This is a genomic window from Streptomyces sp. NPDC101776, assembly GCF_044766845.1.
Lineage (GTDB): Bacteria > Actinomycetota > Actinomycetes > Streptomycetales > Streptomycetaceae > Streptomyces.
Map to the genome: position 1 here is coordinate 519022 of NZ_JBIWMV010000004.1, position 55626 is coordinate 574647.

Below are 55626 nucleotides of genomic sequence, written 5' to 3' on the forward strand. Positions count from 1 at the left end.
GGGCTGACTGCGGGCGGTGGCACCGTGACGTCGATCCGGGGGCCGTCGCGGCGTCGGCGGGTCCTGATCGGGATGCTCACCACGGCCGCGGTCGCGGCCGGCGTGGTGACGTACACGCACCCCGGCACGACCCCGTCGAGCACCGGCGGGCACAGCGCGGCGAGCGCGGACACCGCGGCCGTGTTCCTGGACGACATCTCCACCGTGGCCGCCACCCAGTCGGCCGCCACCGGGAAGTACTGGAAGAACCACACGACGATCGCGGACACGTACATCTCGCAGTCCATGCAGTACTACGTCGTCACCAACGGCAAGGCCGCCACGAAGGGGACGCGGCCCGACTGGCAGCTCGGGCCGAAGGACCTCGACTGGAAGGGTCTGGAGCAACTGACCACCGACCCGGCGAAGTTGCTCGCGCTGCTGCAGACTCCGCCGCGGCCCAAGAGCATCTCGCCCTTCGACCAGGCGGCCACCCTGCTCAGCGACTCCCCGGCGGGCCCGAAGCTGCGGGCCGGGCTCTTCAAGGCGATGGCGGGGCTCAAGGCCGTCAAGCTGGTCGGCCAGGTCAAGGACAGCACCGGACGCGGCGGGACGGCCGTGGAGTTCGCGGAGGCCAAGAGCGTCGGACGGGTGATCGTCGACCCGAAGACCAGCGCGATCCTGGAGTACACCTTCACGTGGACCGCCGGGGCCAGCAAGGGCAAGGTCAGCCACTACACGGTCCTGTCGTCGGGCTTCACCGACAAGATCGGCTGACGGGGGAAGACAGCCGGGGCGGGCCGGGGAGCTTCCAACTTCCCGGCCCGTCCGGCCGGTTACGCCCCCGGCAGCGAAGCCGCGAGGTCCTCCCACGCCTCGTGCACGTCCTCCCCGACCATCCCGAACTGCGTGATCACCGCGACGCATCGCCCGTCCTCGTCGTCGAGTTCGAGCGCCGAGGTCGGTCCGTGGGCCGCAGTGGAGCGGACGAGGTGGCAGGCCCGGACGGCGGCCAGGTCGATCTCCACCGAGCTCTCCGCGAGCGCCGCGAACACCCGTCCGCCCACGGTCCGGTCGGTGACGTGGATCCGGCCGGCGCACGCCTGCATGGTTCCCGGGGCGAACACCGCGACGCCGATGGGGAGTCCGACCGAGCAGACGTGGTCGAGCACCGACGCCAGGACGTGCGCGTCGACCAACCGGTGCGCGCCGCGCAGGTAGTTGTGGAACGCCGCGCGCCGGGTCGTGCCGTCGTCCGCCAACACCGCGTCCAGTTGGGCGAGTTGGTCTCCGGTCTCCCATGCCGGGACCTCGGGGGACGGTGAAGTCCCCGGCGGCGTCGATCCGATGGCGGTCGTGGGAACCAGTCCGGACAGCAGGCGGTCGCCCTCGGACAGCAACCGGCCCTGGTGCACGGTACGGCCGTCCGGGCCGTGCAGACGCAGGGCTACGGTGTCGTCCTCGTCGCGCGCGACCACCGCCGAGGCGATCCTGGCGGCGTCCACACGCAGCGCGATCGACCCCGGCCGGACCGCGAACGCCTCGCCGCGCAGGCTCGGTTCGGCATAGTGCCCGGCCTGGTCGATGCGAGCCACCGGGCCGCCGGTGACCGCCTGGAGGTACTGGAAGAGCGTCAGAAAACGTGCCAGCTCGGGCATCCGCGCGTCGATCAACCGCGCGCTGCCGCGACCCCGCCGACCGCAGCAGCCCTCCAACCCACAACCGTGATGGTCGGTCATCCTCAGTACACGTCCCGCACATAGCGCTTCGCCCGCCGCAGGTCGGCCAGGTACTCCGCCGCGTCGTCGACTGTGGTCGCGGGCAGGGTCGTACAGCCCGAAGGTACTCTGATTCAAGTGCGGGTCCTGTGCGCGGGTTCCGGCTGGGGGTACCTCCCAGGCGCGTGAGGCGCGGGGGAGGACGGCCAGGCTGCGTCGGTGAAGCGCTCGCCGCGGGTTGGCCGGAGTGCCGGCCGAGGCCCTGAGTGGTGCGAAGAGTCATGGTAAGGCTTACCTAACTTCTGCGGCAAGTGTGTGCGCTGCACTTATCCGCTGCCGGACCTGTATCCGCTCCCGGCCCGGTTTCCCCTCCCGGCCTGGGGCGCAGGGTAATCGGCTGATCAAAAGTCGGCAGTGGATCGGCATCCTGACGGTCCGCCCCGGCCTGGCTGCCGTAGCGTTCCGCCCACTCCAGCAGACAGGTGACTGGATTTCAGCGGCTGTGTGCGCCGGCGTCCGACGTGTCCCCACAGCCCGGGGGGAACATGTCCATGCGCCGCAGACGACCGCTCGTGAGATCCATAGCCGTCCTCTCCGTGCTGATCGGCGGTCTCGGTACCGGCATCGCCCACGCCGATTCGGGCACGTCCCTGTACGTCGACGACGACGCCGCCGGCTGCAGCGACACCGGGCCCGGTACACCGGCGGAGCCCTTCTGCCAGATCCAGCCGGCCGCGGACGCGGCGGCGCCCGGGGACACGGTCCATGTGGCGCGGAACAAGACGCAGTACGCCCCGGTGACCATCGCGTCGGTCGGCACCGCGGACGCGCCCGTCACCTTCGTCGCGGTTCCCGGCGACAGCCCGACCGCCACCGGCACCGTCGTTCTGAGCAGGACCTCCGCACCGGCGGTGACCTTTTCCGGCGCCCAGTACGTCGACGTGAGCGGGTTCAACTTCTCGTCGGGTGGGGCGAACACCGTGGTGGTCTCGCGGTCTCGGCACATCACCTACGACACGGGCTGGGTCAGTACGGCCACGGCGGCCCCGAGCACCGCCCAGACGATCACCGTCGATGGAGCGTCCTCCGGAATCTCGCTCACCCGGCTGCGCATCGCGGCCGAGTCCGGCGGCCCCGCCTTCGCGAGCGCGGCCGGAGCCGAGGACATCACGCTGGCCGACGACGCCATTCAGCTCGGCGGAGGCGTCACGGCCGTAGGCACCACGGGCCTCCACCTGGCGGGCGACACCATCGACACGGCGTGCGGCGACGCCGTCAGCCTGACCGACGGCAGCTCCGGGTCCGTCGAGAACACCGTCGCGGTCCCCGACACATTGGCAACCTGCGCGGACACCGGCACCTCCGCCGAGATCACGGTGGACGCCTCCTCCGCACCGCAGGTCACCGCGGACTACAACGCGGTCAGCCCCCGCTCGACCGGAACCGACTACGACTGGGCCGGCACCGCGTACGGGACCCGGCAGGCGTTCCTGACCGGCACCAGCCAGGGAGCCCACGACCTGGACCAGATGGACGCGACGCTCTCCACCACGAGTCTGATCGACTCGGCGGACGCCGACGCGCCCGGTGAACTCCCCACCGACCTCCACGGCGCACAGCGGGTCGACGACCCGCTCGTCGCCGACACGGGCACGGGCACGGGCGACTACGACCGGGGCGTGACCGAGGTCCAGGACCCGCTGAACGTGTCGATACCCGGCCGCTCGTCCACGGACGTGTACGTCGGTGTGCCGGTGACCTTGAAGGCCAACTTCACCAACCCGTGGTCGGACTCCCTCGACGGCTACAACTACACCTTCGACTTCGGGGACGGCACGACGGCCACGTCGACCACCGGCTCGGCCACCCACACGTACACGCAGCCCACCACAGTCGCCAACATCTACGCCACGGTCACGACGTACCGGCCGGACGGCACCGAACTGGGCGTCGCGAGGGGTTCCTTCTTCCCCGTCCGTCCGCTGCCGTCGCTGACGGGCGGCCTCAGCTGCGACACCGCACCCGCCCTCCCGGACACCACCAGCTGCAACTTCGCCGCCTCAGGATTCAGCGGCTACCCGATCACCAGTGACCGGATCGGCTACGGCGACGGCTCGGCGGCCGTCTCCGTGACGGGCTCGAAGGGCTTCACCCAGCACACGTACACCGCCGCGGGCACCTACACCGTCACCCAGCAGCTCACCGACTCCGCCGGGCGCACCGCCACCGACACCACCCGTGCCACTGTCGGCCCGGCCTACGTCGCCACCAGCCCGAAGCGCGTCCTGGACACCCGCTCCGGCACCGGCGCCGCCAAGCGTCGGGTGGGCCCCGGGGGCGTGGTCCGCCTCAAGGTCCTCGGCGTCGGCGGCATCCCGACCTCCGGGGTGACCGCGGTGACCATGAACGTCACCGACACCAATGCCACCGCGAGCAGCTACGTCACGGTGTACCCGGACGGCACGAGCCGCCCGACCGCCTCGAACCTCGACTTCGCCGCCGGGCGGACCAACCCGAACCTGGTCACGGTCAAGGTGGGCGCGGACGGCTACGTCGACCTGTACAACGCCCACGGTGACGTGGACCTCATCGCCGACACCCAGGGTTACTTCACGACCAAGTCCATCGCCGAGAACGACCAGATGGGCAACCTCGCGCCCGTCTACCCGACCCGGGTGCTGGACACTCGCAACGGCACCGGTGCCGCCAAGGGCGAGGTCGCGCCCGGGAGCACGACGACCGTCACCCTGCCGCAGGACGAGCAGGGGGTCGACATCATCGGCGCCGTCCTCAACGTCACCGTGACCGGAGGCACCGCCGGCGGCGTGGTCACCGTCTACTGCGACGGACGCCCCGGCACGTCGAACCTCAACTACCGTGCGGGGCAGACCGTTTCCAACCTGGTCGTGACGAAGGTGTGCGACGGCGGCAAGATCGAGATCTACAACAGCGGCGGACACGTCCACCTGATCGCCGATCTCCAGGGGCTCTACACCAACTACGACGGCGACACCGCCCCTGTGGGCAGCCCCTTCGTGCCGGCCGACCCCACCCGCTTCCTCGACACCCGCAACGGCACGGGCGCCCCGGCGAAGGTGCTGGGCGCGAACGGCACCCTCACCGTGAAGGTCGCCGGTGTCGCGGGCATCCCGGCCGACCCGACCGCCGTGCTGGTCAACCTCACCGGTGTCGGCCCGACCACCGGCACCCACCTCACCGCCTACGGCGCGGACGGTCTGCCGAACGTGTCCAACGACAACCTGACCGCCGGCGAGACCCGACCGATCCTGGCGGTGATCCCCGTGGACGCCGACGGTGACATCCACATCCACAACTCGAACGGATCGGTCGACGTCGTCGCCGACCTGGCGGGTTACATCCGCTGACCGCGAAGCCGCTCGCTATCGCACCGTCGCCCTGAGGGTCACCTCGATGTTGCCCCGGGTGGCGTTGGAGTACGGGCACACCTCGTGCGTGGCCTCGACCAACTGGTCGGCGGTGGGCTGGTCCAGGCCGGGGAGGTGGGCGGTCAGGGTCACGGCGAGGGTGAAGCCGCCGGCGTCGCGGGTGAGGAGGCCGACCTTCGACCGGACTGTGGAGGCGCCGAGTTGGGCACCTTGTTCGGCGGCGATGACGCGGAGGCCGTTGTGGAAGCAGGCGGCGTATCCGGCGGCGAAGAGCTGCTCGGGGTTGGTCTTGTCGCCGCCGGGGCCGCCCATCTCCTTCGGGACGGCGAGGAGTTCGTCCAGCACGCCGTCGAGGGAGCGGACTTCGCCGTTGCGGCCGTCGCCGGTGGACAGGGCCTCGGTGGTGTAGAGCGTGGGCATGGTGGTTCCTCTTCGTCGATTCCGTGGGGCAGGCTTCGAGTCTGGAGTCGGCGGCCGTGCGCGGCCTGCCCCTGTCAGGGCCAGGCAGCGCGCGGCGAGGAGACCACCGTGTCGCTACTTCCCTCCGGTGGCGCAGAGTTCCGTGTCGATCAGCGCGTTCTGGGCCATCTCCGTGGACAGGTCGGACGCCCCGTCTCCCGTCGCCTCCAGGACGACGGTCCGGCGGCCGTCCGGGCTGACGCCGTCACGGGTGGTGTAGCCCATCAGGTCGCCGGCGTGGCTGTAGTAGACGCCGCCGCAGGTCAGGGGGATCTCCATCAGACCCAGGCCGTAGCGGGCGCCGGGCCAGACGGGGTCGAGTGAGGTGGCTCGTACCGTCGTCTTCATCTCGGCGAGCTGGGCCGGGCGCAGCAGCTTGCCGCCGAGGAGCGCGGAGAAGAAGCGGGACAGGTCGGCGGTCGTGCTGATCATGGCGCCGGCCGAACCGGCGGCCGTCGGGTTGAAGGCGGTGACGTCGATGGTCGGGCCGGTGTCGCCGAAGTCCGAGTAACCGTGCAGGTGTTGGCCGGGGATACGGGACGAGGTGTCGGGCGCGGAGGTGTCGCGCAGGCCCAGCGGGCGGATGATTCGCCGGGTCACCTCCTGCTGCCAGGTGTGGCCGGTGGCCTTCTGGACGATCATTCCGGCGAGGATGTAGTTCGTGTTGGAGTACTCCCAGTCGGTGCCCGGCGCGAAGTCCGGGGCGTGCCGCATCGCGATGCCCACGAGCTGCTTGGGGGTCCAGGTGGTGTACCGGTCGGCCTCGAAGCCCGCCACCGAGTCGATCGCGGGGAAGTCGGCGGTGTAGTTGAACAGTCCGCTGGTGTGGTTCAGCAACTGCCTTACAGTGATGGCGTTTCCGTCGTTGCCGTTCCCCGACACCACGCCGGGCAGCCAGTGTTCGACGGTGTCGTCCAGCGACACCCGTCCCTCGCCGACCAGTTGGAGCAGCACCGTCGAGACGAAGGCCTTGGTGCTGCTGGCGATCCGGAAGCGGTCGGTGACGCGGGCCGCCCGTCCCGTGCTGGTGTCGGACATCCCGGTGGTGGCGGTGTAGCGCCGGCCGTCCGGGCCCGTCGACTGCGCTACGACCGCGACGGTTCCGGTCTTCTCGATGGCGTCCACGCTCGCCTGGAGTTGTCGTTGCCGGGAGTCCTTGGCGCCCTCCGTTGCGCTCGCGAGGGGTGTCGCGAGGCCGAGGCCGAGCGCGGCCAGCACGGCCGTGGAAACGAGGTGACGGATCGTCATCATGCGCTGTCTCCCTGGAGGTTGGGGTTCGTGGCACCGGTCGTCCGGTGTGTTCACCAACCTAGGAAGAAGCCGCGCGGTGATCGATCCAGCCCGCAGGCCGGTCCGTCGTACAGCCTGCTGTACCAAGGGACTGCGGAAAACCTCAGGACAGCCGTCGTAGGCCCTCCAGGTAGCGCAGGACCGCCGCGACCCGGCGGTCGACCTGGTCCGTCGGGGACAGGTCGAGCTTGGCGAAGATGCTGCGGATGTGTTTGTGGACGGCGCCGTCGGTGACGACGAGCTTCTCGGCGATGGCGGAGTTGCCCAACCCCTCGGCCATCAGGGCGAGTACGTCGCGTTCGCGGGGGCTGAGCCGGTCGAGGCGGGTGTCCTGGCGGGAGCGGGTGAAGAGCTGGGCGACGACCTCCGGGTCGATGGCGGTGCCGCCGGCCACCACGCGGTGCAGCGCGTCGAGGAACTCCTCGACGCGGCCCACCCGTTCCTTGAGCAGATAGCCGAGACCGCTCACCCCGCCGCCCAGCAACTCCGTGGCGAAGCTCTGCTCGACGTACGCCGACAGCACGAGCACCGCCAGGTCGGGGCGCCGGCGCCGGGCCTCGACCGCGGCGACGATCCCCTCGTCGGTGTGGGTCGGCGGCATCCGTACGTCGAGGATGGCGACGTCCGGTTTGTGCAGGTCGATGGCGTCCAGCGCCTCGTCCGCGGTGCCCGCGGTGGCCACCACGTCCAGCCCCTCGGCGCGCAGCAGCAGGGCGAGGCCCTCGCGCAGCAACGGGTCGTCCTCGGCGATCACGATCCGCATGTCAGGCTCCACAGCTCAAGTTCCGCATGTCAGGCTCCAGCGCTCAAGTTCCGCATGTCCGGCTCACTTCGCTCGTCACGGTCCCCGGCTCACGCGCCACGGGGAAGATCCACCGTCAGTACGGTCGGGCCGCCCGGCGGGCTGGTCAGGGTGAGGCCGCCGTCGTGGGCCGCGATCCGGCGGCGGATGCCGGTGATGCCGGAACCGCCCTCGGCTCCCCCAGAGCCGAAAGCCTGGGAGGGGCCCCCAGCACCGCCTTGGCCGTCGTCCTCGACGCGCAGCACCAGCCGGCCGCCACTGCCGCGTGCCGTGATCGTGGCGTGCCGCGCGCCGCTGTGCTTGGCGATGTTGGTCAGGGCCTCGGCGACGATGAAGTAGGCCGTCGCCTCGACGGAGGCCGCGCAGCGTTCGGGCACGTCCACGTCGATCCGGCACGGCACCGCGCAGTCCGCGGCGAGACCGGAGAGCGCGCCCGCGAGCCCCCGGTCGGCCAGCACCGGCGGCAGGATGCCGCGCGCGACCGTCCGCAGCTCGGCCAGCGCCTGTTCGGCGGCGGACTGGGCGCGTTCGAGCAACTCGTCGGCGCCCGCCGGGTCGCGGGCCACCATGCGGCGGGCCGCGCCGAGCAACACGGCCACGGAGACGAGCCTGTTCTGCGCGCCGTCGTGCAACGACCGCTCGATACGCCGCAGTTCGGTGGCGTGGGCGTCGAGCGCGGCGGCGCGGGTGGCCGTCAACTCCGCGACGCGCAGGGAGAGATCGACATCGGGACCGGCCGCGAGCAGCCGCCGCCCGGGGGCCGACTGGAGCCGGGCCATGCCCGGGGTCAGCCCCAGGATGATGGCGATCCAGCCGATGCCCAGCAGCGCCACGGCGAGGGCGTCCGGCCAGGTGTGCGCGTGGCCGATGCCGAGGGACGTGGCCGTCGTGTTCTCCGGCATGAACGTCCAGTACAGCGGGAACGTCGTGTCCCGTACGGCGGTGATCGGCAGCGTGACGCCGAGCAGCCCGAGCAGCAGCCCGAGGGTGGAGTGCCGTACCAGCCAGCGCAGTTCGCGGTGCGTGGCCGGGTCGGCGAGGGCGAGCCGCAGCCGGGTGGGCGGGGGTGGCGGGGCGATCACCTCGGGGCCCCGGCGGGCGAGCCGGTCGCGTTCGCGTCCGGCCAGGGCGTGCAGGGCGCGCAGCGGCGCGGGCGCGATGAGCAGCCCCACCCCGACCAGGCTCGTCAGCGCGGTGAGGGCCAGACAGAGCAGCAACAGCCCGGCGAGTACGGCCGTGTTGAGCCCGGAGGCGAGCTGGGCGATGGCCCGGCCGGCGGCGCCCAGGGTCCGTAGCGCGATGTGCCTGACGCTCTCGCGCGGTGCGGCCACCCCATCGCCGGCCGTCGCGCCGCCGACCTCGCTCGTGCTCGCTGTCATGCGAACGACCCTATGCCGTACGGCAGTTCCGCGCGGGCCCGGGACAGGGGAGTACAGCCTGCTGTACCCCGAACCGGGCGGGCTGCGGGATCGGCCGCGAGGGGTGTCGATCCATAGCGTCGGTGACGACAGCAGGAAGAGCACCGGACCCACCTGACCTCGGGAGAGACCCCCATGCGGCACACGACGACGACGCCCTCCGATCCCGCCGACCGGATCGACTCCGGGGACATCGCCCGCACCCTGCTCTGGACGGTGGTGGTGGCCGGCGTGCTCGCCAACATGGCCGCCTCCTTCGGCGGCGCCGCCACCTGGGTGCACCTCGTGTGCGGCGCGGTCACCGTGCTGTGCGCGGGCATCCTCGCCGTACGGAACCTGCGGGGCCGGCGATGAGGACCGCAGCCACTACGACCACTGCCGCCATCGCCCTTGAAGGCGTCAGCAAGGCCTACCCCGGAGGCGTACGCGCCCTGGACGACGTGTCGTTGACCGTCGAACGCGGCACCTTCCTCGCCGTGATGGGACCCTCGGGCTCCGGCAAGAGCACGCTGATGCACTGCGCCGCCGGGCTCGACTCCCCGACGTCGGGGAGTGTCCGTATCGACGGCCACGAGATAGCCGGGCTGAACGAGACCCGGCGTACCGAACTCCGGCGCGAGCGCGTCGGGTTCGTGTTCCAGGCGTACAACCTGATCCCCTCCCTCTCCATCGAGGACAACATCACCCTGCCGCTGAGGCTGGCGGGCCGCGGCCCCGACCGGGACTGGCTGCGCACGCTGGTGGAGCGGGTCGGGCTGGCCGACCGGATGTCCCACCGCCCGGCCGAGCTCTCCGGCGGTCAGCAGCAACGGGCCGCCGTGGTGCGGGCGTTGGTGGCCCGCCCGGCGGTCGTGTTCGCCGACGAACCGACCGGCGCGCTCGATCTGCGCAGCGCCCACGAGGTCCTCGATCTGCTGCGCGACCTTGTGAACGACCTGCGCCAGACGGTCGTGATGGTCACCCACGACCCGGCCGCCGCCGCCCGCGCGCATCACGTGCTGGTGATGGCCGACGGCCGGGTGGTCGACGCCCTCAAGGCGCCGACCGCCGATGAACTGGCCGCCCGGCTGGTCGAGTTGGGGAGGGTCTGAACCATGTTCCGTCTCGCGATACAGATGGTCGGGCATCGCGTCACCGCGCTGATCGCCGTGGCCTGCGCGGTCCTCGGCGGTGCGGCGCTGATCACCGCGACCGGTGTCCTGGCCGAGTCCGGCCTCCGCTCCCACCTGCCCGCCGGCCGGCTCGCCGGGGCGTCCGTCGTGGTCGCGGCCGACCAGGAGTTCCACCCGGCCGGCGACCTCCCGCTCGCGCTCCCGGAACGCCGGCGGATCCCGGCCCAACTGGTCGGAGAACTCGGCAGGTTGCCGGGCGTCACCGCATCGGTCGGCGACATCGGCTTCCCGGCCGTTCTCGTCGACGCGCACGGTCGGGTCGTACCGTCCGAAGACCCGCAGACGTCCGGGCACGGCTGGTCCTCGACGAAGCTGCTGGCGGGCGCGCGCGTCGAGGGCAGCGCGCCGACCGGTTCCGGTGAGGTCGCGGTGGGCGGCGCGACCGCCGCCCATGCCGGTCTCAAGCCGGGTGACACGGTCCAGGTCGTCGTCAACTCCCGCCCCGCGCGCGGCTATCGGGTCTCGGCGGTGGTCGACGCGGCGGGTGCGGGTGTCTACTTCGCCGACGAGACCGCCGTAAAGGCATCGGGGCCCGCCGGTCACGGAAGCCGTGTCGATCTGATCGGGCTGCGGACCGCGCCCGGTGCCGAGGAGCGGGTCGCCGCCGAGGTGCGGACGAAGCTGAAGGGCACCGGGCTGCTGGCCGTCACCGGGGCCGGGCGGGGCGACACGGCCGCGCCCGGGGCCGGGGCCTCGCGCTCGCTGCTGGTGCTGCTCGCCGGTTCGCTGTCCGGGATCGTCCTTTTGATCACCGGGTTCGTGATGGCGAGCGCGCTGGCCGTGGCGATCGGTGGGCAGCGGCGGGACCTGGCGTTGATGCGGGCGGTCGGCGCGACCCCGAAGCAGATCCGGCGGCTGGCCGCGGCGCAGTCCACGGTCGTCGCGGCGGTGGCCGTGGCACCCGGGGTCGGGCTCGGTTATGTGCTGGCCGGACAGTTCCGCGGACTGCTCGCGGACAAGGGGGTCATCCCGCCCCAACTCCCCCTCACCTACGGCCCGTTGCCCGCTCTCGCGGCGATCGTCCTCATGATCCTCGCCGTCCAGGTGTCGGCGCGCTGCTCGGCCTGGCGCACCTCGCGGATGCCGGCCACCGAGGCGGTCGCCGAGTCGCGCAGCGAGCCGCGCGAACCGTCGCGGGTCCGGACCCGTATCGGCGTGCTCGTCATCGTCGTGGCGACCGCCATGTCGGCCCTGCCGCTCTTCTCCCGCACGGTCATCGGCGCTACGGCCACCTCGCTCGCCGGCATCATCGGCGCGATCGGCCTCGCCCTGGCCGGACCTGCGCTGGTGCGGGGCGTCGGCGGTGCGGCGGCCCGGGCGACCCGGTACGGCGGCTCCGCCCCGACCTGGCTGGCGATGGCCAACCTGCGCGCCTACGCCCTGCGCAACGCGGGCATCGTCTCCACGCTGGCCATGGCGGTCGTGTTCGTGCTGACGTACACCTTCACCCAGACCACCGTGCTGGCCGCCACCGCCCAGGACACCCGCACCGGCACCCTCGCCCAACTCCGCCTGGGCGCAACCGCGTTGGGCGGGCTGCCCGACGGTACGGCCGCCGCCGTACGCAAGACTCAGGGCGTACGGGCCGCCGCTCCCGTCGGGACCACGACCGTGGTGTGGGAGTACCAGGAGTTCGGTGACCCGGTGTCCGAGTCGGGTTCCGCGACGATCCTCACGCCGGACGCGGCGGGCGTCCTCGACCTCGACGTACGGGACGGCAGCCTGAGCCGTCTCACCGGCGCGACCGTCGCCGTCAGCAGTGATGTCGCCCGCACGCGTTCCGCGACGGTGGGCCACCGGGTGGACCTGGTCCTCGGCGACGGCACACCGGTCGTCGCCAAGGTCGTCGCCGTGTACGGCCGGGGGCTCGGCTTCGGCTCGGTGGTGCTGTCCCACGATCTCGCGGCCGGACACACCACGACGGCCCTCGACCAGTCCCTCCTGATCCGCACCGACGGCACGGCGAAGGCGCGGCAGAACCTCACGGCCCTCGCCGCCGCCCGCCCCGGCCTGGCCCTCGGCCCCGCCGAATCCCCCTCCACCGGCGGCCTGAAGGACGCCCCGCCCGAGGTGTGGATCAACCTCGCCACGATCATCGTCCTGCTCGTCTACCTCCTGCTGAGCATCGCCAACAAGCTGGTCGCGGCGACGGCCCAGCGCCGGGTGGAACTCGGCGCCCTCCGCCTCAACGGCACCACCCCCCGCCAGATCCGCGCGATGATGCGCCGCGAGGCCGCGATGACCGCGGCCACCGCACTCACCGCGGCCCTGCTGCTCTCCGCGATCCCCCTCGCCCTGCTGGGCCAGGGCTTCCTCGGCCACCCCTGGCCGGCGGGCCCGACCTGGCTCCTGCCGGGCCTCGCGGTCCTGGTCACGGCGACGGCGTTCCTCACCATCGAACTTCCCACGCGGCAGGCTTTGCGCACGGGGGCGGCCGATGCGATTCGGGGGCAGTGAGGGGGCGGGTCCGGCACGGGCGAGCGCGTCGATCCCGCCGAGGCGAACATCGGTCCGAACGAGTGGACTCGCGGGGACGTGCACCCCAGGAAGACCTCCCGCCCGATTCCGGATGGTGCCGTGGCAGCCCCAGTCCCGATCCGGAAGAAGTGGCCCGACACATGAGACGTATCCCCTCCAGGCGCCTCCTCGCAGCCGTGCTGCTGCTGATGGCGTCCGCACTGGCCGCGCCGGTGACGGCGGCCTCCGCCAACGCCGCCGGCGCGGTGCACCCCGTAGGTGTGCACGACGCGTGTTCGTCCGACGGGCTCGGGCGCGGTGTGGCCGCCCGGCTGGACAAGGCCGTCGCGGATGTCCGGCGGTCGGCCGCCATCCCCGGTGTCGCCGTCGGGCTGTGGATCCAGGGCAAGGGGTGTTACGTCCGCGCGACCGGCGTCGCGAACACCGCCACCCGCGAGCCGATGCGCACCGACTTCTACTCGCGGATCGGCAGCGAGACCAAGACCTTCACCGTCACCGCGCTGCTCCAGCTCGTGGACGAGGGGAGGATCCTCCTCGACGACCCCATCGCCCGCTACGTCCACGGCGTACCGAACGGCCGTCACATCACCCTGCGTCACCTCGCCGAGATGCGCAGCGGACTGTTCCCGTACAGCGCCGACGCCGACTTCGCGCACGACCTGCTGAGCGACCCGACCCGCTCGTTCACCCCGCGTGAGCTGCTGGCGTACGGCTACAAGCACGACAACACCTCCGCGCCGGGCAAGGTGTTCGTCTACAACAACAGCAACCTGGTGCTGCTCGGGCTGGTGGTCGAGAAGGTCACCGGTCATCGCATCGCCGACGTCATCGACCACCGGGTGCTCCGGCCGGCCCACCTGGAGCACACGCTGTTCCCCGACGGCCCGAACGTCCGTGAGTTCCCCGAGCCGCACGCCCACGGCTACACCAACCAGACGCTGACCGGCGCGGTCGCCGACTCCACCGACTGGAACCCGAGCTGGGCATGGTCGGCCGGCGCGATGATCTCGGACATGCGGGATCTGCGCAGTTGGGCCCGGACCGTCGCCACCGGAGCACTGCTCAGCCCCGAGACCCAGAAGCAGCGCCTCAAGACGCTGCCGACCGGATTCCCCGGCCTCAGCTACGGACTCGGCATCTTCGAGACCGGCGGCTGGATCGGCCACAACGGCTCCATCCCGGGCTACGAGTCCGTGACCGTCTACCTCCCGGCGCAGAAGGCCACGCTGGTCGTGCTGCTCAACACCGACATCACCTCCGGCGGCCAGGAGCCGTCCACGCTGGTCGCCCGCGCGGTCACCGGGATCGCGACCCCTGACCATGTCTACGACGGGCAGGCGCCCACGCGCCAGGCGTTCCGCCGGGAGTAGCGCGATGTGCGTCGTCGTTCGAGTGCGGCGCCGTCGTGGCTGGTCGCGCCCACGCGGCGGTAGCCGCACATTCGACACAGCCCCGCGCCCCTTCGGGGGCGCTTGGCCAATCCATCGCCCGACCTGCTCCGGATTACGCGTGAAGCCCTGATCGCAGGGCGAGCGCAGGACGGGAGTAGGCGTGATGAACGCGACGGACGCGGCGGACGCGAGGGAACGGGCACCGTACGGGCGGCGGACCGCCGTGGTGGGGGCGGGTGTGGCGGGGCTGACCGCCGCGTACATCCTGAGCCGGGCCGGGCACGTCACCCTCTACGAGGCCGACGACCGGCTCGGCGGGCACGCGCACACCCACGAGCTGACCTCGCCGCACGACGGGCGGGTGCACCGCGTCGACTCCGGGTTCATCGTGCACAACCGGCGTACCTACCCCCGTCTGCTGCGGCTCTTCGACGAACTCGGCGTCGCCACGCAGGAGTCGGAGATGAGCATGTCCGTGCGGTGCGAGGGCTGCGGGCTGGAGTACGCCGGCGCCCGCGGCCCGGCCGGACTGTTCGCCCAGCGCCGCAACCTCCTGCGCGGCCGCTATCTCCGGATGCTGGCCGAGGTCACCGTCTTCCACCGCAAGGCCCGGCGGCTGCTGGCCCGGGGCGGTGAAGAGGCGCTCACCCTGGGGGAGTTCCTCGACCGGGAGGGCTTCTCCGCCTACTTCCGCGCCCACTTCGCCACCCCGATGGTCTCGGCCGTGTGGTCCTGCGACGCCGTCACCGCCCAGCGCTACCCGGCCGCCTATCTGTTCCGCTTCCTGGAACACCACGGGATGCTCTCGGTGAGCGATTCGCCGGTGTGGCGCACGGTGAGCGGTGGGTCGGGCCAGTACGTCGAGCGGATAGCGAAGCACATCGGCGAGGTGCGTACCGGCACACCCGTCCGCTCCGTGCGGCGCCGCGCCGACGGCGTCGACATCACCGCCGAGGACGGCACCACCGACGGGACCACCGAGTCGTACGACGCCGTCGTCATCGCCGTCCACCCCGACCAGGCGCTCCGGCTGCTCGCCGAACCGACCGGGCGGGAACGGGAGGTGCTGGGCGCGTTCCGCTACTCCCGCAACACCACCCTCCTGCACACCGACACCCGGCTCCTGCCGCGTGCCCCCGGCGCCCGCGCCTCCTGGAACCACCTGCTGCCGTCCTGCACCGCCGACTCCGGCCAGGTGCAGGTCAGTTACGACATGAACCGGCTGCAACGCCTCGACACCACCGAGACGTTCGTCGTCACCCTCGGCGGCGAGGAACGCGTCGACCCCGGCCGGGTGCTGGCCCGCATGGTCTACGAACACCCCGTCTACACACCCGAGTCCGTGGCCGCGCAGCAGCGGCTGCCCGAACTCGCCGACGACGTCTGCGTGTTCGCGGGCGCCTACCACGGCTGGGGTTTCCACGAGGACGGCTGCCGCTCCGGCGTCGAGGCCGCCGCCGCACTGGGGGTGCGCTGGTGAACGCCGTACCCGCGCTGTACGCGTGCACGATCAGCCATGTGCGGACCACACCCCGGCGGTACGCGCTGCGCCACCGCACGTACATGTGGCTCGTCGATCCCGACCGTCCGCCCCAACTCCCGCGCGCCCTGCGCACCTTGGCCCGCTTCGACCCGCGCGACCACTTCACCGGCGACCGGCCCTCGATCCGGGCCGGCCTCGACGCCTTCCTCGCCGAGCAGGGTGTGCGGCTCGACGGCGGCCGGGTCCTGATGCTCACCCACGCCCGGGTCTTCGGCTACGTCTTCAACCCCCTGACCCTGTACTGGTGTTACGGCCCCGACGCCGACCCGGAGACGCGGCAGCCGCTCTGCGTGGTCGCCGAGGTGCACAACACCTACGGCGGACGGCACTGCTATCTCCTCCACCCGGACGCCTCCGGCACCGCCCGCGCCGAGAAGAAGCTCTACGTCTCGCCGTTCTTCCCGGTCGACGGCGGCTACCGCATGCGCGTACCCCGGCCCGGGTCCCAACTCGCCCTGACCGTGCACCTGGAGCGCGAGGGCGGCCGTCCCTTCACCGCGACCGTGCGCGGCACCCGGCGCGCGGCGAACCCGGCGACCCTGCTGCGGCTGGCGCTGCGCCACCCCTGGTCCACCCTCACCGTGTCCGCCGCGATCCGCCTCCACGGCATCCGGCTCTATCTGCGGGGCCTGCCGGTCCAGCCCCGGCCCCGCCGCCCCGAACCTCGTATCCCGGAGAAAGTGACATGACGACAGCAGAACGCCGGGTCGGCACCACCGGCATGCCCGATACCGGGAACAGAGCCAACTCGCTTACTGAGGGCGCGGATTCGGCCCTCTGGCCCGATGTCTTCCGCGTACCGGACGCCTCCCGGTTCCGCACGACGGTCACCGCCGCGCTCGTCCGGCGGGCGCTCGCCGAGCTGCCGCTGCGGGCCCGGTTCGCCGGACGCGCGGACATCGGCCTCGGCGGGCCGCTGGTCGAAGTGCGGGACCCGGCCGCCTTCTACGCCCGTATCGGCACCCACGGCCTGGTCGGGTTCGGCGAGTCGTACATGGCCGGGGAGTGGGACGCCCCCGACCTGGTGGCCGTCCTCACCGTTCTCGCCGGACGGGCCGCCGAGTTGATCCCGGCGCCGCTGCAACGCCTGCGCGGTCTCTGGGCGTTGGGCCACCCGCACGCCGAGCGCAACACCCCCGACGGTTCGCGCGCCAACATCAGCCGCCACTACGACCTGTCCAACGACCTCTTCGCCCTCTTCCTCGACGACACGCTCAGCTATTCGTCCGCGATCTTCCGTGGTTTTCCGACGAGTCGGGATCTGCTGGCCGCCGCCCAGCACCGCAAGATCGACCGGCTGCTCGACCTCGCCGAGGTGGGTGAGGGCACCCGGATGCTGGAGATCGGCACCGGCTGGGGCGAACTCGCCCTGCGGGCCGCCGCCCGGGGCGCCCACGTCACCTCGCTCACCCTCTCCCGGGAACAACGCGACCTGGCGATCCAACGGGTGCGCGCGGCCGGCCTCGACGACCGCGTCTCCATCGAACTGCGCGACTACCGCGAGGCGCGCGGGGCGTACGACGCCGTCGTGAGCGTCGAGATGATCGAGGCGGTCGGCGCGGAGTTCTGGCCGGTGTACTTCCGGGCCCTGGACGAACGGCTCGCGCCGGGCGGCCGGTTGGCGCTCCAGGCCATCACCATGCCGCACGAGCGGATGCTCGCCTCCCGGGACACCTTCACCTGGATCCACAAGTACGTCTTCCCGGGCGGTCTCATCCCGTCCACCGAGGCGGTCGAGGAGACCGTCCGCGACCACACCGCCCTCCGCCTCACCCGCCGGGACGCCTTCGGCGCGCACTACGCCGAGACCCTGCGGCTGTGGCGCGAACGGTTCACCGAGCGGGCGGGGGAGGCGGCGGCGCTCGGCTTCGACGCGGTTTTCCACCGCCTGTGGACGTTCTATCTCGCCTACTCCGAGGCCGGGTTCAGGTCGGGCTATCTCGACGTACAGCAGTACGTGTTCACGAAGGACGCGGGGGAGTGCCTGTCGTGAGCGGCTTTCCGTGGGGCGCGTTCGCGGTCAACCTCGCCGGGGCGGCGGGCGCGGCTCTCGCGGTCATGCTCGTCACCTTCGCCGTAGCGCTGCGCATCGGTGTGCACCGGATCGTGGATGTCGCCTGGGGGCTCGGCTTCACGGCGGTGGCGGGTGTGACCTGCGTGCTCTCCGCCGGGGAGGGCGATCCCGTACGACGGCTGCTGGTGACCGTACTGACGGCGGTCTGGGGGCTGCGGCTGGCGGTCCACATCGCGCGCCGGGGCCGGGGGCACGGTGAGGATCCGCGTTACGAGGCGATGCTGGCGAAGGCGCCCGGCAGCCGTTCCGCGTACGCCCTGCGCATGGTCTATCTCCTCCAGGGCGGGTTGGTGTGGCTGGTCTCCCTGCCGGTGCAGGCCGCGCAGTACGTGCCGGGCCGGCCGTCCGTCCTCGCGTGGGCCGGTACGGCGGTGTGGGCGGTCGGGGTCGGCTTCGAGGCGGTGGGGGACGCGCAGTTGGCGCGCTTCCGGGCCGATCCGGCGAACCGGGGCCGGATCATGGACCGGGGCCTGTGGTCCTGGACCCGGCACCCGAACTACTTCGGGGACTTCTGCGTGTGGTGGGGCCTGTTCCTGCTCACCTGCGACTCCTCGGCGGCGGCCGGCGTGTCCGTCGTATCGCCGCTGGTGATGAGCCTGTTGCTGACCAAGGGCAGTGGACAACGCCTGCTGGAGCGGCACATGGCGGACCGGCCGGGATACGCCGAGTACCGGGCGCGCACGAGCGGGTTCTTCCCGCGCCCGCCGAGGTCTTCGCGGCAGCGGGGGGCGGGAGAGGTGTGACGGGCGGGTTCGGGCAGGATGCGGGGGTGCGCACCGAAGAACACCTTTCCTTGACGGTACGACGGCGTCCCGCATGCCCGAGGGCGGCCGTCCTGGTGCTGCACGGCGGCCAGGCGGACAGTGAACGTGCCGCCCGGCCCTGGCAGTTGGCCGCGTTGCGGATGGGGCCGGTGGTGCGGGCGGTGAGTGCCGCGCTGCCGCACGAGGACGTGCTGGTGGCCCAGGTCCGTTACCGGGTGCGCGGCTGGAACGGTGACCGGGCGGATCCTGTGCGGGACGCGTTGCGGGCGTTGGACGCTGTCGCCGAACTGGCCGGGACCGTGCCCACGGTGTTGCTCGGGCACTCCATGGGTGGGCGGGCGGCTCTGCGGGCGGCGGGGCATCCGCTGGTGACCGGGGTGGTCGCGCTGGCGCCGTGGTGGCCGCCGGGGGAACCGGTCGGGCAGGCGGCGGGGCGGCATGTTGTCGCCCTGCACGGTGAGCGGGACCGGGTGACGTCGCCGGGTGAGACTGCCGAGTGTGTGCTGCGGGTGCGGGAAGTCACTGCGCGGGCGGGGATGGGGGTTGTCGCCGGCGGTGACCATGGGATGTTGCGGCGTCACGGGTTCTGGCATCGCACGACTGCCGCGCTGGTCGCCCATCTGCTGGACCCCGGGGGTGCCCCGGACCCCTTGCCCTCGGGGGCTTATGGGGTGGGGGAGTTTCCGGTGGTCTGACGGGTGCGCCCTGTCCTGGGCTGGTGTCGGTGATCGGCCCTGAAGGGGCCTCGTCCTCACACGCCGGACGGGCTGGATGGTGAGGGCCGGTACTTTCCGGTTTCCGTGTTCTTGGACAGCTCCGCCGCGAACTGCGCCCCCGTCAGCAGGGACAGGTTCGACAGCCACAGCCAGATGAGGAAGACGACGCTGCCGGAGAGGGAGCCGTAGAGGCGGCTGTAGGCGCCGAGGGTGGTGGCGTAGGTCGAGAAGGCGGCGGAGACGGTCAGCCAGAGGGTGGCGGAGAGGATGCCGCCGGGGAGGCTGTGGCCGCGGCGGCGGGCGCCGGTCGGGCCGGTGTGGAAGACGACCACGACCAGGAGGGCGACCAGGCACAGCAGGACCGGCCAGCGCAGCAGGTCCCATGCCCAGGCCGCCGTGCTGTCGATGCCCGCCATGCGGCCCACCGCCTCCGCGAGGGGGCCGGTCAGCAGCAGGGTGAGCGAGCCGACGAGGAGCAGGCCGAGCAGCACCAGCGCGGTCAGGACGATGCGCGGTGCCTTGCGCCAGGGGGAACGGTGGTCCTGGGTGCCGTGCATGCGGTGCAGGGCGCGGCGGAACACCGCGAGATAACTGGTCGACGACCACAGCGCGCTGACCGAACCCGCCACCAGCAGGGGCCACGCGGTGCGGTCCGTGCGCAGCACATGGGTCAGGGCCGCGTGCAGTTCCGTACCGGAGTCGGCGGGGGCGTACGCCGTGACGTGGCTGACGAACTCCTCGGCCGTGCCCGGGCTGATCATGCCGAACGCGATGACCGTGGCCAGCATCGCCGGCAGCACCGCGAGGATCGCGTAGTACGTGAGGGCCGCCGCGTAGTCCGAGATGTCGTCGTTCCACAGGGACACCGGGGTGCGTCGCAGCGCCGGCCACCAGGCCGCCGGCGGCCGGAACCCCGCGATCCGGCGGACCCGGCCGACGTACGGCTCAGCGGACATGGGGCGTGCGGTGTGCGGCGGCGCTCAGCCGGAGCGTGGTGTGTGTGGTGTACGGGGCCGCCGTCGTGTCCGTCTCGGTCGTGATCGCGCGCAGGGCGGGGAGTACGGCGTCCGGGGACGTGTCCGGTGCCAGCCAGACCCGTAGCTCCACCTCCAGCCGTCGGCCGCGCCGGGGGCGTACCCGGGCGTGGCCGCGGGTCACCCCGGGGACGGCGTTCGCGCGGGCCGCCAGTGCCTCGGCCAGCGCGCGGGGGCGCACCGTGCAGCCGGGGGAGGGGAGCGCGAGATGGTGGGCGGTGGCCGGTCGCAGTTGGCGGAGCGACCAGAGGGCGAAGAGGAGGGTCAGGGTGATCGCCGTGGCGGTCGTGGTGGGTGCCCACCAGGTCTCGGCGCGCAGGTGGGCCAGCCGTCCTGGGTTCGGCAATACGGTGCCCGGGCCGGCGCCGGGCCACCAGGCCGGCAGCCGGTGCGCGAGGGTCCGGTCCGAGGTGAGGAGCCAGGTACCGGCGACGGCGAGCGCGAGGCCGGTGACCCCGAGCGTGGTCCGGTTGAGCGCTGTGGGCTGGGAGGGCCTCGTCACTGGTCAACTTCCTTGGTGGCAGGGGTGGTTGACGGTTGCTCCGGTGCCGGTGCGGGGCGTTGCCACACCTGCTCCGGGGTGACCGTCACCCGTACCCGAGGGGCCTTGCGCAGTCGGCAGGACGTTACGGCGTCTCGGGCGGCCGTCGTGACGGCGGTCGCCGCCCGCTCCCGGTCGCCGAAGGCCAGGCCCGCTCGTACCGTGATCCGCCGGGGGCGTACCCGGACCCGTACCGTCGTGATGCCGTTCACGTCCGCCACCGTGTCACGGATCAGGGACTCGACCGCCGAGCGGTCCACGGTGGTGTCGACGCGGTCCGCCCCGGTGCGGACGGTCGACCGGCGACGAAGGCCCGGCGTCAGGGCGAGCACGACCATCCACACCCCGATCAGCGCCGTCAGTCCGCCCGCGAGCACGACCGCCGGGTCCCCGGGAGCGTGCCCGGACAGCCAGTGCACCGCCGAGACGCGCCAGGCCGCCGCCGTCCCGTGCGCGATGTGCACCCGGATCAGGTCCACGGCGAGTGCGGCGCAGGCCACGGCGGCGAGGGAGGTGAGCAGGGTCACCGGGACGCGGCGCCTGGACCAGCGGCGCGCGGTGGTCCGGCGCTCCCCGGACTCTCCGGTCCCCTCCGCCGGGGCGAGCGGAGGGCGGGAGTACCTGGGCGCCACGAGCGCGACGACGTCGACGTGTGCGGTCGGTACCTCCAGCCCGGTCAGTTCCCGGGTGCGGGCCAGCACGTGCTGTTGTACGTCCCGGACGCCTTCTGCGAGCGGGGCGGGGTAGGGGAGCGTCACGCCCAGGGACACCTCGGCCCGCCCGCCTCGTACCGTCGCCGTCGTGTGGGCCGTACGGCCGGGCAGTGCCTCGGTGGTCGCGCGTTCGGCGATCCTGCGGACCGCCCGTTCCGAGACGGTGGTGGTGCCGCGCTGCGCGGCGGCCGTGGCGGCGGTTGTGCCGGCCGTGGTCATCGGCGGTTCCGTTCGAACGCGTCCCGTACGTCCTGGACCGTGCCGCCGCGCTCGTACCAACGGCCCACCGCCCAGCCCAGGCCGCCGAGCGCGGCCACGAGCAGGAAGGCGCCGAAGCCGCCGAACCAGCCGGCGAACGCCAGGGCCATGCCCGCGATCATTCCGACGAACGATGTGCTCATGCCCGTCCACCTCCGCCTCTCACCCGATACGCCGACAGACCCGTCCACCGGTCCATTTCCCGCCCGATCCACCACTTCTGCCCGTGCCCCTGACCGGCCGCCCTATTCCACGCGGGCGTCACCGGTGTGCGCGGGCTCGTGCTCGTCGGGGAGATGGACGTCGTTGACGGTGACGTTCACCTCGACGACCTCAAGACCGGTGATGCGCTCCACGGCGGCGATGACGTTCTCCCGTACGTCACGGGCGACGTCCATGACGGACACCCCGTACTCGACGACCAGGTCCAGATCGATCGCCGTCTGCCGCTCGCCGACCTCGACCTTCACCCCGCGCCCCACGTTGGGCCGGCCACCCGGCACCCGGTCCCGCACGGCGCCGATGCTCCGCGAGAGGCCGCCGCCCATGTCGTGGACGCCGGGGATCTCCCGGGCGGCGATGCCGGCCACCTTCACGACGACGACATCCGCGATCGACGTACGGCCGCGGTCGGACTGGGTGGACGTGGCCCCGCTCTTGTTGCCGACGCGGCTGACGTCGCCGACGCTGACTACCGGTGCTGTCTGAGTGGTCATGGCGTGCCTCTCTGTCTTCGGTTCGGTGCTGCGCTGTCCTCGGTCCTGTCCGTGCTCTCACTTCTTCAGACCCGGGCGGGGCGCGGCTGTGACGCGGGAACCCGGAGATTTCCGCATCCGTCCGAGCCCGTTCCCGGAAGTTCTCCGTAACGGGGACGGCGCGGCCGTGTCCAACCTTCAGAAGACCGGACGAGAGGAGCCGCCCAGTGGCGGGGCCCCGCACACAGAACGCACCCCCGGACAGCCGGGCCGACACGGCGGACGCTGCTGACGCCCTGCTGGCGGTCCGGGCCGCCGAGGGGGACGAGGACGCCTTCGCCGTGCTCGTGCAGCGGCACGCGCCCGCGCTGATCCGGCTCGCCACGAGTCTGCTCGGTACCGGCGCGGAGGCGGAGGACGCCGTACAGGACGCCTTTCTCAGTGCCTGGCGGCGGCTGCCGGAGTTCCAGGGGCGTTCCGCCTTCGGCACCTGGATGTACCGGATCGTCACCAACCGCTGTCTGAACGTGCTGCGTTCGCGCCGGCCGGTGGACCCGCTGGAGGCGGCCGGTGACGTGGCCGCGGCCGAACACACCACCTCCCCGGCCCGGATCGCCGAGGGCCGGGACGCCGTCCGCGAACTGCGTGACGCGCTCGACCTCCTCTCGGCCGAACAGCGCGCGTGCTGGGTGCTGCGCGAACTGGACGGCCGTTCCTACGAGTTCGTCGCGGACGCGGTCGGCATCAGCCAGGAAGCGGTCCGCGCCCGCGTCTTCCGCGCCCGCCGATCTCTGACCCAAGCATTGGGGGCCTGGCGATGACCGACGACGAACTCCTGCCCTGCGGACGGCTGTTGTCGCAGACCTGGAACGACTGGGAGGAGCAGACCGGTGATCCTCACCTCCGCACCTGCCCGCACTGCCGCGAGGCCGTGCGGGGACTCGATCAACTGGAGTCCGTGGTGCGGGGCTTGCAGGAGGAGACGGACACCACCGCCTCCGGCTACGACCCCGAGCCGCTGACCCGGCGGATCATGGACGTCGTACGCCTGGAACTGCGTCCGGGCCGTCCGCTGCCGCTCGGTGAACCCGCCGAGGACCTGTGGATCATGGAGGCGGTCGCGGCGCGCGCGCTGCGCGCGGCGGCCGAGACGGTACCGGGGGTCCGGGCCGGCTCCTGCCGACTGTTCGACGCCGGTGAGGACGGGGACGGCGACGGCGGCACGGTCGAGGTACGGCTCGACATCCATGCCCCGGACGACGCGCCCCTGCCCGAGCTCGCGGCCCTCGTGCGGGAACGGGTGTGGGAGGCCGCGGACCGTGAACTGGGCATGGGCGTCACGGGAGTTGACATCCGCGTCACCGATCTCGTCCCCGTCTCGGCCGACGGCGGCCAGGAAGGTCGTACCGCATGAGCGCGCCCGCGAACGACGAGAGCCCGGCGTACGCGACCCTCGTCGCGGAAGTCGCCCTGGCCGCGGAGAGCGTCACGGGGGTGGCCTTCCTCAGACCGGGGCTGACCGACCGCCTGCGCTCGGCGCTGTCACGGTCCGGTGGGGCGTCGCCCGCCGGGGTCCGGTTGACCCGGCCGGACGGGGACGGGCCCTGGTGCGTCGAGATCCATGTCGTCGCGCTGCGGCGGGCCAGGACCGTGGACGTGGCCCGCGGCGTGCGGGACATGGTGGAACGGCGGCTGGACGCCTTGCTGCCGACGGGAGTCGGGCCGTCCACGCCGAGGGTCACGGTGACGGTCACGGGGCTTGTCTGAACGGATGGCGGGCGCCCTCGTCCCCGATGAGGGCGCCCGCCATCCGCCTCTGCCGGTCAGCCCGCGGCGATGCCCTCGCCGCCGACGGCACCCGGTACGACGACCCAGCCGATCGCGGTGAGTGAACCGCTCCTGCCGACCCGGAACTCGTCCACCACACCCTTGATGCCGGTCTGGACGTACAGGTACCGCCCGTCCGACGAGGCCGCCGCGTCGACCGTGCCGGCGTGGGTGGCCGTGTTGCCCAGGGCGGTCAACTCGCCCTGGGGGCCCACCCGGTAGCCGGACAGGGTGCCGCTGCCGGCGTTGGAGACGTAGAGGTGGTGTCCCGCGGTCACCGCCCAGCAGGTGGCGGTCTGGCCGGTCGGGACGGTTCCCTTGGCCGTCAGTCTGCCGTCGCGGCCGACCGTGAAGGTGCCCACCGAGTTGGTGCCGGCCTCCGTCACCCGGATCCGTCCGGCGGCGTCGAAGGCGAAACCGAACGGCACGGCACCCGGCGTCGAGGTCACCACGGGACGCGCGGACGGTCCGCTGTGCGAGCCGACCGGGAAGACGTCGATGCTCTGCCCCGAGGCCTTGGTGGTGACCACGAGCTTCGAACCGTCCGGGGTGAAGGAGATCTGCCCGACGGCCGAAGTCGCCTTGTCCAGACCGAGGGCACGGTGCCAGGAGTCCACCTTCACCAAGCGTTCGCCGCTCCGCGCGAAGCCCTGGACGGAACCGCCGCCGAGCGTGTTGGCGACGTAGACCCGGTTGCCGTGGAAGGTGACGCTGACCGGGAAACTTCCGCCGCTGGAGATCTCCTGGACCCGCTTGAGGTGGGTGCCGTGCACGGCGAAGACGGTCACCGTGTCGCTGCCCGCGTTCACGGCGTAGAGCAGCTGGTGGTCCCCGTCGTAGGCGAGCGAGCCCTGCGAGGCCAGGTGGTCCGCGACGGTGCCGGGCAGGATGCCGCCCTTGCCTCCGGTGGCGTAGACGCCCTGCTGGGCGAGGGTGCCGTCGGCGGCGCGGTCGTAGGCGACGACGGTGTTCGCGGTCGGGTCGTCGCTCTGTACGAACACGGCCGAACGGCCGCTGTGGTGCGGGGAGTTGAGGCTCTGGTGGTTGACCGCGGCACCGGCCGCGGGTGCGGCGAGGAGTGCCGCCGCGGCGACGGCCGCGCCGGTGCCGAGGGTGCGGGCGATCCGGGAGGTGCGGGTCCTGGCGAGAGTCATGCGTGCGTACTCCTCTGTGCGGGACGGGGGAGCCGGCGGCGTCTCACGCATCGCCGGACGGTTCGCAACGCTAGACCGCGAGGAGGGGGGTGAAACGGTCATAAGGTGCGCTATCGGGTTGATGTCCGGGGTTCGTAAGAATCACGGGTGGGGTCAGGGAGTCGGGGCTCGTGGTCGTCCTCGGCACCCGTACGGCAGTCCTTGCCGAAGAGGAAACTCAGCACGACCGTGACGGTGGCCGTGACCGCGAGCCGCAGGCCCCAGGCGGCGGCGGAACCGTCCGCGACGGGTGCGGTGAAGTCGGGCCCGCCGAGCAGCGCGCTGCTCAGCGGATACGAGCCCGCGCAGCTCGACAGGTAGACCCACAGCGGCGGTTCGTTGAAGGCGATGAGGACCGATGCCGCGACGACCACGATCACACTGAGTACGACGGTGAGCGAAGTGATGTCCATGGCCTCAAGCCTTCCGGCGGTCGGAGGGGGAATCGTCGGCGTGGGGGAGGAGCGGGGGCTCTGTCTCTGGGTGGAGACGCGTCACTGTGCCGTCGCCAGCCGCCAGATCTCCGCCGTGGTCTCCTGCGCGGACTCGGCCGGGGGCGGATCGTTCGGGAGTTGGGCGGGGGCGGTCGTGTTCTTCTTCTTGCCGGGCTGGTCGGCGAAGAGGGCGACCGTCAGGGTGAGTTGGGGGTTCAGGCCGGTGGACCAGATGGTGCGGCGGGTGATTCCGCCGCCCGCTCCGGCGGTGTAGAAGAGCTGGGGGAATTTCTGGGCGGGGACGGCGGGGACGGCGGAAGGGATCGCCTCCTTGTCCGTCGTGCCGGTCTTGGACATCGACGCGCTGACCGTGAACGCGTCCTTTTCGTTCAGGGCGCGCCGGGTGTCGGGGTGCGCGGTGTACACCTGGTGTCCGTCGCGGGTGATCTTGGTGACCGTGTACGGGGCCGCGTAGAGCCCGTTCGCCGCGACGGTCGCGTAGGCCGCGGTCAGTTGGAGGGGGGTCGGGGCGGCGGTTTTCCGTAGCGCGGTCAGGGGGCCGTCCAGCCGGGCCTCGGCGAACGGGTCCAGTGCCGTTCCCGCCTCCACCGCGCCGCCCACCGCGTCGTTGAACGGCTGGCGTGCGTAGTCCGCCCCGCCGTACAGCAGCCGGACCGCGCCGTCGCCGGGCTTCATCGCCACGACCGCGGTGTGGAGTGTGACCGTCTTGCCACCCTTGCCACCCTTGCCGCCCTTGTCTCCCTGGCTGTTCTCGGTGTCTTTCACCGCCTCGGTCGTGGCGTCCTGCAAGGCGAGGTCGAACGTCGTGTGGACGGTGTAGCCGTCGCGTGCCAACTGGTCCTCGGTGATGCCGAGCCGGTCTGCCGCCTCCTTCGCCGCCACGTCGATCATGTACTGCCGTTGCCCCTCGGTCGTACCCGGCGGATAGAAACGGAACGCCGGGAAGGCGGCCTCGGCGCGCTGCTTCGGTGTGATGGCGCCGCTGGTCGCCATCGCGTCGAGGACCCATGCCCAGCGGGCTTTGAGCGTCGCGGTCACCTCGGGGTCGGAGCCCGCCTTCTCGTAGTACGAGGGGATGTTGACGATCGCTGCCAGCGCGGCGCCCTGGGAGACGGTCAGGTTCCGGGTGTCCACGCCGAAGTAGTTGCGCGCGGCGGCCTCGATGCCGGCCGAACCCCGGCCGAAATAGACCGTGTTGAGATAGCCCGCCAGGATGTCGTCCTTGGACCGGGTGCGGTCCAGCTTGATCGCGATGAGTGCCTCGCGTGCCTTGCGCGACAGGGACTGTTCCGGGCTCAGCAGCGCGTTCTTCACGTACTGCTGGGTGATGGTGGAACCGCCCTGCCGTTCGCCGCCGGTGAGCGAGGCCAGCAGTGCGCGGGCGAGGGCGCGTGGCGAGACCCCGTCGTCCGTACGGAAGGAACGGTTCTCGGCCGCGATCACGGCGTCCTGCACATATCGGGGGACCTGCGACAGGGGCACCTCCTGGCGGTCGACGGGGCCGCGTCGGCCCAGGTAGGAGCCCTTGTCGTCGAGGAAGACCGTGCTCTGCGTGACGGTCTCCGGGTGCGGCTCGGGAATTCCCGTCAGCCGGTACGCGACGACCGCGGCCGTGCACAGTGCCACGAGCAGGGCGAGGAAGGTCACGACGAGCCTGCGCAACAGGCGGCCCCGGGTACGGCGGACGCGCAGGCGGAGCGGGACACGCAGGCGGGCGGCGACGCGAGCGCGGACGTGGTGCGGTGAGCACCGCGGCCGGTTCCAGGGCAGCGGCATCGGGCGCTTCACGCGTAGCCCCCGCCCCGTACGACGACCTTGCCGGACGCGTCGTACACCGTGACGGCCGGACCGCCGTCCGCGAAGCTCGACTTCAGGTCCGCCAGGGACAGTGACGTTGGCGCGTACCAGACGCCCCAGCCCGGGCTGCCCGCGAGCGTGAGGACCGTACCGGTGATCCTGTGGTCGGCGACGGTGACCTCGACACGGGCCGGGTCGGCGGACAGGCCGTGGTAGAGGCCCGACAGGAAGTAGCCGCCGCGCACATGGTCGGGCCGCGCGGAGACGCCCGGCTTCCCGCCCTCCGGTCCCAGGAACTGGTTGGGCCGTTCCGGCGTCGACCAGTGCTTGCCGTCGGCGGTCAGCCAGACCTGCACTCCCGGTACGGCGTCCACCCGCTCACCGGGCGCGACGATCCGTATCGGACTCTGGGCCGTCGCGGCGGCCACTCCGCCGTCCGAACCGTCCGTGGAGCCGGCGCCCATGAACCGGCCCGCCCCGAACACGACCGCCGGCCCGAGCAGCAGCGCCCAGACCGCCATGACCACGCCTCTGCGGCGGCGGCGCAGCGTCCGGCCGCGCCGCTCGACGGCATCGAGCGGAACGTCGAACGTGTCGAACGGGGCGACCTCGGCGGGAGCCGCGGCCGCGGCCGCGAAGCGCTTCCGCAGCCGCTCCGCGTCACCTCCGCAGACCGTCAGTCCACGCCGGGCATGGCTCCTGACCGCACCGGTCGAGCAGCCCAGCAACTGGGCGATCTCCGCCTCCCGCAGGCCCTCCCAGTGCAGCAGGACGAGGACGGCTCGCTGCCGCGCGGACACTGCCCTCGACGCATCGTGCGGCACGGTCTTCCCGCGGCGCGTCCGGGCTCCGCGCAGGTACTCCTCGACGAGCAGCCGTCGTACATAGAAGTCCACGTCGTCCCGCGGTATCCGGCGCCACCGCGCGCACACCTCGACCAGGGTTCTCCGCACCAGTTCGGTCGCCTCCCGGGAGTTGCCCAGGTCACCGGGGTCGTCCGGGTCGCCGTGCAGCAGATGGGCGGTGGTGACCAGTCCGGGCAGGCCCGCGTGCGCGTACGCGGCGAAGTCAGGGCGGGGGTGCGGCACTTCGGTGGTCCTCCGGTGCGGATGTGGGGGAAACGAGGGGGAAGTGAGGGGAAGGGGATCCTGGGACGCGTGTTTGTCGTCTCTCCTGTGGGACGTGTGTGCGAGGGACGCGGCCCCGGGACCTGTACGCACCGCGAGGGCGGTCAGGTTGCACGGGAATTCCAAGACTCCGGTGAGGTCATGACCGAGGACGAGTTCGACGCTTTCTACGCGGCCACGTTTCCCCGTCTGACCGGCCAGCTCTCGGCGTTCACCGGCGACCGGGAGGAGGCGCAGGACGTGGTCCAGGAGGCGTTCGTACGGGCCTGGGACCGGCGGGGGGACTTCCTCGCGGACGAGGCGCCCGAGGCGTGGATCCGCACGGTCGCCATGCGGCTGGCGGTGAGCCGCTGGCGCCGGGCCCGGCGCTGGCTGGAGCTGGTGCGCCGGACGCCGACGCCCGAGACCACGCCAGGACCCGGCCCCGATCACCCGGCACTGGTCGCCGCGCTGCGCCAACTGCCCACCGCCCAGCGGATGGTGATCGTCCTGCACCATCTGTGTGACCTGAGTGTCGAGCAGATAGCCTCCGACACGGGTGCGCCGGTGGGGACCGTCAAGGCCAGGCTGTCCCGAGGGAGAGCGGCGCTGGCGAGGCATCTCGCGGTGGACGAGGCGGACGCGCCGGTCCGGAAGGAGCACGGCCGTGTCGGATGAACTCTCCACCCAACTCGCCACCGCCCTGCGCGAGTTCGCCGCCGATCAGGAGACCCGTCCGGTGCTCACCGGCGCCGAGGTCCGCGGCCGTGCCGGGCACCGGGCGCGCCGCCGGACGGCGGGCACCCTGGGCGCGGGCGCGGTGGCCCTCGCGCTGGTCGCCTTCGTACTGACCCTGGGATTGGGGGACTTGACGGGTTCCACCGGTGTCTCGGACCCGGCGGGGGCGGGGCAGCGGCGACAGGCTCCGGCCGCCACCCCCTCCGTGTCCGCACCCGCACCGGCACCTCGTGTCACGGCCGAGGCGACGCCGACTCCCGTGTCCAGCACGCCTGCCGCCGGCACGGTCGCGCTCGGCAAGGGCGTCCTGGTCGTCGGGGACCGGGTCATGCGGCTGACCTCCGGACTGCCTGAAAGCCCCGAGGTGGTGGGGCCGTTGACCGTGTACAAGAAGCCCGACACCAAGGTCGTGACCGTGCCCGTCCTGACCTCCCAGGCCGCCTACGTCACGGAGGTCTCGCTCGCGGTCGAACTCCGCGACGCCCACGACGAGCCGGTCTACGTCGGCATCGCCGTCTCCTACAAAGGCGAGAACACGGGCACGGACGCCATCAACAGCGGCAGTTGGATCGGTCTGGACTCGGCCGACGCCAAGTGGTTCTACGACAACGCGAGGATCGGCAGCGTCCTTTCGGTCACCGGCACCCAGTCCTGAAGCCGAGACCGCCTCCTACCGTCCCGGTCCCGCCACGGCATAGGCCGCCGTCCCGGTGGTCAGGAGAAACAGCGCCGTCCAGGTGGCCGCCGGTGTGCCGGACGGCAGCAGCAGCCAGGCCGCCACCCGCGTCGGCGTACCCGTGACGGGTGGGGTGAGGAACGAGACCGACAGCCAGGCGAACGGCAGCGTCCACGCGTACTGGCCGCCCCAGAGCGCCGCGCCCAGAGCCGCCAGTCCCGTCAGGCCCGCGCTGTCCCGGACGACGAGCGCGACGGAGGCCCCCATGCCCGAGCCCGTCGCCCGCACCGACAGCGGCACCGCGGCGACCACCGCGCCGGCCAGCAGCACATGCGCCGCTCTCCGTGGCACCCAGCGGATCGCGGCCGTCCGGTCCAGCGCGAGGTCCTGCCCGCCGAGCCCGATCGACGCCGCCATCGCCCCCATGGCGAGGACGAGCACGGGAATCCGCGGATCACCGTCGCCGGGTCCCCCGCCGCCGCCCCGGGACAGTGCCCACACCCCGGCCGCGCCGATCACCAGCGCGGCCAGCGACGCGGGCACCTGACGCGAGCGGGCGTACAGGGTCAGCCATCTCACCGGCACGTATGTCACTCCCACCCGCATCCGTCTTCACCTCCCGGACCCCGGTTCACCGGGACACCTCATGGGTCAGCACTTCGAACGGGTCCCCCTCGCAGGACAGCGCGGCGGCCCGCATCGCGTTGATCCGTGACAACTGCTCGCCCCGCGACAGCGCTTCGAGCTTCTTCCATGCCGGGCCCGTCCTGGCGGCCACCTCACCCCGCGCCGCCGCCGGTGTGCCGGGCAGCGGCTTCAGCTCCCCGAGAACCCAGCCCACCGCCACGGCCTGCGCGTACTCGTCGTCCCCGAAGCCGCTCCAGCCGACGGGAGTGCACCCCGGGACGAGGCCTTTGGCGAGCAGGGCCCAGGTCAGTTCGTCGTCCGTCGAAGCGGCGGTCACGATGTCGTCGTCGAAGGTGAAGAGCACGGTCGTACGGGACCACTTCGGCGTGGAGCCCTCCGGCAGGACGGCGGTGTCCTCCCGGACCGAGACCGGTGCCCGGTCGCCGAGGGCGGCGCGCAGCAGCCGTAGCGCCTTCTTGCCGGGGTTCGCCAGGTCGGCGAGGCGGTCCTGATGGGCCCGGGTCACGCAGACCGGGCCGTCGCACACCGGCTCGGCGGCGGTCCTGTCGACGACGTACATCCGGCGCGGGTCGGAGGGGAGGACGAGCAGGGCGAGGACCGCGCCCGCCAGGACGGGGGTCAGGGCGGCCAGCCGGGTGCGCGGGGTCGCCGCGACCAGCAGCGCGAAGCCGGTCAGGGCCATGCCGAGGAGCCAGATCGTCTGGCCGATGTGGACGGGGGCGGAGAGCGTGACGAGTGCGCTGCGGACCTCGTCGACCTCGGGTGACAGGAGGGAGAGACGGTTCGGCTGAGTGCTGTCGAATCCCGTCGCCGGGTCGGCCGTTGTCGTACGGCCGAGGGACATGTGCATGAGCGCGGTGAAGGTGAAGGCGCCGACGGTCAGGAGGGGCGGGGTCAGCACGGACGGCAGGGTCCGCGCGGCGCCCATGCCCAGCAGGGCTCCCGCGACCAGGAAGAAGGCTCCCACCAGGGAGATCGGCAGCCAGCCGAGGTGCGCGTACGACGTGTGGGCGAGGACCTGGACGCCGCCGACCAGGACGAGGAGCGTGAAGGCCGAGGCCAGCGTGATCGCGGTGGCGCCCGCCGGTACGGCCGCGCGGTGCCGGGCGGGGCGGGGTGTGCTCGTCAGCAGTTCGGTCATCTTCGAGCGGTGGTCGCGCAGGCCCTGGACGGCGCCGAATCCCACGGCGAGCGGCCACAGATAGAACAGCAGGCTGCGGGTCCACATGGCCAGCGACGTCCACTGGGCCGTCCATGCCGTGGTGCCGTTCCACCACGAGGCGTCCTTCAGCAGGTAGAGGAACGCGAGCGAACTCGCCAGGATCACGGCTCCGGCCCAGGGGGCGACGGAACGTCTCAGCTCGATGCGCAGGACGCGGAAGTTCAACTCCGCGCGCGGGACGGGGGCGTTCACCAGGAACCCCTCTCCTTCTCGGGGTTCAGCAGCAGGGCCGAGTAGCCGCGCTCCAGCGGGCTGTCGCCCACGTGTTCCGGGCCGCCCGCGGCGGCCAGTTCGTCCGGGGTGCCCTGGAAGACCAGCCGGCCCTCGGCGAAGAGCACCACGTCCGTGCAGGCGGCGGCGACGTCCTCGACCAGGTGGGTCGAGACGACCACGCAGGTGTCCGTGCCCAGTTCCTGCAACAGCCGGCGGAAGCGCAGCCGTTGGGCCGGGTCCAGGCCGGCCGTCGGTTCGTCGAGGAGCAGGATCGTCGGGTCGTTCACGATGGCCTGGGCGATGCCGACCCGTCGGACCATGCCGCCGGACAGCGCCTTCATCCTCTCCTCGGCACGGTCGGCCAGACCCACCCGCTCCACGGCCCGCTGCACCGCTCCCGGGATGTCCGCCTTGGGTACCTCTTTCAGCCACGCCATGTACTCGACGAACTCGCGCACCGTGAAGCGCTTGTAGTAGCCGAACTCCTGCGGCAGATAACCGATCCGGCGGCGCAGCGCACGGTGCTCGCCCAGGCCGCCCGCGGGCTCGCCGAGCAGTTCCAGGGTGCCCTCGGCGGGGCGGAGGACGGTGGCCAAGGCCCTGATGAGGGTGGTCTTTCCGGCCCCGTTGGGCCCGAGGAGACCGTGCACGCCGGTCCCCAGCGACAGGTCGAGCCCGTCGACGGCCATCCGTTTCCGGCCGGCCCTGACCTTCAGTCCGGCGGCCCGGATCTCCCAGGCGTAGGGCGTCGGCGCGAGCTCGGCCGCGCTCACCGCGGGCATCATGTGGTGGTCCTTTCCGAGGGGATGGGGAGTGGGTTCTTCGGCCGGTCCGTCCGCATTCACCGGTGGGCCCCGAGCTCGGCGTACGCGCCCCTGCGGGCGATCACGACCCCGACGCCGAGCATGAGGACCAGCCCCCACACCGGCAGACCGCCGCCCGTCCGCAGGGCGAAGGTCGCCCGGCTCGCGGCCAGGGTCGGGATCACGACCACGGCGGCCCAGACGACGACCAGCGCGACGGCGGCACGGGTCACCCCGACGACACCGCCGAGCGCCAGGGTCGTGGAAGTGAAGGCCAGACAGGGCAGCAGCCACTGCGCGGCCGTCACACCCGGCACCCCCGTCGCCCAGCCGGCGGCCAGCAGCGCGGGCACGACCACGGCGAGCACGGACGCCGTCCGCCGCAGCACCAGTTGGAGCCCGGCTCTCGGTACGGACGCGGTCAGTTCGTACGCCGGGTCGAGCGCCCGTGACCACGAGGCCGCGACGCCGAGCACGGGCAGGACCGGGGCGAGCAGCAGCACCAGGGACACCTGACGGGAGCCGGAACCCGCTCCTCCGCCGAGGCCGGGACCGCCGCCGACCAGGTCGAGCAGCAGCGCGAGCAGCGTGACGCCCACGGTCATGGCCAGCCACGGCACCATCGCGGGCGTCAGCCAGCTCGACAGCCGTACCGACCGGAACCGTCGGCGCGGCAGGGGCGCGACGCCGGCCAGCCGGGGTTCCAGTCCGGACCAGACACCGCCGACGAGCGCCGCCACGTCGGGCGCCCGCGTCGCGACCGCCGCCGACAACCGGTCACGGCAGACCCGGCACCCCTCCAGATGGGCTTCCACGGCCCACACCTCGTCGGCGGCGAGATCCGTACCGCCGCGTGCGTAGCCGTCGATGAGCCGTGGCGACGCGTGCGCCGCGCCCAGGTCGGCACTCTCTTCCGCCCTCATGTCAGCGCCCTCCGCATCGCGATCCGTGCTCGCCGGGCCCGGGTCTTGACCGTGCCCTCGGGCAGCCCGAGCAGGACGGAGGTCTCCCGGACGGAGAGCCCGTCGAGCACCATGGCCTGTAGTACCTGCCGTAGTTCCGGGGCCAGTTGGCGCAGCGCGTCACCGACGTCCCCGCCGACGGTCGCCGCGAGCGCCTCCTCCTCGGCGGCGGGTGCCGCGCCGGCGGGAGCGGCGGCGGTCGGCGGCTCGGCGTGGTGGGCCCTGCGCCGGAAGGCGTCGACGAGGCGGCGCGCCGCGATCGTCCACAGCCAGCCGAGGGCCGTCCCGCCCACCGAGGCCCCCGCGAACGCGCCCGCCGCCCGCCACACCGCGAGGTACGTCTCCTGCATGACCTCGGCGACGATCTGCTCGTCGGCGCAACGGCGGCGCAGCCGTACGGCCATCCATGGCGCGGTACGCCGGTACAGCTCGTCGAACGCCGCGCGGTCGCCCCTGGCCACCAGCCGGACGAGACGCTCCTCGTCCAGCTCGCCCGGTGCCTTCCTGACTGATCTCACACCGGCTAGACGCCGGGCAGGTGCTGCCGGTTTTCTCTTCCGCGTGACCCCCGTCACACAGTGGGCCGCGTGGGTAGGACGGGGTCGACGAACTGCGCTCGTGCGGACAGGCGCCGCGGATCGCCGGGATCTCGAAGTGGCTCAACACGCCAGGCGGGCAGCCGGTCGATCCGAAGCAGGAGCGGGGCAAGGTGGTCCTGATCGATTTCTGGACCTGCTCGCGCATCAACTGCCGGCGCAGCCTGCCGTACGTCGAGGCGTGGAACAGGGCTTACAAAAGCGCCGGGTTGGAGATCATCGGGGTGCATTCCCCGGAGTTCGAGTTCGAGAAGAACGCCTCCAACGTGGCCGGTCAGGCACGGAAGTTGGGCGTGACGTATCCGGTGGCGCTCGACAACAAGCTGACGACCCGGGGCAACTACCGCAACCGGTTCTGGCCCGCGAAGTACCTGATCGAGACGCCCAAGGCACCGTGCGCTACTTCAAGTTCGGCGAGGGCCGGTACGCGCAGACGGAGGACCTCATCCGCACGCTGCTCAAGCGGGCCGATCCGAACGTCCGACTCCCCCCGAAGACAGGGCAGAAGGACACCTCGCTCACGAAGGACCGTACGCCGGAGACCTGTCTGAGCAACCAGCGCATCAGCGGCTACGTGGGTGACCCGCTCGAAGCGGACAAGGCCAGGACCTACCGCTCCGCGAGCGACATCCCGGTCAACAGCCTTTCCCTGGACGGCGCTTGGCCGGCCGGGTACCAGTACTTCACGTCCGGCATCCAGGCGTACTCCTTCACCTTCGGGTGAGCAGGGCGGGCGTTCATACCCCGTGATCCCGTTCCAGCTCCCGCTTGAGGTTGCGCAGGGTCGCGCCGATGTTGCGGACCTGGAACTCGGCGAACGTCCTGCCCGGGGTGACGAGCCGGTCGAAGCCGTCGGCGGCGAACGTCGGCCACGCGCGCCGGTCGTCGGTCCAGGTCTCCGTGACCCGGGTGCCTTCGCCGGCCGGCTCGAAGCGGTACTCCCAGCTCGCGATCGGGCCGCGCAGCCGCGGACGGGTGCGCCCGATGGCGTGCACCCGGAACGCGAAACGGCGGCCCGGATCGGCCGCCGTGACGGTGCAACGCGTGACCCAGCGGAACCTGCCCCGCTTGTTGCGCCCGACGAAGGTGGTGCCCGGTATGACGTCGTCACCGGTCGGGCCGCCCATTGGGTCGCCCATCGGGTCGGCTGTCGTGCCCAGGTTCTCCGGACTCCAACGGCCCATGTCACAAGGCCGGCTCACGGCTCGGTAGACGGCCTCGGGCGGGACGTCGATGACGATGCTGTCGCTCACGGTGAACACTCGGGTCACTGCGCTGCCTCTCGCCGGAACATCAAGTTACTGCGGGGTAAGAATGATGGCAGGCGGTCTGCCTGCGTGGGTACAGCGGTGAGGGGCGGGGCAGTTGCCCCGCCCCTCACCCATCTCCCCGTCACAGGAGTCGTTGGTCCGTCAGCTGGTGGGCATCAGGACGGTGTCGATGATGTAGACGTTGGCGTTGGCTGTCTTGACGTTGCCGCAGACGACGTTCGCGGAGTCGTTGACCATGTACGACTCGCCCGAGCCGGAGGTCGTCAGCTTGGACTTCTCCAGGGTGTCGAAGGAGCCCTTCTCCAGGTCCTTGGGCGTGAGCTGCTGACCTACGACGTGGTAGGTGAGGATCTTCGTGAGCTGGGCCTTGTCGGCCAGGACCTTGTCCAGGGTGGCCTTCGGGATCTTCGCGAAGGCGTCGTTGGTCGGCGCGAACACCGTGATGCCCTGGGCGTTGTTGAGGGTGTCGACCAGGCCGGCCTTCTTCACCGCGGCGACCAGGGTGGAGAGGGCCGGGTTGTTGGAGGCGGCGGTGGCGACGGGGTCCTTGGCCATGCCGTCGAAGGAGCCGGCCCCGCTCTTCGGGACACCGGAACAGGCCGTGCCGAAGGGCTGGTCGGCGGCCGTGGCGCCGGCGTTGTTCATGCTGTCGCTCGACGCGGACGCGGATGCGGATGCCTTGGTGGAGGAGTCGGACTTCGCGGAGTCGCTGCCGTTGTCGCCGCAGGCGGTGAGGGCGAACGGGAGTACGGCTGCGGTGGCCAGGACGACTGCGGTACGGCGGGTACGGGTGTTCATGGCGTTACTCCTGAAAGCTCGTTCGGGGCGACCTGAGGAAAGCGCGAGTGCCGTGGGAATTCCGGAGGCTCGTCGTCGGTCACGTGGGGAATCCGGTCCCGAAAGCCCGCCGGATTGGCCATCTGCCCGATCGGATGAATCTTTTTCCCGGACCAATCCGCGACCCGACCGGCTACGGATATACCGGCACGGCATGATGTCCGTCGTGACGAAGACGAATCAGATATCCCTGGAATCCGAACTCGCGTCGTTCATGGGCGAGTACGAGCGCGCCAACAACAGCCATGACATCGAGCGGGTCGTTCAGTTCATCGCCGACGACGCCACGTACTGGTTCTCGGACGGCTCGTATCGGGGCATCGAGGAGATCCGGTCCGCGATCGAGAAGACGTTCGCGACGATCCTCGACGAGGTGTACGAGATCCGGGACGTGGAGTGGCCCGTACTCGGCGCGGATTTCGCGGTGTGCCGCTATCGGTTTTCCTGGACCGGTGTCATCGACGGTGAATCACGCTCCGGCCGAGGACGCGGTACGAATGTCGTCGTGCGGCGGGACGGCGGCTGGCGGATGCTGCATGAGCATCTCAGCTCGTGATCCCCGGTCCCTGATTCATGATCCCCGGTCCGTGAATTTCTGCGGGCACGACGAAATGGCCCCGCCCGTGGCAGCGGGGCCATTTATCGCAGACATGGAAACAAGTCGGAGTTGGAAACAGGTCAGGCGGGGAAGCGGGTCAATGCCAGTGGCGCGGACGTGGGTTGTTTTGAGCCGCCTGTCGGTTCGATGGTGATGCCCATGCCGGAGGCTTCGTCGACCGTGCCCCGGAGGAGGACGGCCTGGTCGGTGCGGTGGGGATTCATCAGGCCGGCCGGGCGCATGGTGCCGTCGTCGTCGAACCAGAGTTGGTAGACCTTTCCGGCGGGCGGGTTGGCCATTCCGGAGACGGCGAGGACGGCCTGGTCGCGGGCGTGGGAGACGACCACGGTGCCGATCGCGCCGCCCGGCAGGACCACGGCCCGGGTCCGGGCGTCGGGTGCGGCGAGCACGGCGGCGACCTGCTCGGTTCGCTGTTCGGTCCGGTGTGCCTGGGCGAGTGCGTCCTGGGCCCGTTGGTGCTGCCATACGGCGGTTCCGCCGAGTGCGGTCGCGGCGGCGAGGCAGGCGGCCAGCGCCCACCGCGACAGCAGCCGGGCCCGCAGTGCCGCGCGCCCGGAACGGATCGTCGGCGGCTCGCCCGGTGTGTCCTGGCGGACGGTGGTGATCCGGCCCAGTACCCGCCCGCGCATCTCGCGGTCGGGTTCCACGGACACGGCGAGGCCCAGGCGGGCGGCGGTGGCGGAGAGTTCGGCGGTTTCCTGGGCGCAGGCCTCGCAGCCGGTGAGGTGGCGTTCGAACGCGTCGCGTTCGTCGTCGGGCAGGGCGTGCAGGGCGTAGGCGCCGGTGAGCCGGTGCGGGTCGTCGGTGATCACGCGGTCACTCCCAGGCAGTCGCGGAGCCGGATGAGGCCGTCCCTCAGCCGGGTTTTCACGGTGCCGAGCGGCAGTGCGAGGGCCTCGGCGACCTGGCGGTAGGTCAGGCCCCGGTAGTAGGCGAGGGTGACGGCCTGGCGCTGGATCTCGGTGAGGGTGCGCAGGCAGCGCCGTACCTGTTCGCGTTCCAGGCGTGCCTCGACCTGTTCGGTGACCTCGTCGAACTCGGGGGTGCGGGCGAGGAGTGCGGCCTTGTTGTCGCGGGCGGCCGCGGCCTCCACCGAGCGGACCCGGTCGATGGCGCGGCGGTGGGCCAGGGTGAGGATCCAGTTGATGGCCGTCCCGCGGTCGGAGCGGTAGCGCGGGGCGGTGCGCCACACCTCGACCAGGACCTCCTGAGCGACCTCCTCCGACTGTGCGTGGTCGCGCAGGACGGCACGGGCGACCCCGAGGACGGGGCTCACGACGGCGTCGTAGACCGCGGCGAACGCCTTCTCGTCGCCCAGGGCGACCCGGCCCACCAGTTCCTGAAGATCTGGCTGCGTCGAGGGATTTCCACCGATACTGATGGCTTCTTTCACAGGGATCCTTCGTGAGCGGGACATCTCCGGACGTAATCCGATCCTGAGGCATAGGGCGGATTGGTCCGGGAGGATCACGAGTTTCGTCGCCTGTCGGGCGGGTCGCCGCGCGGCTGGAGCGGGCAGCGGGGTGACGTGCTCGCCGTGGAGGGGGAGTCGTCGTCGGAGCCGATGATGCCGGTGCGCCGCGCTGCCCGTACGGGCCACTGCTCGGTCGTGGCCCGGTCCTAGCCCTAGCCCTGGTCCTCCTTCTAGCCGTCGTTCTAGTCCTTGCCCGGGGTGATCGGTTGCGGTGTCGTCGACGTCGACTCGGACCGCGCGGCCGGATCGGGCTTCGCGGATGCCGTGGGCTCCGTGGGCTCCGTCCGGTTCAGTTCGAAGTTGCCCGTGTGGCCCATGAAGTGGGCCCAGATGCGGGGCGGGAAGACGTTGCCGCGGAGGGAGTCCGGGCCGCCCACGCCGGTGAGGGGGAGGAGTCGGGCCTGGCCGGGCTTGTTGCGGAAGAGGGTGATCGCGGTGGACTGGTCCTCGGTGTAGCCGACGAACCAGGCGGACTTCGTGAGGTCGGCGGCGCCGGTGGCGACGGACGCGGCGTCGGGGACGATCGCCTGGGTGCCGTTCTGGTAGGCCACGCCGTGCAGCACCTTGTCGACGATCGCGGCCACTTCCGGGCTGAACGCGGTGCGTGCGCGCGGGTGTTGGAGACCGCCGACCTTCTTGCCGTGCCGGACCACCCTGGTCACCGAGTAAGGGTCGTTCTGCGCACCGTTGTTGGCGAAGGTCGCGTAGGCGTCGGCCGTCCGGATGGCGCTGGGCGTCGAGGTGCCGATCGGGAAGGTCTGCTCCAGCGGGGCCATGCTGCTCCTCAGCAGCCCGGCCTTGACCGCCGTGTTGCGGATCGCCACCCAGCCTATGGACTTGCCGAGTTGGACGAAGGGCGCGTGGGCCGAGGTCACCAACGCGCTCTGCATGTCCGTGAGTTCGGGGGGAGGCGTCTTCAGCGACCGGCGGACGGGACTGGCGTCCCGCTGGCCGCCGATCAGGGCGGCGAGGGCGAAGGGCTTGAACACCGACCCGGCCGGTACGCCGGAGGTGTCCGCGTTGTCGGTGAAGTGACGGGTGGCGTCCGAGCCGCCGTAGAGGGCGAGCAGCGCGCCGTCCCGGGGCCTGACGGTGGCCGCGCCGACCTGGACGTCACGGTCGGTGGCGCGCTTCTTCGGGTCCAGGCCCGCGCCGGTGACGTCCCGCACGGCCTGCTCCAGCCGCCGTACCTTGTCCTTCTCGAAGGTGGTGTGGATGCGGTAGCCGCCGCGCGCGAGATCCTTGGCGGCCAGGCCGGTGCGCTTGGTGATGTAGGCGTCGGCGACGTTGACGAGATAGCCGGTCTGGCCGGACATGCTCGTCGCCACCGACTCCTTCCTCGGCTCCGGGAACGTCCGGTACTTGTTCCGCTCCGCCGGGGTCATCAGCCCGCTCGCGACCTCGCGGTCCAGGATCCAGCTCCAACGCAGCACCGCCCGGGCGTGGTTGGCGGCGCCGAGCGAGGGGTCGTACTGTTCCGCGCCCTTCAGTGTCGCGGCCAGCAGCGCGGCCTGGCCCGGGTCGAGGTCCTTGGCCGGGATGCCGTAGTAGGCGTAGGCCGCGGCCTGGATGCCGTATGCCTGGCGGCCGAACCAGCTGGTGTTCAGATAGCCCTGGAGGATCAGGTCCTTGCTCGTCGTCCGGCTCAGCTTGAGCGAGATGAAGAACTCCCTGATCTTGCGGGTGTAGGTCTGGTCCTGCGACAGATAGGTGTTCTTCACGAACTGCTGGGTGATGGTCGAACCGCCCTGGACGTCCTGGCCCTTGGTCATGTTGACGACCGCGCGCAGCTCGCCCGTGAGGGAGACGCCGGGGTCGCTGTAGAAGCTCGCGTTCTCCGCGGCGACCACCGCGTTCCGCATCGGGACGGGGATCTGGGACAGCGGCACGATCTGCCGGTTCACCGCTCCCACGGCCGTCATCTGGCTGCCGTCGGCCCAGTAGTAGACGTTGGCCTCCTGCCGGGCCGCCGCGAGTTCGTTCGGTATGGAGACCTGCGCGTACCCGTAGGCGAAGAGCCCGCACAGGGCGCCGACGGAGAGCAGGAAGCCGCCGAGCAGCAGCCGCCAGGACGGCAGCCAGCGGCGGAGGCCCCTTCTGTCGCGGCGCGGGTAGTCGATCGGGCGTCTGCGGCCGGAGCGGGTGGCACGGTGGGTTCGCTCCGAGGGCGAGGGCTTGCGCATCGCAGGCTTACGCATCGTGGGGGACTCCTTGTTCACCGCAACTGCCAATGGCCGGCCGCCGACTACCGGCTACCGAGGGGGCGTTGTGAGGTGATCGAGGCTGGAGGAGTCAGGTGACCGGACCTGGCCCGAAAGGTCACGAGACCGTAACGGGCTGCCCGAAGAGGCAAGTCCGGGTGATCGTCCACCAACAGCGGTCCGTATACGGATACTTGTGCGCATGCCACGTGTCCTGCTGATCGAAGACGACCGCGCGGTACGCGAAGGTGTCCAACTCGCCTTGCGCCGCCAGGGACATGAGGTCGCCGCCGCCGCGACCGGCGAGGACGGGCTCGGCCTCTTACGGTCCCACGGGGCGGACGTGGTGGTCCTCGACCTGATGCTGCCCGGTGTGTCGGGGCTGGAGGTCTGCCGCCGGATCCGCGCCGACGACAACCAGATCCCGATCATCATGGCGACCGCCCGGGGCGACGACGTGGACATCGTGGTCGGCCTCGAAGCGGGAGCCGACGACTACGTTGTCAAACCCGTCCGGGCCAGGGTCCTCGAAGCGCGGATCCGTGCCTTGCTGCGACGTGTGGGCGCGTCCCCCGACGGGGCCCTGCCGAAGATCGAGACCCACGGTGAACTCACCGTCGACCGCACCGCGTTGACCGTCAGCAGCGAGGGCGTGCCGATCGCCCTCGCCCCCTCCGAGCTGCGCCTCCTGCTGACCCTGTCCGCCTCCCCTGGCCAGGTCTTCAGCCGGCAGCAACTGCTGGAGTCGGTGTGGGAGCACAACTACCACGCGGATGCCCGCCTGGTGGACGCCTGCGTCAAGCGCCTGCGCACCAAGATGGGCGAACCCCCGGGACAGCCGCGGTACGTCCACACCGTGCGGGGCTTCGGCTACCGATTCAAGGACGCCCGCTGAAAGCCCCGTTGAAGGCCCTGCCGAAAACCCCGGGGAGGGCCCCGAGAAGGGCCGGCCGTGCCGCGCCCCGGGTGCGCGGGCTCTCGCGGCTGCGCGGCGTGCGGGTCCGGCTGGTGCTGGCCTTCGCTCTCGTGGCGGTCGGTGCGACCCTCTCCACCGGTGCGCTGACGTTCCGGGAGGCGCGTACGGGCGTGCTCCAGCAGAGTCAGGACGCGGTGATCCGGCAGTTCCGCGACCATGTGAACACCGTCGTGGCCGAGTACCGGCTTCCCCTGAGCGCCGCCCAACTGCGGTCGTTCGCCGCCGCCGTGGGCAGGTCCGAGCCCACCCAGGGCTGGCGGGTGCTGGCCACCTACCGCGGTCTGAGCGCCACCTCCACGCCCGAGGACCCGTTCACCGAGCTGACCCCCGGGATGCGGAAGGCCGTGGCCACCCACTCCTCCTCGGTCTTCCAGCGGGTAACGGCTCACGGCCGCCCGGCACTTGTCGTCGGTCTGCCGGTCCCCTTCCAGGATCCACCGTGGGCCATGTCCGGCCAGTCGGGACTGGCCGTCTTCCTGACGGTCCCCCAGGCCGCCGAACAGCGCTCCATCGACGCCCTGGTCGGCTCCGTCGAGCGGGCCTCGGTGCCCGCCCTGGTCCTGGCCGTGCTGCTCGCCCTCCTCGCCGCGCGCGGAGTGCTGCGCCCGGTACGCGCGCTGCGTGACGCCACCCGCTCCATCGCCGAAGGACATCTGGACACCCGGCTCACCGTCGACGGCTCCGACGAACTCGCCGATCTCTCCCACACGTTCAACGAGACCGCCGCCGCACTGGAGGGGTCGGTCGCCGAACTGCGCCGGATGGAGACCCGCGCCCGCCGCTTCGCCGCCGACGTCTCCCACGAACTGCGCACCCCGCTGGCCGCCATGTCGGCGGTCACCGACATCCTCGACGAGGACGCCGCCCGCCTCGACCCGGACACCGCCACCGCCGTACGGCTGATCAGCCAGGAGACCGTCAAACTGGCCCACCTGGTCGACGACTTGATGGAGATGTCCCGCTTCGACGCGGGCGCGGCCACCCTGCACCTGGACCGGATCGACCTCACCGAGTCCCTCCGCAGCACCCTCGCCTCCCGCGGCTGGCTGCACACCGTGCAGGCCCAACTGCCCCCGCCCGGCACGCTCCACGGCCTTCTCGACCCCCGCCGCCTCGACGTCGTCGTCGCCAACCTCGTCGCCAACGCCCTGCGCCACGGCGAACCCCCCGTACATCTGCGGCTGTTCGCGTACGACCGGCCGGGTGCCGGACCGTGGGCGGTCATCGAGGTGCTGGACAGCGGTCCCGGCATCCCCGAGGACGTCCTGCCCCTGATCTTCGACCGCTTCTACAAGACCGACACCGCGCGCACCAGAACCGAGGGCAGCGGCCTCGGCCTCGCCATCACCACCGAGAACGTCCGCCTCCACCACGGCACCGTGCACGCCGCGAACCATCCGGACGGCGGCGCCCTCTTCACCGTAGAACTGCCCCTTTCTCAGGACGAGTTGACCTCTGAGCCGACAGAAGAGAGCCCGTTGTCATGACGTCCTTGAAGACTGTCGGGGGCCGGGCCGGATGGGGTGCCGCCGTGTTGCTGCTGCTGGCCGGGTGCGGGGTGCCCGCGAGCGGGGTGGTGCCGGCGGGGGAGTCCGCCACCGGGATCGGGCGGAACACGGTGCTCTACTTCGTCCGCGGCGGCGGACTGACGGCGCTGCCCGACGACAGCGGTCAGGACACCGATCTCAAGCCCGTGCTGGAGGTCCGGGAGCGGCGTGCCGACGCGGTGCGGTTCGACGTGGAGCTGGCCGTGTGGCTGCTGTCCGCCGGTCCGGGGCCGGGCTATCGGTCCAGGGGGGTGACCAGTGAGTTTCCGTCGATCCAGTCGGGGAGACCGGCCGTCAGTGTCGTGGGCAGTGCGGTGACGGTCGAACTGCCCTCGCTCAAGGAGCCGTTGACCGCGCTCGCCGCCCGCCAGCTGTTCTGCACCGCGGCCGACGCCTTCCTCACCGTCAGCCCGGACACCGCACCCGCGGAGGTGACGGTGCGGGTGCCGGGTCGTGCCGTGTGGCGCGCGGACGCCTTCGGCAGGACCTGCGCCTAGGCCAGGATCTGTTCCTGGTTCAGGATCTGTTCCCGGTCGCAGAACCAAGACGAAACGAACCAGGGCCGGTCTCGGGCCGCTGGTCACATGGTCGCCGTACGGACGCACCGGCGACACGAAGGAGAGAACGCTGTGGGTAGGCATGCGCTTCCGCGTGGCAGGAACGCGAAACTCGGCAAGAGCGGCCGGCGGGTGGCCGTGATCGCGGTTCCGGTGGTGGCCGCGATGACGATGACCGCCACCTCCGCGTCGGCGACGAGCGCGCTGACGCCCGCCGACAAGGCGCTGGCCGGCAAGCTCGACCAGCGCATCGGCACCGCCGAGTTGGGCACCGACGCGGGCGGTGAGGTCCGGGACGTCGCCTCGGGGCAGAAGGTGTGGTCCAAGAACCCCACGAAGGCGCTGATGCCCGCGTCCACCGACAAGCTGGCCACCGCGGTCGCCGCGCTCACCGTGCTGGGCCCCGGCCACACCGTGCAGACGAAGGCCGTCTACCGGTCCGGCACCGTGTACCTGGTCGGCGGCGGCGACCAGCAGCTCAGCTCCGCCGACCTGAAGAGCCTCGCCACCGCCGCCGCCAAGTCCCTGAAGGCCAAGGGCCTGCACTCGGTAAGGCTGATGATCGACGACCACCTCTTCGCCGCCCCCAGCCTCGCCACCGGCTGGAACAGCGGCTACTACCCGGACACCGTCGCCCCGGTCCGGGCCCTGCGCGTCGAGGGCGACAACACCGCGGACACCGCGCTCACCGCCACCAAGTACTTCGCCCGGCAACTCGCCGCCCAGGGCGTCACGGTGGGCACACCCGCGCGCGCCAAGGCCCCGGCGGGCACCACGGTCGTGGCGACCCACACCTCCAAGCCGCTGTCGACGACGGTGGAGTACATGCTCAAGCACAGCGACAACGACATCGCCGAAGGCCTGCTGCGGCTCACCGCGCTCGGCCAGGGCCGGGCCGCCACCTTCGCGGGCGGCGCCGCCGCGGTGCACGCCGTCCTCGTCCAGTACGGCATCCCGCTCACCGGCGTGAAGGAGTACGACGGCAGCGGCCTCTCCCGCAGCGACCGGATGACCGCCGACGCCCTCTCCGCCATCGCCGCCCTCGCCGTCGACACCCACCACCAGGCCAAACTGTGGCCGATCCTGGCCGGCCTCCCGGTCGCCGGCGTCGACGGCACCCTCAGCACCTCCTACGGCCGCTTCACCAGCGCCCCCGCCTCCTGCGCCGTGGGGAAGGTCGACGCCAAGACCGGCACCCTGAGCGATGTCTCCGCCCTGGCCGGGGTCGCCAAGGGCGCGGACGGCCGCTGGAAGAGCTTCGCGTTCGTCGAGAACGGCACGGCACCGACGGCCGCCGTCACCCAGGGCCTGGACGGGCTCGCGGCGACGGTCGAGGGCTGCTGGTAGCGACCGCCCCCTCCGAGCGCGTCCGTGGAGCCCCGGCGGGAGTCAGGGCGGTTTCTAGGGGGCGCCGTCCCCCACGTGCAGCACGATCTTGCCGCGCCGGTGCTCCTTGGCGAGTGCCTCGTACGCGGCCCGGGTCTCGGCCAGCGGGACGACCCGGTCCACCGCCGGAGCGAGCTGGCCGTCGTCGATCAGCCCGGTGACGGCCTCCAGGCCGGCGCGGTCCGGTTCGACGACGAAGAAGACACCGCGTGCGGTGGCGTCGGTGCTCGCGCCGGGATCCGGGGGCCGCACGATGCTGACGAGGGTGCCGCCCGGGCGCAGTACGGCCCATGAGCGGGACTGGGTCTCGCCGCCGACCGCGTCGAACACGACGTCCACATCGGCTACTTGGTCCTCGAACCGCTCGGTGCTGTAGTCGACGACCCGGTCGGCGCCGAGCCGGGTGACGAACTCGCGGTCCTGCGGCAGGGCGGTGGCCGTCACCCGGGCGCCCAGGGCCTTCGCGATCTGGACGGCGAAGGAACCGACGCCCCCGGCGCCGCCCTGGACCAGCACCTGCTGCCCGGACGCCAGCGCCGCGTGCCCGACCAGCCCCTGCCAGGCCGTGAGCGCCGCGAGGGGGACGGCCGCCGCGCTGTCGTGGTCCAGCCGGGTGGGCTTGGCGGCGAGGACGTCCGCGGGGACGGCGACGTACTCGGCGGCGGCTCCGTCGCGGGTGAAGGGGATCAGGCCGTAGACCTCGTCCCCTACGGACAGTTCCGTGACACCGGGACCGAGCGCGGCCACCACTCCCGAGACCTCGTGGGAGGGCACGACCGGCGTGCGGTCGCGCCCCGACCCGTCGAGACGGTCGGTCCAACTGGCGTCCCAGTCGAGTTCGCCGGAGGTGATGGACGCGGCGCGCACCGCGAGCAGGACCTCGCCGGGGGCCGGTTCGGGACGCGGGGCGGACTCGTACGTCAACTGCTCGGGTCCGCCTCGTTCGTGGGCCCGTACGGCACGCATGGTGTTCGTGGTGCTCATGGTTCGGTCACTCCTCGGGTGGGGGCACGCTCCGGGGTGCCTGGGGTTTCCTGCCGCCTTCGCGGCGCTGTGGTCGATGACCGCCGGGTCGGGGAGCGCCGCGTCGACCGCGCCGATGTTCACGATCGGGTCCCGTCCCGGGCGGGCATCACCGCGCGCGACGAGCCGACCGCCTCGACACGAGCATGCGCCCGCCGCGCCGTGAACGGCCGGCCTGTTGGCCGAATGGCCCCGTCGTCGAGCGTGACCAGGTCCCGGCCCGGGATCGGCTTCCGCGCGGCCGTACGCCTACTTGCCGAGCAGGTGGATGCCGAGGGCGAGCGCGCCGCCGCCGAGGAGGTGCAGGACTCCCAGCACCTTGAGGCCCTCCACCCCTGCCGGAGGACTGCCGTAGACGCGCGGCGCCCTGTTCCGCCGTGTGCGTATCGCCTTCGTGTGGAGGAGGGTCGCCAACCCCTTGAAGTCGGTGACGGCGATGATCCCTCCGGACATCAGGGCGACGCCCACGAAGACGAAGAGGACGGCACCGGCCGTGCTGGGAGGGGCACTTGGCGGAGCCGAGGCGGCGAGATCGGCGAGGGTCGTCACGGCGACCATCGTGGGGTGGCGCGATGGAGCGGTCAACGGTCGGACCCGGGCCGGGGCCGACATCGAACGCGGTCTTTACGCCCGCTCGTCGCGCAGAGCGGCTCGTCGGCCCGGACCGGCCGGGCGCGGGGCCGTCATGTCCAGCAGGAGCAGGGCGTCGTGGTCGGGACTGCCGGGCTCGGCGGTGTAGACGCCGATGCGGTGGCCGGGGGTGCCCTCGATGTGCAGGGACTGGGAGGTGAGGGTGAGCGTGCCGACGTGGGGGTGGCGGAAGGTCTTGTGGGCGGGCTTGCGCCCGGTGACCTCGTAGCGCTCCCAGAGTCCGGCGAAGTCGGGGCTCTTGAGGAGGAGTTCGCCGACGAGGTTGGTGAGGTCGGGGGCGTCGGGGGCCGTGCCGGCGATGGCGCGGAGGCGGGCGACGCAGGTGGCGATCTGCCGTTCCCAGTCCTCGAAGAGGTCGCGGGCCGCGGGGTGCAGGAAGAAGTAGCGGGCCAGGTTGCGCTGCTTGACGGGCCAGTCGTCCAGGCCCGCGTAGAGGGCGATCCCGCCGGGGTTCCAGGCGAGCAGGTCCAGGCTGCGGCTGATGACGTACGCCGGGTTCGGGCGGAGCGATTCCAGCAGCAGCTTGAGATGCGGGCGCACCGTGCGGCTGGGCACGGGCGGCGGCTCGGGGGCGTAGCGGGCGGCCCGGGCGGCGAGTTCGCGCAGATGCTGGTGCTGCTGGTCGTCCATGTGCAGGGCGCGGGCGAGCGAGTCGAGGACGGCGGGGCTGGGGCGGGTCTCCCTGCCGCGTTCCAGGCGCACGTAGTAGTCGATGCTGATGCCGGCGAGGGTGGCCAGCTCCTCGCGGCGCAGCCCGGGGGTGCGCCGGATACCGGTGCCGACGGTGAGGCGAACGTGTCCGGGGCTGGTCTGGGTGCGGCGGGCGCGGAGATAGCGGCCCAGCTCGGCGCCCTCGCTGTGCGCGCTCTCGGTTGCCATGCCCCCAGTCTCGCCCGCTGCCCGTGTGCCGCGCAGGGGAGAGGGGGGCCCTGTCGTTACCCCTGAAGAGCCCGCCCTGCCACACCGTCGCGATCCGGGCGAAGGTGAGGGGGAAGCACGCCGACACCCCGCCCCCGGGCACGATCCGCCGTGCCCGGCGAGAGTGGGGGGACCCGGCGCCGCAACCAACCGGAGAGGGCGAGATGCGCTACATCAAACTGCGTGACCTGGAAGTTTCCCGGATCGGCCTCGGCGCGATGGGCATGTCCCACGGCTACACCGGCTCCGGCACCGACGACGCGGAGTCGATCAGGACCGTGCACCGGGCGCTGGAACTGGGCGTCACGCTCATCGACACGGCCGAGATCTACGGCCCATACACCAACGAGGAGCTGATCGGCCGGGCGCTGAAGGGCCGTAGGGACAAGGTGGTGCTGGCCACGAAGTTCGGGCTCGTCTCGCACGCCGGTGCGGGCGCCTGGAACCAGGACTCCGGCCGCGCCAACATCCGTACCGCCGTCGAGGGCTCCCTGAAGCGGCTGGGCACCGATCACATCGACCTGTACTACCAGCACCGCGTCGACCCGAACACGCCGATCGAGGAGACCGCGGGCGCGGTGGGCGAGCTGATCGCCGAGGGCAAGGTGCGCGCGTTCGGCCTCTCGGAGGCGGGCCCGGACACGATCCGCCGCGCGCACGCCGTCCAGCCGGTCAGCGCGGTGCAGTCGGAGTACTCCCTGTGGACCCGGGGGATCGAGGACCGGGTCCTGCCCGTCCTGCGGGAGCTGAACATCGGCCTGGTGCCGTTCTCCCCGCTGGGCCGCGGCTTCCTGACGGGCGCCATCCGCTCCACCGACCAGTTCGACGACTCCGACTTCCGGCGCGACAACCCGCGCTTCACCGGCGAGAACTTCGGACGCAACCTCGCGCTCGCCGACGAGGTCAAGGCCCTGGCCGGCGAGGTCGGCGCCACCCCCGCCCAGGTCGCGCTGGCCTGGCTGCTCGCCCAGGGCGACGACATCGCCCCGATCCCCGGCACCAAGCGCGTCGGCCGCGTCGAGGAGAACACCGCCGCCGACGCCGTCACCCTCACCGGCGAGCAGCTCGACAAGCTCGGCAGCCTGCCGCCCGCCGCGGGCGACACCCACACCGAGGCCCAGGCACGGATGCTCGAACGCTGATCGTCCGCCCACTATCTGGAGTAAGCATGCGTGCAGCAGTGATGTACGGAGCCGGAGACGTCCGCGTCGAGAACCGGCCCGACCCGAAGATCGTCCGGCCCGCCGACGCCGTGGTCCGCGTCGTCGCCTCCTGTGTGTGCGGCAGCGACCTGTGGCCCTACGCGTCGATGCCCGGCACCGACACCGGCCGCCCCATGGGACACGAGTTCCTCGGCGTCGTGGAGGAGACCGGCGCGGATGTCACCGGCTTGAAGACCGGTGACCTGGTCGTCGCGCCCTTCACCTACAGCGACAACACCTGCGACTACTGCGCCCGGGGCCTGCACACCTCGTGCCGCAACGGCGGCCGCTACGGCTTCGCGGGCGTCGACGGCGGACAGGGCGAGGCCGTCCGCGTCCCGTACGCCGACGGCACCCTGGTGAAGCTGCCGGTGGCCGCCGACTCCACCCTCCTGCCGTCCCTGCTGGCCCTGTCGGACGTGATGACGACCGGCCACCACGGCGCGGTCACCGCAGGCGTCGGCCGGGGCGACACGGTGCTCGTCGTCGGCGACGGCGCGGTCGGCCTGTGCGCGGTGATCGCCGCCGCGCGGCTGGGCGCCGAGCGGATCCTGCTCGCGGGCCGCCACGAGGCGCGCACCGGCCTGGGCCGTGAGTTCGGGGCCACCGACGTCGTCGCCGAGCGCGGCGAGGAGGGCGTCGCGCGCATCCGCGAGCTGACCGGCGGCGGCGTGGACAAGGTGATCGAGGCGGTCGGCACCCGCCCGAGTCTGGACACCGCCCTCGGCGCGGTCCGGGACGGCGGCACCATCAGCCGGCTCGGCTTCCCGCAGTACGAGGAGGGTCCCATCGGCCCGGCCGTCTTCAGGCGCAACATCACCCTGACCGGCGGCGTCAGCCCCGCCCGCGCCTACATCGAGCACCTGCTGCCCGCCGTCCTGGACGGCACCATCACCCCCGGCCGCGTCTTCGACCGGACCTTCGCCCTCGACGGGACACCGGACGCCTACCGGGCGATGGCCGACCGCGAGGTCCTCAAGGCCCTCATCACCCCCTGAACACCCCAACTCACCTTCCAGGAAAGGGGCATCCCCCATGCAGTACGTCACGCTGAACAACGGTGTGGAGATGCCGATCCTCGGCTTCGGCGTCTACCAGATCCCCGCCGAGGACACCGAACGCGCCGTCTCCGACGCCCTCGCCGCCGGCTACCGCCTCCTCGACACCGCCGCCGCCTACGGCAACGAGGAGGCCGTAGGCAGGGCGATCAGGTCGAGCGGCATCCCGCGCGCGGACCTCTTCGTCACCACCAAGCTGTGGGTCCAGGACGCCCCGGCCGAGGACAACACCCGCCGCGCCTTCGGGACTTCGCTCGACAAGCTGGGCCTGGACCACCTCGACCTCTACCTGATGCACCAGCCGTTCGGCGACGTCTACGGCCAGTGGCGCGCGATGGAGGCCCTCGGCCGCGAGGGTCTGGCCAGGGCGATCGGCGTCGCCAACTTCTACCCCGACCGGCTGCTCGACCTGATCGCCAACAACGAGATCACCCCGGCGGTCAACCAGATCGAGACCCACCCGTTCTTCCAACGCGCCGACTACCAGGCCCTGATGAGCGAACACGGGGTGCGGATCCAGTCCTGGGGCGGCTTCGCCGAGGGCAGGAACGACCTGTTCACCGACCCGCTGCTGACCGGGATCGGCCAGGCGCACGGCAAGTCGGTCGCGCAGGTCGTGCTGCGCTGGCTCGTCCAGCGCGGGGTCGTCGCCATCCCCAAGTCCGTACGGCCCGAACGGATGGCGGAGAACATCGACGTCTTCGGCTTCGAGCTCACCGACGACCAGATGACGCGGATCGCCACCCTGGACACCGGCGACTCACTGTTCTTCGACCACCACGACCCGGAGGTCGTCACCTGGCTGGCCAAGCGCCGGCTCGACGCCTGACGCTTCGGTTCGGGGGCGGTCGTGTCCGACGTCTGACGCTTCGGTTCGGAACGGTCGTGTCGACGCATGCCCCCGGTCCGGAAACGGCCGTGTCGGCAGGACAACGGTGCGGTTCAGCGCACCTGGGTCCCGCCCCCGGCGCCGGTCTTGACCGTGCTGGCCGGGAGGGGAAGCGGGCCCGCCCGGTACGCTAAAACCTGACATAAATGTGAGATGCAAGTCCTGAGCCCACGTCATCGTCGGGAGAGTGAGATGCGGATCGGCGAACTCGCGGCGCGCAGCGGAGTGAGTGTCCGTTCGCTGCGCTACTACGAGGAGCAGGGACTGCTGGTCAGCACCCGCAGCGGCGGCGGGCAGCGGCACTTCACGCACGAGGACATCGATCGGGTCGACTTCATCCAGCGCCTGTACGTGGCCGGGCTGTCCAGCCGCACCATCCTCGAACTGATGCCGTGCCGCGACGCGCCCAGCGACGAGAACTCCGAGTCCGCGCTGGAACGCATGGCCCAGGAGCGCGACCGGCTCTCCCACCACATCGAGGAGCTGCTGAACACCCGCGACGCGCTCGACGGCCTGATGGTCGCGGCCCGAGCCGACCGAGACGACCGCCGAACCGCCGCGTGAGCAGCCTCTGACGGGGCTGGGTCTGGGTCTAGGTCTGGGGCTGGTTCTGGGTCTAGGTTTCCGTCTCCGTCTCCGTCTCCGTCTCCGTCTCCTCGACGTCGACGCCGACGCCGACGCCCGACCGTCATGCCGCCCGGACCGCCACGAACTGGCGGAGCTACCTGTACCTGACCTGATCCCGCCGGCCCGTCGGCCCGCCGGATCAGGTTCGGCCGTGTGGCATGCGGACGTATCCGGATCGTCCCGGCCGGTCAGGTGGGCCCGGCAGGGCTCCGGGAGAAGGCCGTGTCGCCGGCCGTCGCCACGATCGCGTCCCTGACGAGCAGCACGCGTGGCGGGTAGCTCTGCACCTTGTCCCCGGGGTCGTCCAGCGCGGAGGTGCGCCAGACCTCCGCTCCGGTACGGCTGTCCAGCGCCAGCAGACGGCCGAAGCGGTTGGAGAAATAGACCCGCTTGTACGGCGCCGACACCGCGGGCGCGGACAGACTCTCCATGTCCGTCGCCTTCTGCCAGAGCTGTCTGCCGCTGTCCGCCGACACCGCGGTGACCGACCCGTCGGACCGGACGAAGTAGACGACACCGTCCACAAGGGTGGCCGCGCCGGTCAGCGGACGCGCCAGCGGTATCCGCCTGACCTGCCCGGTTTCCGGGACCACCCGCAACAGCGCGTTGTACGGCCGTTCGTACCCGGCCTCGTACACGTCCTTCGCGGTCTGCGGGGCGAGGAACAGGGGCTGCCCGCCGACAGCGCCGAGCGCTTCCGCCTTCTTGGGCAGCGTGGCCGTCGCGGTCAGGCTGTCGGGTCCGAGCCTCATCAGCTCGACCGGGGCCTGGCCGGGCTCGTTGCCCTTCGAGCACAGGGCGTAGGTGACGCCTCCCGGTGCCGACGGAGTGCAGTACTCGTCCAGCGAGGGCGCCTGCCACAGTTCCTTGCCCGAAGGGCCGTAGGCCACGAACGACGCGTAGTCGGGAGACAGGGTCAGCAGTCCGCCGTCGTACAGGACCGCGTCCTCGGACTTGTTGATGTCGCGCTGCCAGCGCCGCTGCCCGGTGTTGGCGTCGACAGCCACCACGCGCCTGGTCCTGTCGTCCGGATCCTCGTACACGTAGACCAGCCCGTCGCGAACGCCGATCGGCTGCGCCCCCTGCGGGCGGGTGCCGATCCGCCACCGGGTGCGGCCGGAGGCCGCGTCGACCCTGGCGGCCGTGAAACCCGTACCGCCGCAGAACAGGGCGCTTCCCTCCGCCACGCATCCAGGGCCGTTGTAGTCGAGAGGGACGCCTTTCACGGCGTAGCGCAAATTCGTCTGCCACGGCCGCCAGCCGGCGGGCAGTGACGCGGCCTGGGTGGTGGACGTGGACGTGGCCGTGGTGGTGCCGGTGCTGGTCCTGGTGTCCGAATCGGACACGAAGACAGCCACTCCGATGCACAGCCCCGTGACGGCCAGCGCCGCACCGAGGCCGGTGAGCAGCAACCGGGCCCGGCGTCGCCTGCCGGTGCCGGTACCGGTCGCGGCGGTGGCGGCCGTGTTCCGAGGAGTGGGGCCGCGCGGGGGTCTCACGGACTGCCCGGTCCTCGGGGACCCGGTGGTGTCGGATTCCGGCAGCGCCTGGAGCATGCGGTGTATGTCCGTCAGTTCCGGCCGTGCGGCCGGGTCCTTGTCCAGGCAGCGTTCGACAATGCCGAGGAGCGCTTCGGGCACGCCGTCGAGGTCAGGGGTCCCGAACACCACCTGATAGCCGGTTATGTACGGGCTGTCGGCGTCGAACGGTCCCGTGCCGACGGCCGCGAACACCAGCAGCGACCCCAGCGAGAACACGTCCGAGGCCGGTGTGACGTTCCGGGGAGAGGCCACTTGCTCCGGTGACATGAAGGGCGGAGTGCCGATCATCCGCCCGGTGGTGGTGAGGCTCTGGTGGTCGGACGCCCGCGATATGCCGAAGTCGATGACCCGCGGCCCGTCCTCGGTGATCAGGACGTTGCCCGGTTTGAGGTCCCGGTGCACCAGGCCCGCCCGCCGGATGTCGCGCAGCGCCTCGGTGAGCCCCAGCCCCAGCGCGCGCAGTTCCCGCAGACTCAACGGGCCGTCCTGCTGGACGACTTCGGAGAGGTTGAGCCCCGGCACGTAGAGCGTCGCCATCCACGGCTGGTCCGCGTCCGGGTCGGCGTCCACGACGGGCGCGGTGAAGGCGCCGCTCACTCTGCGCGCCGCCTCGATCTCCTGCCGGAAGCGCGTCCGGAACTCCTCCTCCTGGGCATACGGCCCGCGCACGACCTTGACCGCGACCTGCCGTCCCGAAGGGGAGACTCCCAGATAGACGACCCCCATGCCGCCCGCCCCGAGCCGACCGAGAAGGGTGTAGCCACCTATGGACTCCGGATCCCCGGTACTCAGGGGCGTCATCGCCGATCATCCTTCCCAGGACCTGCCTGCCTGCCTCAAGGGGATCAGAGTAGGGCCTGGGCCGTGGGCCGGGTCGCCGTCCGGACCAGGGCTCAACTCCCGGCGGCCCAAGCCGATGTCGATGTCGATGCCGAAGTCGATGCCGAAGGCGAGCCGATGTCGATGTGCGCCGTTCCTCCGCTCCGCTGTCCTGCCGATGCTCCGAATCGGACTGGACGACAAACAACCCCCAGGCCGCTGACCTGCGGGCAAATTCTGGAGCGGGTGGCGAGAATCGAACTCGCACTCTCAGCTTGGGAAGCGACGGCGCTTGGGAAGCCGGAACGCCTCTGACCTGGTCATACGTACACTGGAATGGCGGCGGAGAGTGCACGATCGCACGGTAGTCGACCGTGGTTTACCGGTCCTACGGGCACGCCATGGGCACGGAGTCGGCCGGAAGGTGTGGTTGCGGGGGCACACGGAGCAGGTCCCAGCGGCGGCCGAACAACTCGGGACGGAGCCGGCTCGGAGCGACTTCCGCAACGCGGGCCTGCTCGGGGGCGGCAGGGGGTGACTGAAGACCGGAAGGATGCGACGGCCCACGGGCATGACGATCTCATCGACTCTGGCCAAGCCTCGTTTCCGAGTGCTTTGGACCTGGATGAGGGTCTTGGTCCGACGGATCGCTCGCTGTCCTCGGCGTCGACGGCTACAGGTCCGCCGACGCGCCTGCGGGATCACGGGATCAGGCATGCCCTCCTCGGCATCGAAGGTGATGATCGGTTCGTCGCAGGTGAGCAGGGATCCGTCGGTCAGCTCGATCACCGAGGAGGAGCAGACAGGTGTCACCGCCGGCAGGTCGATGTCGGCGAGCACCACTCGAGCTTCCGCCTCGTAAGGGCTTGGGCCTTCCCCCGCCCGGTACCCCCTGCCATCGGCACCGGCCGGTGTGCTGCCTTTGGCCGACGGTCCGGGGTCGCATGCACGGGTGCCGGCACGGTCAGTCCGTGGTGAAGCTGGACAGCAACCCAGCGGGGTAGCGGCTGCCTGCCGAGCCGTGGGGAAGGATCTCGGTGATGCGGGCCAGATCGGCGGCGGAGAGCTGGACGTCGACGGCGCCGGCGTTCTCCTCGAGGCGCTTGGTGCTGCGGGTGCCGGGAATGGGCGCGACGTCCTGGCCCTGGGCGAGGAGCCAGGCCAGCGCGAGCTGGGCGGTGGTGATGCCCAAGGCGCCGGCCAGCTTCTTGAGCTGTTGGATGGCGTGCACGTTGTACGTGTAGTTCTCGCCCTGCCAGCGCTCGTCCCAGCTGCGCATGTCGTCCGCCGGGTACTCGCTCGCGGGCTTGACCTGGCCGGTGAGGAAGCCGCGGCCGAGCGG

Annotated in this window: 55 protein-coding genes and 1 pseudogene (2 of these 56 cut by a window edge); 27 read left to right on the plus strand and 29 right to left on the minus strand. The window is 71.7% G+C overall.

All coding sequences use genetic code 11. The annotated features are described in order from the left end of the window. A protein-coding gene (locus ACIRRY_RS17655) for a hypothetical protein (RefSeq protein ID WP_403973247.1) crosses the window boundary here: on the plus strand, positions 1–756 show its 3' portion. 201 nt of this gene lie to the left of the window's left edge; 756 of the gene's 957 nt are visible here — the last part of the coding sequence; its start codon lies off the left edge, out of view; the stop codon is at positions 754–756. Between the two features lie 59 nt (positions 757–815). Here ACIRRY_RS17655 and ACIRRY_RS17660 read toward each other — a convergent pair whose 3' ends face one another. Beyond that, a complete protein-coding gene (locus ACIRRY_RS17660; RefSeq protein WP_403973250.1) occupies positions 816–1637 on the minus strand; it encodes a hypothetical protein in 822 nt (273 codons plus the stop codon). A 611-nt stretch (positions 1638–2248) separates the two neighbouring features. Here ACIRRY_RS17660 and ACIRRY_RS17665 point away from each other — a divergent pair. After that, positions 2249–5083 carry a hypothetical protein gene (locus ACIRRY_RS17665; RefSeq protein WP_403973252.1) on the plus strand — a complete coding sequence of 945 codons (2835 nt, stop codon included), beginning with the start codon at positions 2249–2251 and terminating at the stop codon, positions 5081–5083. A gap of 15 nt (positions 5084–5098) precedes the next feature. On the opposite strand, the gene ACIRRY_RS17670 is transcribed toward ACIRRY_RS17665, so the two are convergent. The 4 genes from ACIRRY_RS17670 to ACIRRY_RS17685 all read right to left on the minus strand — a co-directional run bounded on the left by ACIRRY_RS17670 (position 5099) and on the right by ACIRRY_RS17685 (position 9034). Next, positions 5099–5524 carry an organic hydroperoxide resistance protein gene (locus tag ACIRRY_RS17670; RefSeq protein ID WP_403973255.1) on the minus strand — a complete coding sequence of 142 codons (426 nt, stop codon included), beginning with the start codon at positions 5522–5524 and terminating at the stop codon, positions 5099–5101. Positions 5525–5638: 114 nt separating this feature from the next. After that, positions 5639–6814 (minus strand): serine hydrolase domain-containing protein, encoded by a 1176-nt coding sequence (locus ACIRRY_RS17675; RefSeq protein WP_403973257.1) that lies wholly within the window; start codon positions 6812–6814, stop codon positions 5639–5641. 142 nt (positions 6815–6956) lie between these two features. After that, complete coding sequence (locus ACIRRY_RS17680) at positions 6957–7616, minus strand: response regulator transcription factor (RefSeq protein ID WP_403973258.1); 660 nt, start codon at positions 7614–7616, stop codon at positions 6957–6959. Between the two features lie 89 nt (positions 7617–7705). Then, on the minus strand, positions 7706–9034 hold the full coding sequence (locus ACIRRY_RS17685) for a sensor histidine kinase (protein WP_403973260.1): 1329 nt from the start codon (positions 9032–9034) through the stop codon (positions 7706–7708). Positions 9035–9208: 174 nt separating this feature from the next. On the opposite strand from ACIRRY_RS17685, the gene ACIRRY_RS17690 reads away from it, so the two are divergent. The 9 genes from ACIRRY_RS17690 to ACIRRY_RS17730 all read left to right on the plus strand — a co-directional run bounded on the left by ACIRRY_RS17690 (position 9209) and on the right by ACIRRY_RS17730 (position 19190). Further along, positions 9209–9427: a hypothetical protein gene (locus ACIRRY_RS17690; protein WP_403973262.1), complete on the plus strand. Its 219-nt coding sequence runs from the start codon at positions 9209–9211 to the stop codon at positions 9425–9427. Beyond that, a complete protein-coding gene (locus ACIRRY_RS17695) occupies positions 9424–10164 on the plus strand; it encodes an ABC transporter ATP-binding protein (protein WP_403973264.1) in 741 nt (246 codons plus the stop codon). Before ACIRRY_RS17690 ends, ACIRRY_RS17695 begins: the two co-directional genes overlap by 4 nt. A 3-nt stretch (positions 10165–10167) precedes the next feature. Next, the gene (locus tag ACIRRY_RS17700) at positions 10168–12702 is read left to right on the plus strand and encodes an FtsX-like permease family protein (RefSeq protein WP_403973266.1); all 2535 of its coding nucleotides are present in this window, start codon (positions 10168–10170) and stop codon (positions 12700–12702) included. Positions 12703–12863: 161 nt separating this feature from the next. Next, on the plus strand, positions 12864–14093 hold the full coding sequence (locus ACIRRY_RS17705; protein WP_403973268.1) for a serine hydrolase domain-containing protein: 1230 nt from the start codon (positions 12864–12866) through the stop codon (positions 14091–14093). Positions 14094–14277: 184 nt separating this feature from the next. After that, positions 14278–15594: an NAD(P)/FAD-dependent oxidoreductase gene (locus ACIRRY_RS17710; protein ID WP_403973271.1), complete on the plus strand. Its 1317-nt coding sequence runs from the start codon at positions 14278–14280 to the stop codon at positions 15592–15594. After that, positions 15591–16346, plus strand: coding sequence for a DUF1365 domain-containing protein (locus ACIRRY_RS17715; protein WP_403973273.1), 756 nt, complete (start codon positions 15591–15593; stop codon positions 16344–16346). The genes ACIRRY_RS17710 and ACIRRY_RS17715 overlap by 4 nt, the downstream gene beginning before the upstream one ends. Next, entirely contained in the window at positions 16343–17650 is a 1308-nt protein-coding gene (locus ACIRRY_RS17720; RefSeq protein WP_403973275.1) for a class I SAM-dependent methyltransferase, read from the plus strand. The genes ACIRRY_RS17715 and ACIRRY_RS17720 overlap by 4 nt, the downstream gene beginning before the upstream one ends. Further along, the gene (locus ACIRRY_RS17725) at positions 17647–18474 is read left to right on the plus strand and encodes a DUF1295 domain-containing protein (protein WP_403973277.1); all 828 of its coding nucleotides are present in this window, start codon (positions 17647–17649) and stop codon (positions 18472–18474) included. The genes ACIRRY_RS17720 and ACIRRY_RS17725 overlap by 4 nt, the downstream gene beginning before the upstream one ends. A gap of 26 nt (positions 18475–18500) precedes the next feature. Beyond that, the gene (locus ACIRRY_RS17730) at positions 18501–19190 is read left to right on the plus strand and encodes an alpha/beta family hydrolase (RefSeq protein ID WP_403973280.1); all 690 of its coding nucleotides are present in this window, start codon (positions 18501–18503) and stop codon (positions 19188–19190) included. Between the two features lie 56 nt (positions 19191–19246). Here ACIRRY_RS17730 and ACIRRY_RS17735 read toward each other — a convergent pair whose 3' ends face one another. From ACIRRY_RS17735 to ACIRRY_RS17755, 5 genes are all read right to left on the minus strand, one after another. Beyond that, positions 19247–20167 (minus strand): YihY/virulence factor BrkB family protein, encoded by a 921-nt coding sequence (locus ACIRRY_RS17735; RefSeq protein WP_403973282.1) that lies wholly within the window; start codon positions 20165–20167, stop codon positions 19247–19249. Then, positions 20157–20747, minus strand: coding sequence for a hypothetical protein (locus ACIRRY_RS17740; RefSeq protein WP_403973285.1), 591 nt, complete (start codon positions 20745–20747; stop codon positions 20157–20159). Before ACIRRY_RS17740 ends, ACIRRY_RS17735 begins: the two co-directional genes overlap by 11 nt. Then, on the minus strand, positions 20744–21718 hold the full coding sequence (locus ACIRRY_RS17745; RefSeq protein WP_403973287.1) for a DUF6286 domain-containing protein: 975 nt from the start codon (positions 21716–21718) through the stop codon (positions 20744–20746). The genes ACIRRY_RS17740 and ACIRRY_RS17745 overlap by 4 nt, the downstream gene beginning before the upstream one ends. Further along, positions 21715–21900 carry a hypothetical protein gene (locus ACIRRY_RS17750; protein ID WP_403973290.1) on the minus strand — a complete coding sequence of 62 codons (186 nt, stop codon included), beginning with the start codon at positions 21898–21900 and terminating at the stop codon, positions 21715–21717. The genes ACIRRY_RS17745 and ACIRRY_RS17750 overlap by 4 nt, the downstream gene beginning before the upstream one ends. Positions 21901–22002: 102 nt before the next feature. Then, on the minus strand, positions 22003–22473 hold the full coding sequence (locus ACIRRY_RS17755; protein WP_403973292.1) for an Asp23/Gls24 family envelope stress response protein: 471 nt from the start codon (positions 22471–22473) through the stop codon (positions 22003–22005). Between the two features lie 206 nt (positions 22474–22679). Here ACIRRY_RS17755 and ACIRRY_RS17760 point away from each other — a divergent pair, with 206 nt between their 5' ends. From ACIRRY_RS17760 to ACIRRY_RS17770, 3 genes are read left to right on the plus strand one after another with little or no spacing between them, the layout of a single operon-like run. Then, positions 22680–23273, plus strand: coding sequence for an RNA polymerase sigma factor (locus tag ACIRRY_RS17760; protein ID WP_403973294.1), 594 nt, complete (start codon positions 22680–22682; stop codon positions 23271–23273). Continuing rightward, positions 23270–23866 (plus strand): Asp23/Gls24 family envelope stress response protein, encoded by a 597-nt coding sequence (locus tag ACIRRY_RS17765; RefSeq protein ID WP_403973297.1) that lies wholly within the window; start codon positions 23270–23272, stop codon positions 23864–23866. The genes ACIRRY_RS17760 and ACIRRY_RS17765 overlap by 4 nt, the downstream gene beginning before the upstream one ends. Further along, complete coding sequence (locus ACIRRY_RS17770) at positions 23863–24219, plus strand: hypothetical protein (protein WP_403973300.1); 357 nt, start codon at positions 23863–23865, stop codon at positions 24217–24219. Before ACIRRY_RS17765 ends, ACIRRY_RS17770 begins: the two co-directional genes overlap by 4 nt. A gap of 56 nt (positions 24220–24275) precedes the next feature. On the opposite strand, the gene ACIRRY_RS17775 is transcribed toward ACIRRY_RS17770, so the two are convergent. The 4 genes from ACIRRY_RS17775 to ACIRRY_RS17790 form a co-directional block, all read right to left on the minus strand. Beyond that, complete coding sequence (locus ACIRRY_RS17775; RefSeq protein ID WP_403973303.1) at positions 24276–25433, minus strand: lactonase family protein; 1158 nt, start codon at positions 25431–25433, stop codon at positions 24276–24278. A gap of 110 nt (positions 25434–25543) precedes the next feature. Then, complete coding sequence (locus ACIRRY_RS17780; protein ID WP_403973306.1) at positions 25544–25885, minus strand: hypothetical protein; 342 nt, start codon at positions 25883–25885, stop codon at positions 25544–25546. Between the two features lie 81 nt (positions 25886–25966). After that, positions 25967–27703 carry a transglycosylase domain-containing protein gene (locus ACIRRY_RS17785; RefSeq protein WP_403973637.1) on the minus strand — a complete coding sequence of 579 codons (1737 nt, stop codon included), beginning with the start codon at positions 27701–27703 and terminating at the stop codon, positions 25967–25969. Positions 27704–27711: 8 nt separating this feature from the next. Next, on the minus strand, positions 27712–28812 hold the full coding sequence (locus tag ACIRRY_RS17790; protein ID WP_403973308.1) for a sigma factor-like helix-turn-helix DNA-binding protein: 1101 nt from the start codon (positions 28810–28812) through the stop codon (positions 27712–27714). Between the two features lie 180 nt (positions 28813–28992). Between ACIRRY_RS17790 and ACIRRY_RS17795 the strand changes: the two genes are divergently transcribed. Further along, a complete protein-coding gene (locus ACIRRY_RS17795) occupies positions 28993–29508 on the plus strand; it encodes a SigE family RNA polymerase sigma factor (RefSeq protein ID WP_403973311.1) in 516 nt (171 codons plus the stop codon). Then, positions 29498–30223, plus strand: coding sequence for a hypothetical protein (locus tag ACIRRY_RS17800; protein ID WP_403973313.1), 726 nt, complete (start codon positions 29498–29500; stop codon positions 30221–30223). Before ACIRRY_RS17795 ends, ACIRRY_RS17800 begins: the two co-directional genes overlap by 11 nt. A 15-nt stretch (positions 30224–30238) precedes the next feature. Here the strand turns inward: ACIRRY_RS17800 and ACIRRY_RS17805 are convergent, their stop codons facing one another. From ACIRRY_RS17805 to ACIRRY_RS17825, 5 genes are read right to left on the minus strand one after another with little or no spacing between them, the layout of a single operon-like run. Then, positions 30239–30823 carry a hypothetical protein gene (locus ACIRRY_RS17805; protein WP_403973639.1) on the minus strand — a complete coding sequence of 195 codons (585 nt, stop codon included), beginning with the start codon at positions 30821–30823 and terminating at the stop codon, positions 30239–30241. Between the two features lie 52 nt (positions 30824–30875). Continuing rightward, positions 30876–32279 carry a hypothetical protein gene (locus ACIRRY_RS17810; protein ID WP_403973641.1) on the minus strand — a complete coding sequence of 468 codons (1404 nt, stop codon included), beginning with the start codon at positions 32277–32279 and terminating at the stop codon, positions 30876–30878. 23 nt (positions 32280–32302) lie between these two features. Beyond that, a complete protein-coding gene (locus ACIRRY_RS17815; RefSeq protein ID WP_403973643.1) occupies positions 32303–33109 on the minus strand; it encodes an ABC transporter ATP-binding protein in 807 nt (268 codons plus the stop codon). Between the two features lie 59 nt (positions 33110–33168). After that, entirely contained in the window at positions 33169–34029 is an 861-nt protein-coding gene (locus ACIRRY_RS17820) for a zf-HC2 domain-containing protein (RefSeq protein ID WP_403973646.1), read from the minus strand. Positions 34030–34049: 20 nt separating this feature from the next. Further along, positions 34050–34610, minus strand: coding sequence for an RNA polymerase sigma factor (locus ACIRRY_RS17825; RefSeq protein WP_403973315.1), 561 nt, complete (start codon positions 34608–34610; stop codon positions 34050–34052). 191 nt (positions 34611–34801) lie between these two features. On the opposite strand from ACIRRY_RS17825, the pseudogene ACIRRY_RS17830 reads away from it, so the two are divergent. Beyond that, positions 34802–34981 (plus strand): annotated as a pseudogene (locus ACIRRY_RS17830) (cytochrome c biogenesis protein DipZ); the annotation flags it as partial. 101 nt (positions 34982–35082) lie between these two features. Then, positions 35083–35412 carry a hypothetical protein gene (locus ACIRRY_RS17835; RefSeq protein WP_403973661.1) on the plus strand — a complete coding sequence of 110 codons (330 nt, stop codon included), beginning with the start codon at positions 35083–35085 and terminating at the stop codon, positions 35410–35412. A 13-nt stretch (positions 35413–35425) separates the two neighbouring features. On the opposite strand, the gene ACIRRY_RS17840 is transcribed toward ACIRRY_RS17835, so the two are convergent. After that, the gene (locus ACIRRY_RS17840; protein WP_403973316.1) at positions 35426–35959 is read right to left on the minus strand and encodes an SRPBCC family protein; all 534 of its coding nucleotides are present in this window, start codon (positions 35957–35959) and stop codon (positions 35426–35428) included. A gap of 141 nt (positions 35960–36100) precedes the next feature. Further along, positions 36101–36757, minus strand: coding sequence for a fasciclin domain-containing protein (locus ACIRRY_RS17845; RefSeq protein WP_403973318.1), 657 nt, complete (start codon positions 36755–36757; stop codon positions 36101–36103). A 205-nt stretch (positions 36758–36962) separates the two neighbouring features. Here ACIRRY_RS17845 and ACIRRY_RS17850 point away from each other — a divergent pair, with 205 nt between their 5' ends. Continuing rightward, on the plus strand, positions 36963–37352 hold the full coding sequence (locus ACIRRY_RS17850) for a YybH family protein (RefSeq protein WP_403973320.1): 390 nt from the start codon (positions 36963–36965) through the stop codon (positions 37350–37352). A gap of 122 nt (positions 37353–37474) precedes the next feature. Here ACIRRY_RS17850 and ACIRRY_RS17855 read toward each other — a convergent pair whose 3' ends face one another. From ACIRRY_RS17855 to ACIRRY_RS17865, 3 genes are all read right to left on the minus strand, one after another. After that, positions 37475–38227: an anti-sigma factor domain-containing protein gene (locus ACIRRY_RS17855; RefSeq protein WP_403973322.1), complete on the minus strand. Its 753-nt coding sequence runs from the start codon at positions 38225–38227 to the stop codon at positions 37475–37477. After that, the gene (locus ACIRRY_RS17860; RefSeq protein WP_403973324.1) at positions 38224–38808 is read right to left on the minus strand and encodes a sigma-70 family RNA polymerase sigma factor; all 585 of its coding nucleotides are present in this window, start codon (positions 38806–38808) and stop codon (positions 38224–38226) included. The genes ACIRRY_RS17855 and ACIRRY_RS17860 overlap by 4 nt, the downstream gene beginning before the upstream one ends. 263 nt (positions 38809–39071) lie before the next feature. Then, positions 39072–41087 (minus strand): transglycosylase domain-containing protein, encoded by a 2016-nt coding sequence (locus ACIRRY_RS17865; protein WP_403973327.1) that lies wholly within the window; start codon positions 41085–41087, stop codon positions 39072–39074. 205 nt (positions 41088–41292) lie between these two features. Here ACIRRY_RS17865 and ACIRRY_RS17870 point away from each other — a divergent pair, with 205 nt between their 5' ends. From ACIRRY_RS17870 to dacB, 4 genes are all read left to right on the plus strand, one after another. Beyond that, positions 41293–41985: a response regulator gene (locus ACIRRY_RS17870; protein WP_403973329.1), complete on the plus strand. Its 693-nt coding sequence runs from the start codon at positions 41293–41295 to the stop codon at positions 41983–41985. Positions 41986–42056: 71 nt separating this feature from the next. Next, positions 42057–43553, plus strand: a complete 1497-nt coding sequence (locus ACIRRY_RS17875) for a sensor histidine kinase (RefSeq protein ID WP_403973331.1) — start codon at positions 42057–42059, stop codon at positions 43551–43553. 5 nt (positions 43554–43558) lie between these two features. Then, on the plus strand, positions 43559–44110 hold the full coding sequence (locus ACIRRY_RS17880; RefSeq protein ID WP_403973333.1) for a hypothetical protein: 552 nt from the start codon (positions 43559–43561) through the stop codon (positions 44108–44110). Positions 44111–44242: 132 nt separating this feature from the next. Continuing rightward, the gene (gene dacB, locus ACIRRY_RS17885; RefSeq protein WP_403973335.1) at positions 44243–45517 is read left to right on the plus strand and encodes a D-alanyl-D-alanine carboxypeptidase/D-alanyl-D-alanine-endopeptidase; all 1275 of its coding nucleotides are present in this window, start codon (positions 44243–44245) and stop codon (positions 45515–45517) included. Between the two features lie 54 nt (positions 45518–45571). On the opposite strand, the gene ACIRRY_RS17890 is transcribed toward dacB, so the two are convergent. The 3 genes from ACIRRY_RS17890 to ACIRRY_RS17900 form a co-directional block, all read right to left on the minus strand. Next, the gene (locus ACIRRY_RS17890) at positions 45572–46540 is read right to left on the minus strand and encodes an NADP-dependent oxidoreductase (protein ID WP_403973338.1); all 969 of its coding nucleotides are present in this window, start codon (positions 46538–46540) and stop codon (positions 45572–45574) included. Between the two features lie 288 nt (positions 46541–46828). Next, on the minus strand, positions 46829–47128 hold the full coding sequence (locus ACIRRY_RS17895) for a hypothetical protein (RefSeq protein ID WP_403973340.1): 300 nt from the start codon (positions 47126–47128) through the stop codon (positions 46829–46831). 75 nt (positions 47129–47203) lie between these two features. Then, positions 47204–48109 carry a helix-turn-helix transcriptional regulator gene (locus tag ACIRRY_RS17900; RefSeq protein WP_403973342.1) on the minus strand — a complete coding sequence of 302 codons (906 nt, stop codon included), beginning with the start codon at positions 48107–48109 and terminating at the stop codon, positions 47204–47206. 203 nt (positions 48110–48312) lie between these two features. Here ACIRRY_RS17900 and ACIRRY_RS17905 point away from each other — a divergent pair, with 203 nt between their 5' ends. The 4 genes from ACIRRY_RS17905 (at position 48313) to ACIRRY_RS17920 (ending at position 51861) form a co-directional block, all read left to right on the plus strand. Then, positions 48313–49290 (plus strand): aldo/keto reductase, encoded by a 978-nt coding sequence (locus tag ACIRRY_RS17905; protein WP_403973344.1) that lies wholly within the window; start codon positions 48313–48315, stop codon positions 49288–49290. A gap of 26 nt (positions 49291–49316) precedes the next feature. Continuing rightward, complete coding sequence (locus ACIRRY_RS17910; RefSeq protein ID WP_403973346.1) at positions 49317–50348, plus strand: zinc-binding dehydrogenase; 1032 nt, start codon at positions 49317–49319, stop codon at positions 50346–50348. Positions 50349–50385: 37 nt separating this feature from the next. Continuing rightward, the gene (locus ACIRRY_RS17915) at positions 50386–51237 is read left to right on the plus strand and encodes an aldo/keto reductase (protein WP_403973348.1); all 852 of its coding nucleotides are present in this window, start codon (positions 50386–50388) and stop codon (positions 51235–51237) included. A 252-nt stretch (positions 51238–51489) separates the two neighbouring features. After that, the gene (locus ACIRRY_RS17920) at positions 51490–51861 is read left to right on the plus strand and encodes a MerR family transcriptional regulator (RefSeq protein WP_403973350.1); all 372 of its coding nucleotides are present in this window, start codon (positions 51490–51492) and stop codon (positions 51859–51861) included. A 251-nt stretch (positions 51862–52112) separates the two neighbouring features. On the opposite strand, the gene ACIRRY_RS17925 is transcribed toward ACIRRY_RS17920, so the two are convergent. Together ACIRRY_RS17925 and ACIRRY_RS17930 are read right to left on the minus strand one after the other, a co-directional pair. Beyond that, positions 52113–54266: a PQQ-binding-like beta-propeller repeat protein gene (locus ACIRRY_RS17925; protein WP_403973352.1), complete on the minus strand. Its 2154-nt coding sequence runs from the start codon at positions 54264–54266 to the stop codon at positions 52113–52115. 982 nt (positions 54267–55248) lie between these two features. Then, positions 55249–55626: the final stretch of an aldo/keto reductase gene (locus ACIRRY_RS17930; RefSeq protein ID WP_403973354.1), read on the minus strand. It continues 615 nt past the right edge of the window; only the last 378 of its 993 coding nucleotides appear in the window; its start codon lies off the right edge, out of view; it ends in the stop codon at positions 55249–55251.

Coding starts and splice junctions, on each gene's coding strand:
- ACIRRY_RS17770 (WP_403973300.1), top strand. CDS start 23,863: ATGAGCGCGCCCGCGAACGACGAGAGCCCGGCGTACGCGACCCTCGTC.
- ACIRRY_RS17900 (WP_403973342.1), bottom strand. CDS start 48,109: ATGGCAACCGAGAGCGCGCACAGCGAGGGCGCCGAGCTGGGCCGCTAT.
- ACIRRY_RS17660 (WP_403973250.1), bottom strand. CDS start 1,637: ATGCCCGAGCTGGCACGTTTTCTGACGCTCTTCCAGTACCTCCAGGCG.
- ACIRRY_RS17910 (WP_403973346.1), top strand. CDS start 49,317: ATGCGTGCAGCAGTGATGTACGGAGCCGGAGACGTCCGCGTCGAGAAC.
- ACIRRY_RS17705 (WP_403973268.1), top strand. CDS start 12,864: ATGAGACGTATCCCCTCCAGGCGCCTCCTCGCAGCCGTGCTGCTGCTG.
- ACIRRY_RS17865 (WP_403973327.1), bottom strand. CDS start 41,087: ATGCGTAAGCCTGCGATGCGCAAGCCCTCGCCCTCGGAGCGAACCCAC.
- ACIRRY_RS17815 (WP_403973643.1), bottom strand. CDS start 33,109: ATGCCCGCGGTGAGCGCGGCCGAGCTCGCGCCGACGCCCTACGCCTGG.
- ACIRRY_RS17870 (WP_403973329.1), top strand. CDS start 41,293: ATGCCACGTGTCCTGCTGATCGAAGACGACCGCGCGGTACGCGAAGGT.
- ACIRRY_RS17765 (WP_403973297.1), top strand. CDS start 23,270: ATGACCGACGACGAACTCCTGCCCTGCGGACGGCTGTTGTCGCAGACC.
- ACIRRY_RS17780 (WP_403973306.1), bottom strand. CDS start 25,885: ATGGACATCACTTCGCTCACCGTCGTACTCAGTGTGATCGTGGTCGTC.
- ACIRRY_RS17670 (WP_403973255.1), bottom strand. CDS start 5,524: ATGCCCACGCTCTACACCACCGAGGCCCTGTCCACCGGCGACGGCCGC.
- ACIRRY_RS17690 (WP_403973262.1), top strand. CDS start 9,209: ATGCGGCACACGACGACGACGCCCTCCGATCCCGCCGACCGGATCGAC.
- ACIRRY_RS17845 (WP_403973318.1), bottom strand. CDS start 36,757: ATGAACACCCGTACCCGCCGTACCGCAGTCGTCCTGGCCACCGCAGCC.
- ACIRRY_RS17685 (WP_403973260.1), bottom strand. CDS start 9,034: ATGACAGCGAGCACGAGCGAGGTCGGCGGCGCGACGGCCGGCGATGGG.
- ACIRRY_RS17665 (WP_403973252.1), top strand. CDS start 2,249: ATGCGCCGCAGACGACCGCTCGTGAGATCCATAGCCGTCCTCTCCGTG.
- ACIRRY_RS17710 (WP_403973271.1), top strand. CDS start 14,278: ATGAACGCGACGGACGCGGCGGACGCGAGGGAACGGGCACCGTACGGG.
- ACIRRY_RS17750 (WP_403973290.1), bottom strand. CDS start 21,900: ATGAGCACATCGTTCGTCGGAATGATCGCGGGCATGGCCCTGGCGTTC.
- ACIRRY_RS17745 (WP_403973287.1), bottom strand. CDS start 21,718: ATGACCACGGCCGGCACAACCGCCGCCACGGCCGCCGCGCAGCGCGGC.
- ACIRRY_RS17675 (WP_403973257.1), bottom strand. CDS start 6,814: ATGATGACGATCCGTCACCTCGTTTCCACGGCCGTGCTGGCCGCGCTC.
- ACIRRY_RS17680 (WP_403973258.1), bottom strand. CDS start 7,616: ATGCGGATCGTGATCGCCGAGGACGACCCGTTGCTGCGCGAGGGCCTC.
- ACIRRY_RS17695 (WP_403973264.1), top strand. CDS start 9,424: ATGAGGACCGCAGCCACTACGACCACTGCCGCCATCGCCCTTGAAGGC.
- ACIRRY_RS17775 (WP_403973303.1), bottom strand. CDS start 25,433: ATGACTCTCGCCAGGACCCGCACCTCCCGGATCGCCCGCACCCTCGGC.
- ACIRRY_RS17785 (WP_403973637.1), bottom strand. CDS start 27,703: ATGCCGCTGCCCTGGAACCGGCCGCGGTGCTCACCGCACCACGTCCGC.
- ACIRRY_RS17890 (WP_403973338.1), bottom strand. CDS start 46,540: ATGAGCACCACGAACACCATGCGTGCCGTACGGGCCCACGAACGAGGC.
- ACIRRY_RS17700 (WP_403973266.1), top strand. CDS start 10,168: ATGTTCCGTCTCGCGATACAGATGGTCGGGCATCGCGTCACCGCGCTG.
- ACIRRY_RS17920 (WP_403973350.1), top strand. CDS start 51,490: ATGCGGATCGGCGAACTCGCGGCGCGCAGCGGAGTGAGTGTCCGTTCG.
- ACIRRY_RS17795 (WP_403973311.1), top strand. CDS start 28,993: ATGACCGAGGACGAGTTCGACGCTTTCTACGCGGCCACGTTTCCCCGT.
- ACIRRY_RS17755 (WP_403973292.1), bottom strand. CDS start 22,473: ATGACCACTCAGACAGCACCGGTAGTCAGCGTCGGCGACGTCAGCCGC.
- ACIRRY_RS17735 (WP_403973282.1), bottom strand. CDS start 20,167: ATGTCCGCTGAGCCGTACGTCGGCCGGGTCCGCCGGATCGCGGGGTTC.
- ACIRRY_RS17925 (WP_403973352.1), bottom strand. CDS start 54,266: ATGACGCCCCTGAGTACCGGGGATCCGGAGTCCATAGGTGGCTACACC.
- ACIRRY_RS17905 (WP_403973344.1), top strand. CDS start 48,313: ATGCGCTACATCAAACTGCGTGACCTGGAAGTTTCCCGGATCGGCCTC.
- ACIRRY_RS17720 (WP_403973275.1), top strand. CDS start 16,343: ATGACGACAGCAGAACGCCGGGTCGGCACCACCGGCATGCCCGATACC.
- ACIRRY_RS17915 (WP_403973348.1), top strand. CDS start 50,386: ATGCAGTACGTCACGCTGAACAACGGTGTGGAGATGCCGATCCTCGGC.